The organism is Streptomyces sp. NPDC060184, assembly GCF_042728795.1.
Lineage (GTDB): Bacteria > Actinomycetota > Actinomycetes > Streptomycetales > Streptomycetaceae > Streptomyces.
Genome location: NZ_JBHWYX010000054.1, coordinates 1 through 52,335 on the forward strand (window position 1 = coordinate 1; position 52,335 = coordinate 52,335).

Below are 52,335 nucleotides of genomic sequence, written 5' to 3' on the forward strand. Positions count from 1 at the left end.
TACGGACCGTCCGCCGTGCCGCTTCCAACGTCTTTCGGATCATGGCGAGTTCGCCGGCCAGCTCCTCGGCGGGCGGGAAGTCGTCGTCGCGTTCCGGCGACGGCCGACGCGTCCCGCAACGATGCGAGGTTCACATTCATAGACAGTAATCATGTACTCGTCTATTGACGTGTACATGGCACACACTTACTGTCCGATGGAGGCGATTGCTCCGCTTGAACAGGCGCCCGGTCGCCCGCCCGGTTCATGTACCCGAACCGCTCCGCCCCCACACGGCGGTAACGGTCCGTCCCTTTCCTCCCCCCACGGCTTCGCCGCGCCCCGTCGCGGCGGCCCGGACGACCTGGAGACGAAACGATGCAATGGAAGCCCCTGATCGCAAGCGTCGGCGTGCTCGCCGGAACGGTGGTCGCGCTGTCCGGCCCCACCGCGCAAGGAGCCGCTCTCCCCACCGCCTTCCCCCTCAGCTCGGGGGCGAGCACCACCGCCACCCTCGCCGCCGACGCGCTGTACGTGGCGCCGGGCGGCACCGACGGCGCGGCGGGCACGGAGACGGCCCCCACGACCCTGACCTCGGCCATCTCCCGCGTCACGGCCGGCGGGACCATCTACCTGCGCGGCGGGACCTACGCACCCGCGCAGACGATCACCATCCCGCAGGGCCACGACGGCACGGCCAGCGCCCTCACCACGCTCGCCGCCTATCCGGGCGAGTCCCCGGTGCTGAACTTCTCCGCGCAGACCGAGGACACCACCAACCGTGGGCTCGCGCTGAACGCCTCGTACTGGCACCTCGACGGCATCACGGTCGAACACGCCGGTGACAACGGCATCTTCGTCGGCGGCAGCCACAACGTCATCGAGCACACCGTGACCCGCTTCAACCGCGACTCCGGCCTTCAGCTCTCCCGGATCGCGTCCGACACCCCCGAGGACGAGTGGCCGTCCGACAATCTGATCCTGAGCGCCGAGTCCCACGACAACGCCGACTCGGACGGGGAGGACGCCGACGGCTTCGCGGCGAAGCTGACGGTCGGCCCCGGGAACGTCTTCCGGTACGCCGTGTCCCACAACAACATCGACGACGGCTGGGACCTCTACACGAAGACCGACACCGGCCCCATCGGCCCGGTGACCATCGAGGACTCCCTCTCGTACGACAACGGCACCCTCAGCGACGGCACCGTGAACTCGAACGGCGACCGCAACGGCTACAAGCTCGGCGGCAACGACATCCCCGTCGACCACGTCGTCCGGCGCAGCATCGCGTACGGCAACGGCCACCACGGGTTCACCTACAACAGGAACCTCGGCACCATCGCACTCTCCGACAACGTCAGCATCGACAACGGCGAGCGCAACTTCAGCTTCGACGGAGGCACTTCGGTCTTCCGCGGCAACACCTCCTGCCGCAGCGACGACGGGTCGAACGACAAGACCATCGGGGACGCGGACAGCTCCAACCAGTTCTGGTCCGGTACGAACGGCTCCCGGTGCTCCGCCTACAGCGGCGCCCTGGGCTGGTCCTTCGCATCGGACGGCAGCCTCGTGGTGACCTTCGGAGGCAACCGGGTCACGCCGTGACCGAGCCTGGAACGCAGCTGCGGAACCGAGCCCGGAACCGAGCTGCCGTCCAGCGGCCCGCCCCCCTCGCCACGTCTCAGCCGGTGGGGGGCGGGCCGCCGGGAGAGAGTTCGGCCACAAGAGGCAGGGACCGGGAAGCGTCGGCGGTGGGCGGATGTTGAGGACGGGGTGCCGGCACCCCCGACGCCCGGCACCACCGACGAAGAGGACTCGCCGTGACCGATGTGACCGATGTGACCGCCCTTCCCGGAGCCCACCGCGCGGCGGAAGCCCTCTCGCGTCCGTTCACCGTGCGCGGGCTGACCTCGCGCAACCGGATCGCCATGGCGCCGATGACCCGCGCGTTCTCCCCGGGCGGTGTCCCCGGCCAGGACGTGGCGGAGTACTACGCCCGCCGTGCCGCCGGCGGAGTGGGGCTGATCATCACCGAGGGCACCTACGTCGATCACCCCTCCGCCGGGACCAGCGACCGGATTCCGCGCTTCCACGGCGAGGACGCGTTCGCGGGCTGGGCCGACGTCGTCGACGCCGTGCACCGCGAGGGCGGCGCGATCGTTCCGCAGCTGTGGCACGTGGGCGTGACCCGCACCGAAGGCGCCCCGCCGTACACGGACGCGGAGCCGGTAGGCCCGTCGGGCATCTCCCTCACCGGCGAGCCCAAGGGGCGCGCCATGACGCAGCAGGACCTCGACGACGTGATCGCCGCCTTCGCCGACGCCGCTGCAGCCGCCGAGCGCCTCGGCTTCGACGGTGCCGAGCTGCACGGCGCCCACGGCTACCTCATCGACCAGTTCCTCTGGTCGGGCAGCAACCGCCGTACGGACGCCTACGGCGGCGACCTCGTCGCCCGCACCCGCTTCGCCACAGAGATCGTGGCGGCCTGCCGTGCTGCCGTCTCCGACTCCTTCCCCCTCATCTTCCGCATGTCCCAGTGGAAGTCGGACGCCTACGACGCGAAGCTCGCGGAGACCCCCGAGGAACTGGCCGCCCTGGTCACGCCGCTGGCCGAAGCCGGTGTGGACGTCTTCCACGCGTCCACCCGCCGCTACTGGCTGCCGGAGTTCGAAGGCTCCGACCTGAACCTCGCGGGCTGGGTGAAGAAGATCAGCGGTCTGCCGACGATCACCGTCGGCTCGGTCGGTCTGGACGGGGAGTTCTTCAACGCCTTCCGGGGCCAAGGCTCTTCCGTCACCGGTATCGAGCAGCTGCTCGACCGGATCGAGCGCGACGAGTTCGACATGGTGGCGGTCGGCCGCGCTCTGATCGCCGACCCCGAGTGGGCGGCGAAGACGCTGGTGGGGCGGACCGAGGACATCGCCCCGTTCAACGCCGAGATGTTGAAGTCGCTGCGCTGACGGTGTTCCGGACCTGAGCGCGGGGTGGGGTGGAGCCGGGGCTGAGCGCGGGGTGGAGCCGGGGCTGAGCGCGGGGTGGAGCCGGGGCCGGGCGCGGGGTGGAGCCGGGGAGCATCGACCGGCTCCACCCGGGGGTCTACCGCACTCCACCCTGAGGTCTCCCCCCTGCTCCACCCAAGATCCACCCGAGTTCAACCCCTGGGCTGAGGGCAATCGCCGGCGTCCGGCGGATAGTCGAACGCATGACAGCCTTCGACTCGATCTCCTCCACCGACCACGGCATCCGCAGCAACCAGTCCTGGTCCACCGCGGCACCGCCGTCCACCGCACCGCCGTCCACCGCACCGCCGTTCAACGCACCGCCCTTCAACGCACCGCCCTTCAACGCAGCGCCGGCCACCACACCGGCACTCACCCCATGGGCGCGCCCCGCGCCAGTGCTCGCCGAGCCGGTGCGCACGCACCCAACTCCGCCCGGGTGCCCGCCCACTGAGCCGCCGCGCCATCCTGCGCGCCGCCCACCCGTCGGCCCCGCACCGCACACCGGGCGTTGTCTCTTACGTCACCCTCGGGCAATGAAATGCGCCGGAAACCCGCGCGTACTCCGTATGTAACGCGCGCCCGCGACCCTCTCCTTCGCCGGAACCCCACGCCGCCCCGAGGAGGGCCCCTTGGTGACCCCTGCTCCCCTTGCCGCGGCAGGTCTCGACACGGGCGATACCGCCTGGCTGCTCGCCGCCACCGCACTCGTCCTGCTGATGACTCCGGGACTCGCCCTGTTCTACGGCGGCATGGTCCGCGCCAAGAGCGTCCTGAACATGCTGATGATGAGCTTCGTGGCGATCGCCCTGGTCACGGTCGTCTGGCTGGTCGCCGGGTACTCCCTCGTCTTCGGCGACGATTCCTTCGCGGGGCTCATAGGCGGCTTCGACCACCTGGGTCTCGTGGACATCGGCCCCGACTCCGTGACCGGCGGCGTCCCCACCCTGCTGTTCGGCACCTTCCATCTGACCTTCGCGATCCTCGCGGCGTCGCTGATCAGCGGTGCGGTGGCGGACCGCATGCGGTTCGCGGCCTGGGTGGCGTTCGTGCCGCTGTGGACCCTCCTCGTATACGTTCCGGTCGCGCACTGGGTCTGGGGTCCGGGCGGGTGGATCACGCGGACGCTCGGCGCGCTGGACTTCGCCGGGGGCCTCGTGGTGGAGATCGCCTGTGGGGCTTCGGGTCTGGCGCTCGCGCTGGTGCTGGGACCGCGCATCGGCTTCAAGAAGGAGGCCATGCGCCCGCACAACCTGCCGATGGTGATCCTCGGTGCCGGCCTCCTCTGGTTCGGCTGGCTGGGCTTCAACGGCGGTTCGGCCCTGCGCGCGGACGGCCTGGCGGCGGCTGCGGTTCTCAACACCCTGGTCGCCGGGTCGACCGGTCTGCTCGGCTGGCTCTTCGTCGAGCAGAAGCGCGACGGCCATCCGACCACTTTCGGCGCGGCGTCGGGAGCGGTCGCCGGACTGGTGGCGGTCACGCCCGCCTCGGGCACGGTCGGGGTGCTGGGCGGTGCGGGGGTCGGCCTGGCGGCGGGTGTCGTCTGTTCGTACGCGGTGGCCTGGAAGTTCCGGTTCGACTTCGACGACTCGCTCGACGTGGTGGGTGTCCACTTCGTCGGAGGCGTCGTCGGCACCCTGCTCATCGGGGTGTTCGCCACCGCTTCGATGACCGGCGGCCCGGAGGGGCTTCTCTACGGCGGAGGGCTCGGCCTGCTCCTGAAGCAGACGGTGGCGGTGCTGGTCGTGACCGCGTACACCTTCCTCGTGACGTACGGGACAGCCAAGGCGATCGACCGGTCGATGGGGCTCCGCGCCTCCGGCGACGACGAACTCGTCGGCCTGGACCGGACGGTGCACGCCGAGAGCGCCTACGATCACGGCGTCCAGGGCTTCGCCTCCCCACAGGCACACGTCCCGGGCATCCACCCGCACGGCACCCACCAGCACGGCGCCCACGCGCAGGTCGCCCAGGCGCCCGCCGCCCACGCGAACCCGCCCACCAAGGACAGGAATCCGCCCTCATGAAGCTCATCACCGCGGTCGTGAAGCCGCACCGCCTCGACGAGGTGAAAACCGTTCTCCAGGAGCACGGCGTGCAGGGTCTGACCGTCACGGAGGCCAGCGGGTACGGACGTCAGCGCGGCCACACCGAGGTGTACCGGGGCGCCGAGTACCGCGTGGACCTGGTGCCCAAGATCCGCGTCGAGGTCCTCGTGGAGGATGCCGACGCGGACGCGGTCATCGACGCCGTCGTCCGCGCGGCCCGGACGGGCAAGGTCGGCGACGGCAAGGTGTGGGCCGTCCCGGTGGAGACCGTCGTACGCGTCCGTACCGGCGAGCGCGGCCCGGACGCGATATGACCCGCACGAGGTGACCACCGGACGGTGACCCCCGGCGCTCGGCGACCCCCGGCGCACAGTGCCCCCGGCCGCACGGTTCCCTCGGCGAGGGGTCAGCGTGCCCGAGCCTGTGCGACGACGGGAGCGGCGGGTGCACCGGAGCCAGCGGGTGCACCGGGAGCGGCGGGTGCATCGGAGCCAGCGAGTGCACCGGAGCCGGCGGGTGCGACAGCCCCTTCGAGGACACCGATGAAGGCGGTGACCGTGCGACTCATCGCGGTACGTCCGAGACCGAGGTAGCCGCGCGGGTCCACGGCCCGGGGGTCGTCGGCGAGGTGGGCCCGCACCGCAGCGGTCATCGCGGTGTTCAGGGCCGTACCAATGTTGATCTTCGAGATGCCGCCGGTGACGGCCCGCCGCAACTCCGCGTCGGGGACGCCCGAGGAGCCGTGGAGCACCAGCGGAAGGTCCAGCGCCTCGCTCAGCCGCCCCAGCAGCCCGTGGTCGAGGTGTGCGGTACGCGTGGTCATGGCGTGGGAGCTGCCGACGGCCACCGCGAGGGAGTCGACACCGGTGGCCGCCACGTACGCACGCGCCTCGTCCGGGTCCGTCCGGGCGCCCGGGGCATGGGCGTCCAGCGGCGCCTCGCCGTTCTTGCCGCCCACCTGGCCGAGCTCCGCCTCCACCCACACCCCGTGCTGGTGGGCCCAGAGCACGGCGTCCCGGGTGGCCGCCACGTTCTCCTCGTACGGCAGCCGGGAGGCGTCGAACATCACCGAGCTGAACCCGCACTCGGCTGCCTGGTGGAGCAACGGGACGCTGTGCACGTGGTCCAGGTGGAGCGCCACGGGCACCCCGGCCGACCGGGCCGCCTCGGCGGCGGCGCGGGCCAGCGGGACCGGGCGGCCGTGGTGGAACTTCACCGCGTTCTCGCTGATCTGGAGGATGACCGGCGATCCCGCCCGCTCGGCGCCTTCGACGATCGCCTCGGCGTGTTCCAGGGTGATGACGTTGAAGGCCGCGACGGCCCGGTGCTCGGCGGCTGCGGCGGCGACGAGGTCGCCGGTGGCTGCGAGGGTCATGTGCGTGTCTCCAGAACGGTGGCGAACGAGGAGTACGGCAGGAACAGAACAGCGGGCCCGGTGGAAGCCCTGCACAACGGGCCGGCGGGGAGGCGGAGCGACAGCCCGGCAGACCTGAGCGTCGGACCGAAGCCGCAGCCTTGCCCCGCAGACCTGTGCGGCGGATCCGAGGGGCGGACGGGGCTACGCGCCTTCCGCGAGGACCACCGAGCGCGTCAGGTGGCGCGGCCGGTCGGGGTCCAGGCCGGAGGCGGTCGCGCGGGCGACGGCGAGCCGCTGGACGCGGATCAGGTCGGCCAGCGGGTCGAGGCCGCTCTCCACCCAGCGCGCTCCGGTGGCGCGCAGTTGCTCGGCGAGACCGTCGGGGGCGGGCCCGAACATCCAGGTCGCCGTGGTGTCCGTGGCGATGCTGATCGGACCGTGGCGGTACTCCATCGCCGGGTAGGACTCGGTCCAGGCCAGCGACGCTTCCTTCATCTTCAGCGCGGCCTCGTTGGCGAGGCCCACCGTCCAGCCCCGGCCGAGGAAGGAGAGCTGGGTGGCCTCGATCAGGCCCTCGGGCAGCGGCTCGGAGAGAGCCGTTTCGGCATCGGTCACCACGGCGTCGGTGTGCAGCCCCAGGTGGGCGCGGAAGAGGGTGAAGGCGGTGGTGGCGAACCGTGTCTGCACCACGGACTCCTCGTCCGCGAAGGCGAGTTCGACGATGTCGTCGGAGACCGCCCGCACCTCGGCGCTGGGCACGGCCGTCACGACGACGGTGGGGGTGGTGCCGTGCAGCCGGGCGAGCAGTTCCAGCACCTCGGTGGTCGTGCCGGAGCGCGTGAGGGCGACGACCCGGTCGTAGCGGCGCGAGAAGGGGAACTCGGAGGCGGCGAAGGCGTCCGTCTCGCCGAGTCCGTTGCTCTCGCGCAGCGACGCGTAGGCCTGCGCCATGTAGTAGGAGGTGCCGCAGCCCACGACGGCGATGCGTTCGCCGTGGGCGGGGAGGGCCTTGGCCCGCGTGGACGCCAGCTCGGCGGCGCGGCGCCAGCAGGCGGGCTGACTGGCGATCTCTGCTTCGACGAAGGTCACGGAGTGCGCTCCTGACTGCGGGGACGGGCGGAACCCACGGCGGAACCCGGGCCGATCCCATGGCACATCCGATGGCGGATCCCATGGCGCAGCCCGGGGCGGACCCGAGGGGGACAGCGAGCCCGACCGGGAGTCGTGCTCGTTCTTGCACGTTAGTGGCTTCAATCGAGCATTTTCAAGCATGCACACCCCCACTTCTTCCACGGTTCGATCATCTCCGCTGCTCGTGTCAGGCTTGCGCCTGTCCGGTTTTCGCCCCCGCGGGCCGCCCGGAGCCCCGCACGCCACACCCCCGTACGGCACACCCCGCACCACACACCCCGTACGCCACACACATCCGAGGAGAGCGCCTGTGTCCAGGGACGCCCGGTGGAACGCCCTGCTGGAACTGCTCGCCGCGCACGGCCGGGTGGAGGTGGAGGAGGCCGCGACGACTCTGGAGGTGTCGGCCGCGACCATCCGCCGGGACCTGGACCAGCTCGCCGAGCAGCAGATGCTCACCCGGACCCGGGGCGGCGCGGTCGCGCACGGGGTCTCCTACGAACTCCCCCTGCGGTACAAGACGGCGCGCCACGCCTCGGAGAAGCAGCGCATCGGCCGCGCCGTGGCCGACCTGGTTCCGGCGGGCGGGGTGGTGGGCCTGACCGGCGGCACGACGGTCACCGAGGTCGCGCGGGGCCTCTCGGTACGTACGGACATCGGCGGCGACAGCGCGGCCGGCAGCAGCGCCCCGCCGGCGCTGACCGTGGTGACCAACGCCCTGAACATCGCGAACGAGCTGGTGATCAGGCCGCAGATCAAGATGGTGGTGACCGGCGGAGTCGCCCGCCCCCAGTCGTACGAGCTCACCGGGCCGCTGGCGAGCGGGGTACTTCAGGAGATCACGCTCGACGTCGCCGTACTGGGCGTCAACGCGATCGACGTCCGGGAGGGCGCGTACGTCCACCACGAGGGCGAGGCGGCCGTCAACCGGCTGCTGGCCGAGCGCGCTCAGCGGGTGATCGTGGCGGCCGACTCCTCGAAGATCGGCCGTCGGGCGTTCGCCCGGGTCTGCGAACTGCGCCGGATCGACGTGCTGGTGACCGACGACGCCATCGACGACGAGGCCGCGGCCGGGCTCCGCGAAGCGGGCGTGACCGTCATCGCCGTCTGAACCTCATCCGCCGCCCCGCACTCCGCCCCACTCCGCGAAGCGCCCTGCCCCGCAAACCCCTCCGCCCCGCACTCCGCCCCACTCCACAGAGCACCCCGCCCCGCCCCGCAAAGCACCCCGCCCCGCAAAGCGGCCCGCCGCGTGCCCCCATGATCCCCACCGCATCCCCGCACGATCCCCACACCCGCCACCACCTCCGCGCGTCACCCCCCGTACGACCACGCACGCCACCGAACGGCCATCTCGCGTTCCCGCCGCCGTAGTCCGGCCGACACCCGCATGCCATGGACACACGTGTCACCACCGCTCCGTTCGCGGCTCCGAACGGACATCCCCCCGCACTCCGCCCGCATATGACGGTGGATCATAAATGCACATTTTTGGTCGAGACCATGCAACTAGCTTTCAGTAATTCACACTTACATATGCCAGCTGTGTAAGATCAACTGACTTCCAGTGGGCTGATGGCGTATAGGGGGCGCCCCGCAAGGGGTGACAACCTCGGCCCCGACTTCGGAGGGGCATTCCCTGCATGGCGCGGTCCAGGGCTCGTTGAGCCAGGGAATGCGGCAGGCACGGGGGCGTCAAGCCGTATCCGTAGCCATGGCACTTGAAGTGAGTCTCATGACATTTCCACAGGACGCTGTCCTCTGGGCACTGATGGTCGTAGCACTGGTCGCCGTTGGCGCCGTGCTGCGGGCTCGCAAGACCAATATCAGACTGCGCAGGCAGACCAACGAGCTCAGAACCGAGCGCGAGGGCCTGTGGCGGCAGCGCGACGAGTGGCAGGCCGCGCAGACCGGCCTCCTGCACCGGCACGCCGCCGAACTGGCCGATGTCCGCAAGGACGCCGAGGAGGAGACCAAGGCCGTCCTCAAGGCGGCCGTGCGTACCCTCCAGGGCCTCGCCGACCAGCAGCAGGTCGTCATCGAGAAGGCTCAGACGAAGTACGGCGACGACCCCCAGATCCTCGCCGACCTCATGGCCATCGACCACGCCAACAGCCAGTTCGGCCGCCGGGCACAGGGCATCGCCGTGCTCTGCGGTGGCTGGCTCGGCCGCCGCGAGACCGTCGCCTCCGTCTTCGACGTGGCCCGCAGCGCCCAGGGCCGTATCCGGCACTTCGACCGGGTCCGGATCAACGGGCAGGTGAACTTCTCGGTGGTCAGCAAGGCCGTCGAGCCGGTCGCCGTGGTCCTCGCCGAGCTGATGGCGAACGCCACCAACTACTCCGCCCCGGGCACCCCGGTCGAGATCAACATCCAGGCCGTGCCCTCGGGCGTCTGCCTCATCGTGGACGACGCCGGTCTCGGCATGGGCCAGGAGGAGAAGGACCGCGCGGGCTCCCTGCTCGACCCCCGCGCGGAGATCAACGTCTCCAGCCTGGGCATTCCCCCTCAGTTCGGGTTCGCCGTCTCCGGCCTGCTGGCCGCCCGCTACGGGTTCAAGGTTTCGGTGGACTCCGTATCCCCCTACGGAGGTGTACGCGCGGTGGTTCTGCTCCCCGACGAGCTGCTGACCGGCGACGTGCCGCCGAGCCCCGTACCGGTCACCCGGGAGACCCCGGCGCCGTCCGTGCCGTCGCTCCCCAGCCGTACGGCACCGACCGCCCCGACCCCGCTGTTCCCCGACGCCGTACGGCAGGAGCCCTTCGCACCCGCCGCGCCGCCGACTACCACCGCCGGCGGCCTGCCCAAGCGGCGCCGCCAGAGTCCGGTCTCCGTCCTGCCCACGGCGGTGGCCGAACCGGCTCCGGTGCGCAGCAACGAAGAGACGGCCTCCCGGCTCGGCGCGTTCCAGCGGGGCACGCGGTCCGGACGTGACACGACGACGATGGAAGGAACCGAGAACCAGTGAATCCCGACCTGTCGTGGGTACTCGACGACGTGCTCCAGGTACCCGGCGCCCGACACGCCATCCTCGTGTCCGCCGACGGCCTGCTGCTGGCGAGTTCGGCCGACATCGGCCGTGACGACGCCGAGACGGTCGCCGCCGCCATGAGCTCGATGCAGTCGCTGAGCCGGGCCGTCGCCCCCTTCATCGGCACCCGCACGCCCGGCCAGTGGCGGCAGACGCTGCTGGAGTACGAGGACGGCTGGATCTTCCTCATAGCCGCCGGCAGCGGCGCCTATCTGGCCGCCGCCGCAGCCGCCGACGTGGACATGGAAGCCATGTCGTTCCGCATGCAGCAGCAGGTCGGCGCGGTCGGGAAGGCGATGAGCACACCTCCTCGCCAGACGGCGGGAAGCGACGCATGACGGCCCGGGGCGAGGAAGAGGCCGTCTCCAGCGGATTCGTCCGCTCGTACGTCATCACCGGCGGGCGCGGTCTGCCCGACGCGGATGCGCTCTCCCTCGTCACGCTCGTCACCATCGCCCCGGACCGGGAGATGCCCGCGCAGGCGGGCCCCGAGGTCCGGGCGATCTGGGAGCTCTGTTCCGGCGGCTACCTCTCGGTGGCAGAGGTGGCCGGCCACCTCCAGCAGCCCGTAGGGGTGGCCCGCCTGCTGCTCCAGGATTTAGCGGAACAGGGCCACCTGATCCGGCGCAAGGCCCCGCCCGCCGCCCAACTCGTCGACCGGAAGATCCTCGAAGAGGTGTTGCATGGACTCCACGTCCGCTTCGGCTGAGAACATCTATGTGCCGGAGGCGGTCCAGCGTGCGGCGAAGATCCTCGTCGTCGGACATTTCGCCGTGGGCAAGACCACGCTCATCGGCACGCTCTCCGAGATCACTCCGCTGCGCACCGAGGAGCGGATGACGCAGGCCGCCGCCCACCTGGACGACCTGCGGAGCGCTCCCGGCAAGGAGACCACGACGGTCGCGCTGGACTTCGGCCGTCTGACCCTCAGCGACGAACTGGTGCTGTACCTGTTCGGCACCCCGGGCCAGCAGCGGTTCGTGCAGCTGTGGGAGGACATGGCCCGCGGGTCGCTCGGCGCGCTGCTGCTGATCGACCCGGGCCGGCTCGCCGACACCTTCCCGGTGATCGACCTGGTCGAGCGGTACGGCCTGGAGTACGCGGTCGCCGTGAACAGTTTCGACCCCACCACGCGGCACAGCGAGGACGAGCTCCGCGAGGCGCTCGACCTGCTGCCGGACACTCCGGTGATCCACTGCGACGCGCGTGACCAGAAGTCGTCCGCACAGGCACTGATCACGCTGGTGCAGCACCTGCTCGCCCGCGTCGCCTGACCCTACGAGCCCCACCCCTCCACGGGCCGGTTCCGGCCCGCCTTCACACCGAGGAAGAGACATGGACCCGTCGCCGGGAGCCAACCCGCACGGCGCCCCCTCCGGGTGCCCGATGCACCAGGGGCGACAGACGTCGCTCTACGGCCCTGAGTTCGCGGCCGACCCGCATCGCGTGTACGAGGCGCTGCGCGCCCACGGAGCCGCGGCACCGATCGAGCTGGCCCCCGGCGTGGATGCCACCCTGGTGGTCGAACACGAGGCGGCGCTCCGGGTCCTCCAGAACCCGTCGCTCTTCGCGCGCGACTCCCGGCGGTGGACCGCGCTGCGGGAGGGGCAGGTCCCGCTCGACAGCCCGGTGCTGCCGATGATGGCGTACCGGCCCAACTGTCTCTTCACGGACGGCACCGAACACCTGCGGCTGCGCAAGGCGGTCACCGAGAGCCTCGCCCGGCTGAACCCCAGCCGGCTGCGGCGGGACGTGGAGCGCATCGGGGACTACCTGGTCGACCAGTTCATCGAGCGGGGCAGCGCCGACCTCCTCGGCGACTACGCCAAGCTGCTGCCGCTGCTGCTCTTCAACCAGCTCTTCGGCTGCCCGGGCGACATCGGTGACCGGCTGACCCGCGACATGTCCGCCATCTTCGACGGCGAGGACGTGCTGAACGCCAACGCCCGCCTGACGGAGTGCCTGATGGAGCTCGTCTCCCTCAAGCGGCGTCAGCCCGGCGAGGACATCACCTCCTGGCTCATCCAGCACCCGGCCGGGCTCAGTGACGAGGAGCTCAAGGACCAGCTCGTCGTGCTGATGGGCGCGGGCGTCGAGCCGGAGCGCAACCTGATCGCCAACGCGCTGCTCGCCATGTTGTCGGGCGACGCGGACCAGGGGGGCCGCGGCGGCGGTCTCCTCGTGGAGGACGCGATCGACGGGGTGCTCTGGAACAACCCGCCGATCGCGAACTACGCGACGCACTTCCCCGTTCAGGACGTCGACCTGAACGGCATGATCCTCAAGGCGGGTTCGCCCGTACTGATCAGCTTCGCCGCCGCCAACAGCGACCCGGACCTCACCGCCGCCCGCGACACCATGGCGAAGGGCGCCCATCTCGCCTGGGGCGCCGGTCCGCACGTGTGCCCGGCGAAGTCCCCGGCCCAGCTGATCGCCCTCACCGCCATCGAGAAGGTGCTCAACTCCGTACCGGACATCGCTCTCGCGGTGCACCCGACGGCCGTCGAGTGGCGGCCCGGGCCGTTCCACCGCGCGCTGGTCTCCCTGCCGGTGGTCTTCACCCCCACGGCGGCGCGACATGGTCTGACGCACCATCAGGTCACGACGTCCGCGCGCGCTTCCGCGGAAGCCCCGCAGGTGACGCCCCGTCACCATGCGGCCGACACGCCGAAGAAGAACAAGGGTTGGTGGAGCTCCTTCCTGGACGTCTTCCGCGTATGAATTGACCATTCCTGAGGCATATTCCTGTGACATGGCCAACAAAGATCGACGCATGGCCAGGACTTGGCCGAGGGTAGGTTCTGGGCGGTAACCGGCCGCCCAGGACAAGGAACTCTCCGTGAGTGCGAGAAGTGGCATAACCAAGCCCGTCGTCGACCGCCGGGCCCTTGTCACGCTGCTGCGCTCGCTCAGATCACCGGACGGGCAGGCGAACCCCTTCTCCCTGCTCGCCGAACTTCGGGCCATGGGTGACGTCGTCCCCGCCCCCTGGGGCGGGTACTTCGTCACCGGCTTCGACTCCGCGAACCAGGTGCTCCGGGGACGCGGCTGGCTGGCGCCCGACTTCGCCTGGCAGGAGCGCCAGGAGGACGCCGGGCGCTGGGACGCCGTCGCCACCCAGGAGATGACCAAGACCCTCGCGCGCCTCAACGCCCCGGAACACACCTGCCAGCGGCGCAGTCTCGGCAACCTCTTCGACCGGTCGACGATCGAGCGGCTCACCCCGCAGGTCGAGCGGCACGTCGGATCGCTGCTCGACGACCTCGCCGCGGCCCTCGCGGGCGGTGGCGAGGCCGACTTCGTCTCCCTGGTGAGCGACCGGCTCCCCATCTCCACCATCGGCGGCTGGCTCGGTATCCCCGCCGAGGACTACGAGCACATCCTGGAGATCACCCACAACCAGGTGTACGCCCAGGAGTTGCTGCCGAACCGCAGCGAGCTGGCCGTCTCCGCCGATGCCACCGCGCACCTGCGGAAGTACTTCACCCAGCTCGTCCAGGAGCGTCGCGACCGTCCCCGCCACGACGTCCTCACCGGCTGGATCCACACCTGGGACGCGATGGAACCGGACCGGGAGACGGCCGACGAGATCCTCTACCGCCTCACCATGTTCGTCACCATCGCCTCCCTGGAGACCACCGCCACCCTGCTCTCCTCGGTCGTGTCCCTGCTGGCCGGCGACCCCGGGCGCTGGGCGACGCTGCGCGCCCGCCCCGAGCTGGTCGACGACGCGCTGGAGGAGGTGCTCCGCTACGACCCGCCGATCGCCATCAACACCCGGGTCGCAGCCGAGGACACCGAGCTGGCGGGCGTCACCATCCCCAAGGACGCCATGGTTCATGTCATGTACGGGGCAGCCAACCACGATCCGCGCCGCAACGAGGACCCGCTCACCTTCGACATCGGGCGCCGGGGCAACCACCTCACCTTCGGCGGTGGCGTCCACTACTGCCTCGGCGCGGCCCTCGCCCGCCTGGAGGCCCGCTCGCTCCTCGTCCAACTCCTCGACCGCTTCCCGGACATCCGGGTCTCCACCCCTGCCACGTACGCCTCACGGATGGTCTTCCGACGCGTGACCTCCCTCGGCGTGACGAATCGAATGTGACGCCATGAAACTCCCGCTCTCCGAATTCCTCTCGCCCTACGGCCGCCGCACCGGCACCGTACGCACGCTGCGCGAAGGCCCCGTACTCCGCGTCGAGCTGGACCGCCCTGCCGAGGGCAACACGGTCACCGAGGCGATGCTCGACGACCTGCTGACCGTCCTCGCCGTACCGGACCCGGAGGTACGCGTCCTCGTCCTGAGCGGCGCCGGACCCGACTTCAGCCTCGGCGGTGACCGCAACGAGTTCGCGGACTGGCTCGACGAGGACCCCACCGGGAGCGGCATCCGGATCGCCGGCGACAAGGCCCGTCGCGTCTGCGAAGCCCTCACCGGCTGCCCCGCTGTCACCGTCGCCCGCGTCCAGGGCAAGGTCATCGGCGCCGGCCTGGCGCTCGCCCTCGCCTGCGACCTGCGCGTCGGCGCGGACACCACCACCTTCCGCCTCCCCGAACTCGCCCTCGGCCTGCCCACCGCCTGGGGCGGCGTGCTCCCCCGCCTGATCAACGAGATCGGCGCCGCCCGAGCCCGCGAACTGATCCTCACCGGCCGCGTCTTCGACGCCCATGAGGCGTACGAGCTCTCGGTCCTCCAGAAGGTCGCGCCCGAGGCCGAACTCGACCGGGCCGTCGCCGAATGGACCAAGCCGATCGTCCGCCGCCCCGAGTCGGCCCTCCGCGTGACCAAAGCCCTCTTCGCCTCCTACGCGGCCCCGACCCGGCTCGCCGACCCGTCCCTCCTGGACGCCGAACTCATGGCCTCGGTCGCCGCCGCCCACCACTACGCCCGCACCAGCGGCTCACGGGGGACCCGGGCGCGGTAGCGGCACCACCCCAGGGACGGCAGCGGACCTCAGGAGATCATGTCCGCATGTCAACCACGTCCCGCCGCACCGTGCTTGCCGCTCTCGCAGGTGCCGCCGCCGCCTCCGTCCCTCTCGGTACGACGGCTGCCGCCGCCTCGCCCGGAGCGTCGATACCCGAGGCCGTCGCGCCCACCGAGGCCACGTCGGCCGCGACCACGGTTGCCGCGTCCCTCACCTCGCCCCGGTCCTCCGTCACCCTCGGACCGCTCGACGCCGCCTACTACACCGCCGTCTCCCTCGGCACCCTCACCACGAGCGTGCTGCCGGGCACCCCCGAGCGCCTGGAGGTCACCTGCGGCTCCCAGAGGGTCGCGGTCCTGACCAAGGGCGCGCGCACCGCCGTCCTCACCGGCCCCGAGCGCACCTTCACCGAGAACAAACGCCCCTTCGTGGACGACTTCCGGCGCACCCTCCCCGACCAGACGCTGCCGGTCGCGGACCGCACGTACTGGGGAACCTCGCCCGCCGGGGGAAGCTGGTCCACGCTGGGTCCCGTCGACACCGACTACGCCGTCGTCCCGGGCACCGCCACCCTCGCGCTCACCACCGACTACGCGAGCCGCCACGCCACCCTCCGGGACGACGCGGTCACCGACGTCGACGTCCGCGCGACCGCCCGCTTCGACAAGGTGCCCACCGGCCAGGCGTGTTCGTACGCCCTGTCCTTCGGCTATCAGGACACCCACAACAACTACCGCGCCAGGCTGTCCTTCCTGACCACGGGCACCGTAGAACTGCGCGTGGAGAAGGAGGTCGCGGACACGGTCACCCAGCTGGCCACCGCCACCACCCTCGCCACCGGAGTACCGGCCGGCACCGACTGGACGATACGAGTCCTCCGCGAGGGCACCCGCATCCGGGCCAAGGCGTGGCGAACGGCCGCCACCGAGCCCACCGCCTGGACGGCGGACGTCACGGACACCACCTTCACCGCGGGCCGGGTGGGCCTGCGCGCCCTGGCCAACCAGGGCTGCGCCAACCTCCCCGTCACCCTCGCGGTGAGCCGCTTCCAGATCGACGCCGCGACCTGGCAGCAGCCGCCGACCGTCACCCACGACACCTGGGTACGCGTCCTCCCCGAGCCCTTCGACGGCACCTGGACCCCGGCCCTGGAGCAGACGATCCGCGGCTGGGCGGGCTCCCCCGCCCCCGACGTCCTGGCCCACGCCGCCGCCTTCCTCCCGGGAGCCCCCGCCGTGGCCACGGCCACCACCCCGGCGACGGGCAAGCAGGTCATGGGCGAGGCCGGCTACGGCTACCTCGACCCGCAGGGCCACCGCTACGAGGGCGCGGACTTCCACGAGTACATGAACACCGGCTGGACCTTCCCCGACGGCACCTGGACGGGCCCCTCCACGAAGCAGGCCGGCAACCTCGACTGCTCCGGGTACGTACGCATGGTCTACGGCTACCACCTGGGCATCCCCCTGGCAGCGGGCGAGGACACCTCCGGAACCCGCATCCCGCGCCAGTCCCGCCACATGGCCGACGACACCCCCGGCATCCGGATCGACCGGACGGACGGCACGAACCCGCCAGCCGCAACCCAACTCCAGCCCGGAGACCTGGTCCTCTTCAACGCCGACTCCGGCGACGACACGGTGACCGCCACCGTCGACCACGTCGGCATCCACCTCGGCACGGACACCAACGGCAAGCGCCGCTTCCTCTCCAGCCGCAAGACCGCCAACGGCCCCACCATGTCCGACCTGGGCGGCGCCTCCCTCCTCGACGGCACCGGCACCTACGCGACGAAGCTCCACACGGTCCACCGCATCTGACGCCGGCCGGGGGCGGCGATGACGGCTGCCAACCATCATCAGGTCGATTCTGCGCCCGCCCCCTCCCCGGACGACCGACTCTCCCACGACGGCCGCTTCAACAGCACCGGACGCGGAGTTGCGGACATGGAACCCCGGGACGCCCGCGCCGATCCGGAAGACCTTCACGAAGGGCGTCGACATCTACGAAGTGCAGGCGATTCTCGTGCAGTTCGTGGCGCGCCGAGCGGCCGGCCGCACCATCCCCGCACGTAACAAACCGCTGCGCACCGACCCTCTCCCGTGATCGGGTGGGCCCATGACTTCTGCGATACGCCACATCACCGTCGACTGCGCCGACCCGCACGCCCTCGCGAGTTTCTGGGCGGCCGTCCTGGGCGGCAAGCTGGCCGAGGACGACTTTCCGGGTGACCCCGAGGCCTCGGTCTCGGCGGGTCCGCACGCGCTGCTGTTCATCGCGGTCGAGGACCGGAAGTCGGTGAAGAACCGGCTGCACCTCGACCTCCAGCCCCAGGACCGTACCCGGGACGAGGAGGTGGCCCGGTTGATCGGCCTCGGGGCCACGCTCCACGAGGACCACCGGAAGCCGGGCGGTGCCGGGTGGGTGACGCTGCACGATCCGGAGGGCAACGAACTCTGCGTCGAGCGCAGCGCGGAGGAGCGGGCGAAGAGCTGAACGTACCGCAGCCGCCCCCTCCCCTCACCGCCTCCTCCCCTCACCGCCCCGCTGCCCGCTTCCGTGCCGCCTGGGTCTTCGCGGGGAGGAGGTCCGCGCTGCCGCCGGCGGCCTTGCGGAGGGCGGCGGTCTTCTCGCGGATTTCGGGGAGCTTGGCGTACAGCGCGTCGCCGGGGCAGTCGGTGCCGTAGCTGTCGCGGTGGCCCGAGATGACGTTCAGATCGGCGGAGTCGCCCTTGGGGTAGAGGCTCTCGCTGTTGGTGGAGACGAGGGTGACCCTGCCGCGCGGGTCGGTGCCGGGGCGCAGTTTCCAGGCGGCGATGCGCTCGATGGCGTCCAGCATGGGCTGCGGTACGGGGGTGTTCGGGTCGGTGAAGGTGCCGAGGGCGGCTATCCCGACGGTGTCGGCGTTGAAGCCCTTGGTGTGGGCGCCGCGCACCGAGCGGGTGACTCCGCCCGCTCGGCCTTCGTAGATGGTGCCGCAGCGGTCGACGACGAAGTTGTAGCCGATGTCGTCCCAGCCCTCGTCGTTGACGTGGTCGGACTGGACGGCCCGCAGCATCTCGGGGGCGTCGTCGCAGTCGTACCGGTTGCCGTTGTTCGTGTGGTGGATGAAGACGGCCCGGGCTGCCCCGGTGTACTGCGCCTTCTCCTTCACGATCGTCTCGTCGGCGTGCCAGGCGGCGCGGCTGACGATCCGGGGTTCGGCGGGCACCCGTATCCGCTCCGGGGCGACGGCGGCGGCGCGCTCCGAGGAGGGTGCACGCACGGCCGGACCGTCCCGGAGTATCAGGAAGGCCAGCGTCAGGAGTACGGCTCCTGCGGCCAATCGGCGGGACCACATGGGTCCACCCTGCGTCGCCGCGCCGGACTTCGCAGGAGAGCGGGGCAACCGGGTGACGTCGCGGACCGGATCCGGCGCCGGGACCGGCACCGGAACCGGTGGGCCCCGTGACCTGCGCGGTTGTACGGGGCACGGGCCGCGAGGCCCACCCCCGCCTCCCTCATCACGCCCCTCACCACGCCTCCCCGCCCCGCTCAGCCCGCGCTCCCCCGGCCCCCGCGTCCGGGCCCTCCTTCCGCTCCAGCAGCCACGGCGCCAGCAGCGGGAACACCAGGACGGAGACCATCGCCGCGGCGACCAGCGCCGCGCCCTCCCCCGTACCGATCACCTTCTCGTCGAGGCCGATGGTGGTGATCGCGACGACGAGCGGCAGGCAGGTGGCCGCGTACAGGGCGAGCGCCCCGCGCTCCGGGGCCGAGCGGAGGTCGGACGGGGCGAGCGCGAACACGGGGCCGCCGCGCACCAGCAGGAAGAGGAGCAGGAAGGCGGGGAGGAGCGCCAGGGGGCGTCCGCCGTCGAGGAGGGCCCGCAGGTCGAAGTCGATGCCGGTGACGACGTAGAAGAACGGCACGAGGAATCCGAAGCCGATGGCTTCGATCTTGGAGAGGATCATTTCGCTGCTCTCGGGCACCGCGCCGGTGAGGATGATCCGGGTGAGCATGCCCGCCGCGAAGGCGCCGAGGAGGGTGTCCAGGCCGAAGAGTTCGGCGAGGCCGAGCATCGCGGCGAGCAGCAGCATCACGTAGCGCACCGCGAACTGGGCGCTGCTGTGCAGGGTTCCGGCTACGAGGCGGCCGAACCAGGGCGGCCGGGGCCGGGACGCCCACCAGACGGCGCCGGCCGTCACCACGGCGAACAGGGCCAGCACGACGCTCGCCGCTCCCGGGCTGCGCCCGCTGAAGAGCAGGGCCATCGCGATGATCGGGCCGAACTCGCCGACCGCGCAGAACCCGGTGACGACCGTCCCGAACCGGTTCTCCAGTCGCCCCGAGTCGCGCAGGATCGGCAGGACGGCGCCGAGCGCGGTGCTGGTGAGCGCGGTGCCGATGACGAGGCTCCGGGCGAGGTCGCCGCCGTTGATCGCCAGGGAGACGCCGAGCCCGAGGGCGAGCGAGACCACCCAGGCGCCGCCTGCCCGCCGCAGTACCGGGCCGCCGACGTCCGCGAACCGGATCTCGTACCCGGCGAGGAAGATCAGCATCGACAGCCCGAGGTCGGAGAGGGCGTCGATCACCTGGTCGTGGTGGGCCCAGTCGAGGACGTCGGGGCCGATCAGGATGCCCAGCAGGATCTCGAAGATCACCACGGGTACGGAGAGCAGCCGCGAGACGGAGGCGGCGAGCAGCGGCGCCAGGGCGGCCATGGCCATGATCAGGATGAGGGTGCCGGGGTTGTCCACCGTTCGCATCCTGCAAGAGCCCGGCGCCGGGGCGGGGGACGGACACGCGCCCCGCGGGCAGTCCCTCCCCGGCCCCGCCCGCGGGAGCCCCTGCCGCCTCCGCCCCTGCGGCCTCAGTCCGCGCAGTACGTGTCCCGCGCCGGTCGTCGTCCCGTGGTGAGGAAGGTGTTCACGGTCCGGTCGCCGCAGGCGTTGCCGTTGCCGAGGTACATCCCGTGGCCGCCGTGTTCGACGGTGACCAGGCGGGCCTTCGCACCGAGCGCGGCGCGCATCTTCAGGGCGCCGCTGTACGGGGTGGCGGGGTCGCGGAGGCTCTGGATCATCAGGACGTTCGAGGGGCCGTCGTCGGTGAGCGTGGCCGGCTCGTCGGCCGGCGGGTTCTGCCAGAAGGAGCAGGGGGTGATGTTGGCGGGCATCCCCGCGGTCAGCGGGTACCGCTCCCGGTCGGCGGCGACCTCCTCGCGGTACGCGCCGGTGTCGGCGGGCCACCGCACGTCGTTGCAGATGACCGAGACCATCAGCGCCGCGTCCTGGTCCGGCAGCGGGTGGACCAGCTCCGGCGGCAGCACGGGCACGGCCGCCGGGTCCTCCACCGACCGCACCAGCGCGGCGAATCCGGCGAACGCGCTGTCGGAGTACAGGGCGTTCTGGAGCGTCTGGCGCAGCCCGTTCCCGGTGAGCGGGGCGCCCGGAACGCTGGACTCCCCGGGGGTCCGGTCGAGGCGGGCGGCGAGGTCCAGGAGCAGCGGTCCGACGTCCTCGGGGCGTTCGGCGAGCCGCAGTCCGTCGGCCTCGCGGGCCGGGTCGGAGGCCCAGGCGGCGAAGTCGGGGAAGCGGTCGGCTGCGCCGCGCGCCATGTTGGCCAGCCAGCCGCGTTCGACGCGCGCCGGATCGGGGTCGCCGCTGCTGTCGAGCACCAGCCGGTCGACCCGCCCGGGGTGGGCCTGCGCGTACTGGGCCCCGATGTAGGTCCCGTACGAGACGCCCCACGCCGAGACCTTCCGTTCGCCGAGGGCCTGCCGGAACCGGTCGAGGTCGCGGACCTGGTTGGCGCTGGTGAAGCTGCGGAGCACCTCCCCGCCGTTGCGCGCGCAGGCCTCGGCGGTGCGCCGGGACCGGGCGAGGTTCTCGTCGATCGAGCCGTCGGCGGCGGGCCAGGACCGCAGGGCCGTCAGCATGCGGTCGTCCTCGGCGAGTCCGCAGCCGGCCTTGGTGGAGCCGCCGACCCCGCGCGGGTCGAGGGAGACCAGGTCGTAGCGGCCCTCCGTCGCCTCCCGGAGGGCCGCGCCCTTCTGCGTCAGCCGCTGGACGCCCGAACTGCCGGGCCCGCCGGGGATCACCATCAGCGTGCCGCGCCGGGCCCCGGGGCGGTCGGTGCGCAGGCGGGAGACGGCCAGGGTGAGGGCGGGGCCGTCCGGGCGGGCGTAGTCGAGCGGTACGGGGAGGTCCGCGCACTCCTGTCCGGCGGGCCCGCCGGTGCAGGGCCGCCACTCCAGGGCGCGGGCGGTGCGCGCGGGCCCGGCGGTGGCCTGGGCCGAGGGGGTGACGGCGGCGGTCAGGGTCACCGCGAGGGCGGTGGCGAGGAGCGCGGCCGGCCGTGCACTGTTCCGGTGAGTAGCCATGGCAGAAGGGTGGTCGACGGTTCGCCGCGCACCCATCCGGCAGCCGGGAGGCCCGCGGTGGGGAAAGCCCCCGTGGGGTGGCCCCCTTCCCGCCCGTGACCCGCGGTGGCCGCCGCCGTCACCCGTACCCCCGTCCCCGCGTGCCTCCCCGACCTCGCGCGTTTTGAATGAAGCGCCATCGAGGAGGACATCGGGAGGTCCCATGCCGTCGTCACCGGCCGCGAAGTCCGTGCCGCCCCCGCGTCGAGAGGGTGGGGCGCGGCGCCCCACCGGCGGGCTGCGCCGCCTCGGTGCGTGGTGCGCCCGGCACTTCGTGGTCGTACTGGTGGTGTGGGTGGTGGCGCTGGCGGGCCTCCAGGCGCTCGTCCACGCGTACGGCGGTGACTACTCCGACGACTTCTCGCTCCCCGGTACGCAGTCCCAGGACGGGCTGGACGTCCTCCAGGCGCACGCGCCGTCCGCCGGGGGGTACAGCAGCCAGATCGTCCTGCACGACGCGGACAAGCCCCTCACCGACCTCTCCGACCAGGTCTCCTCGGCGGTCGCCGGCCTCCAGAAGCTGCCGGACGTGCTCTCCGCGCAGAACCCGCTGCCGCCGCCCGGGACGCAGCCGACCCCGCCGCCCACCGGGACGCCGAACACCGGGCCGCTCTCCACGGACGGGAAGACGGCGTACATCACGGTCCGTTTCAGCGTGCAGCCCTCCACGCTCGGTCCGGGCTACCTGCACGGGGTGGACCAGGCGGTGCAGCCGCTGCGTTCGGCCGGGGCGCAGGTGGAGTACGGGGGGCCGCTCGGCGAGCTGGCCCGCCCCGAGGCCGACGACCGCACCAGCGAGGCGATCGGGTTCGGCGTGGCGATCCTCGTCCTCCTGATCGGCTTCGGCAGCCTGCTCGCCGCGCTCCTTCCGCTGGTCACGGCGTTGTTCTGCGCGGTGTGCGGGCTGGCGCTGCTGGGGCTGCTGGCGTCCGTGTGGACGTTCGCCACGGTGTCGCCGACGCTCGCCACGATGATCGGCATCGGCGTCGGCATCGACTACGCGCTCTTCCTGGTGACCCGGCACCGGCAGAACCTGATGGACGGCCAGGATCCGCCCACCGCCGCCGGGAACGCCGCCGCGACCAGCGGGCGGGCGGTGCTGCTCTCCGGCTGCACGGTGATCATCGCGCTCTCCGGACTCTGGGTGTCCGGCATCGGCTTCATCGGGAAGCTGGGTCTCGCGGCGGCGGTCACCGTGGTCACCGCGGTGATCGGCGCGCTGACCCTGGTGCCCGCCCTGCTCGGGCTGATCGGCCGGCACATCGACCGGGTCCGGGTGCGCGGGCCGATCGCCGAGACGGACGCGGCGCCGGGCGGGAGCGCGCGCGGCGGCTGGCACCGGTACGCGGAGCGGGTGGAGCGGCGGCCGTGGTGGTTCCTGGTGGGCGGGGTGGTGGTGCTGGCGGTGCTGGCCTTCCCGCTGTTCTTCATCCAGCTGGGGCACATCGGCGACGGCGCCGACCCGAAGTCGTTCACCGACCGGCGGGCGTACGACCTGATGTCGTCCGCCTTCGGCCCCGGCTCCAACGGCCCGCTGACGCTGGTGATCGACCAGAGCGACGTGCCGCAGGCGGACCGGGCGGCGCTCTCCTCTCAGGCGCAGCAGGCCCTCACCGGGGTGACCGACGCCGCGAAGATCACGCAGCTCACCGCCACCTCGGACGGGGACGTGCTCACCGCGACCGCGTACTCCGTGGCCGCCCCGCAGGACGAGCGGACCACCGCCCTGACCAACGACCTGACCGACACCGTGCTGCCGAAGGCCGTGGCGGGGTACAAGGCGCAGACGTACGTCACCGGCACCACCGCCGCCCAGGTGGACTTCCTGGACATCGTCGCCGGCCGTCTGCCGCTGATCATCCTGGTCGTCGTCGGGCTGGCGTTCCTGGTGATCCTGGTGGTGTTCCGGGGTCTGCTCGTCGCCGTGAAGGCGGCGGTCCTCAACGTGCTCTCGATCGCCGCCTCGTACGGGGTGGTGGTCGCCGTCTTCCAGTGGGGCTGGGGAGGTCCGGCGCTCGGTGTGTCGGGCGACGTGCCGATCGAGAGCTACGTCCCGATGATGATGTTCGCGATCGTCTTCGGGCTGAGCATGGATTACGAGATCTTCCTGCTCTCCCGCATCCACGAGGCGTGGCTGCGCACCGGGGACCCCCGGGGCAGCGTGGCGCACGCGCTGGAGATCACCGCCCGGGTCATCACCTGCGCGGCGCTGATCATGGTGAGCGTCTTCGCGGCGTTCCTGATCAGCGACAACATCGTGGTGAAGATGCTGGGCCTGGGCCTCGCGGCCAGCGTGCTCATCGACGCGACCGTCGTACGGCTGCTGCTGGTGCCCGCCGTGATGACCCTGCTGGGCCGGGCCGCCTGGTGGACGCCGCGGTGGCTGGACCGCCTGCTGCCGCACGTGGACGCGGAGGGCACGGGCGCCGCCCGGAAGACCTGACGGCGGTGCGTACGACGGAGCGCCCCCGCCCACCGGTCGCGAAGGACCGGGGACGGGGGCGCTCCCGCTGTACGGGTTACGCGGCTGTACGGGTTACGCGGCGCGGTTGGCGCGGCGCACCGCGGCTGCGGCGCGCGCCTCGGGCGTCGGCAGGTCGGTGCGGCGGCTCCGGCCGCCGGAGCGGGCACCGGCGCCCGGGCCCCGGCCGCGGCCCATGAAGGCACCGCCCCGGGACTTGCCGGAGGTCTTCGGGCGCTCGGACGGCGGGCCGGTGATGGTGACCGGGACACCGGACGGGGTCCGGGCGCCGGTGATCCGGCTCAGCTCGGCCTCGCCGGACCGGACCTGGGCGACCTGCGGGGTGATGCCCGCGTCCTGCATCAGCCGGGTCATCTCGCGGCGCTGGTTGGGCAGCACCAGCGTGACGACGCTGCCGGACTCGCCGGCGCGCGCGGTGCGCCCGCCGCGGTGCAGGTAGTCCTTGTGGTCGCTCGGCGGGTCGACGTTCACCACGAGGTCGAGGTTGTCGACGTGGATGCCGCGCGCCGCGACGTTCGTGGCGACCAGCACGGTGACGTGCCCGGTCTTGAAGCGCTCCAGGGTGCGGGTGCGCTGCGGCTGCGACTTGCCGCCGTGCAGCGCGGCGGCCCGCACCCCGCTGGCCAGCAGGTGGTCGGTGAGCCGGTCCACGGCGTGCTTGGTGTCCAGGAACATGATCACGCGGCCTTCGCGGGCGGCGATCTCCGTGGTGGTGGCGTACTTGTCGGCGCCCTGCACGTAGAGCACGTGGTGCTCCATCGTGGTGACGGCACCGGCGGCCGGGTCGACGGAGTGCACGACCGGGTCGTGCAGGTAGCGCCGGACCAGCAGGTCGACGTTCTTGTCGAGGGTCGCCGAGAAGAGCATCCGCTGCCCCTCCGGGTTCACCTGGTCGAGCAGCTCGGTGACCTGCGGCATGAAGCCCATGTCGGCCATCTGGTCGGCTTCGTCGAGCACCGTGATGGTGACCCGGTCCAGCTTGCAGTCGCCGCGCTCGATGAGGTCCTTCAGGCGCCCCGGTGTGGCGACGACGACCTCGGCACCGCCGCGCAGCGCGCTGGCCTGCCGGCCGATCGACATGCCGCCGACGACGGTGGCGAGCCGCAGCTTCAGGGACCGGGCGTACGGGGTGAGCGCGTCGGTCACCTGCTGGGCCAGCTCGCGGGTGGGCACGAGGACCAGGGCGAGCGGCCGGCGGGCGTCGGCGCGGCGGCCTTCCGTACGGGCCAGCAGGGCGAGGCCGAAGGCCAGTGTCTTGCCGGAACCGGTGCGGCCCCGGCCGAGGACGTCCCGCCCGGCGAGCGAGTTGGGGAGCGTGGCCGCCTGGATCGGGAACGGCACCGTCACGCCCTGGGCGACGAGGGTCGCCTTCAGGGGCGCGGGCAGCTCCATCGCGTCGAAGGTCTCGACCGCCGGGAGCCCCGGGTTGATCGTGACGGGCAGGGCGAACTCGCTCTTGCCCGCGGGCCTGCGGCCGGCCTGGCCGCCGGAGCGGCGCGGTCCGCCGCCGGAGCCGCCGGGGCGGCCCCCGCCGGAATACCTCGGGCCGCCACCGAATCCGGAGCCGCCGGAGGAGGAACCACCGGATCGGGTGCGGGAAAACCTGTCGTTCGAGCGGGGCGTGCGATCGCGGTTCATGCAGAACCTTTCCTCGATGGGCACGTATCGAGGGATTCTCTGTGAAGAGCGACGACCGAAAGGGCGCCCAGAATCGCAAGAACGAGCCGATGAACGGGACAAATACGGAAAACAGGAGAACCGGGAGCGGAACTCCTGCCGAAGAACAAGAAACGCCGGATGAACAGGCGAATAAGAAATCCGGCCTCCGGGGGACATCATCCCGCACGGCCAAAAACGCCAACGAGCCGGGGCCCGCACCCCAAGGTGCGGGCCCCAGCTGCGTGGAACGTCTGCGCGAGATCAGGCAGGGGTGATGTTCTCGGCCTGCGGGCCCTTCTGGCCCTGGGTGATGTCGAAGTTCACCTTCTGGCCCTCCTGCAGCTCGCGGAAGCCCTGGGCGGCGATGTTCGAGTAGTGGGCGAAGACGTCAGCGCCGCCACCGTCCTGCTCGATGAAGCCGAAGCCCTTTTCCGAGTTGAACCACTTCACGGTTCCAGTAGCCATGTCAGTCTCCTTGGGGGCATAACCCGCGGACCCGCACTGTGCGCGCCCAACGTCGCCGTGATGATTACCCCGTCCGGGATGAATACCGGAAATACAAAACCGCACCCACCGGTGTACGACCGGCAAGAGCGCGTGAAGTTCTTGGGAACCACAACTGCAACTACAACAACCGTAGCACGATGCAAGCAAAAGAGGGCGGTACGTAATTACGTTCCGCCCGGGGCGTCATAAATTCTCCTCGCGCATTGTCCGTAAATCTGCTTCGACGGAGGCAGATATTCAGGAGCGGCCGGACCCCTGGGGCTCACCGGACCCGTCGGGGCGCCGTCCGCCCCCGCCGGCGCGCAGCTCCTCGTTGAGGCGGAGCGCTTCTTCGAGCTGATCCTCCAGGATCACGATCCGGCAGGCCGCCTCGACCGGCGTCCCGCTGTCCACCAGCTCCCGGGCACGGGCCGCGACACGGAGCTGATAGCGGGAGTAGCGGCGGTGGCCGCCCTCGGACCGCAGGGGCGTGATCAGCCGGGCCTCTCCGAGCGCCCGCAGGAAGGCGGGGGTCGCGCCGATCATCTCGGCGGCCCTCCCCATCGTGTACGCGGGGTAGTCGTCGTCGTCCAGACGGTCGACGACGTGCCGTGTGGCTTCCGGGGGCATAGCACCTCTTCCGGGACCACCCGGGCGAGACCCGGGAGGCGGCCTGTCCGCTCCCCGGGGACACCTGCGAGTCCCAGAACACTTGTGTCCAGATCAGTCAGCTCTATCGTAGCCGCGACAGTTTTTCCCGTCTCGTGGAGCGAGGCTTTCTCCGCCGCCCGCGTGCCTCCCGCACACACCCGTTGGGCCGTCCGGGGTTACTCGCGCAACCACGCCCCGCGGGCCCCACCGCTCCCGCCCGGCGCACCGGGCGACCGACCGGCCGGTCGAAGTCACCTGACCTACCGGTCAGTTGTCGCCAGGGGCGGGGCGGGCCATAATGCACACGTAGCCCTTCACGCATCCCCCGTCGTGAAGGGCTACGTCATGTCGTGGCCCCGAACCCTGCCTCGCGCGGGGCGACTTGACGGCCGCTCCGGCGCGGCGGAGCACCGCACGCCACAGCCCTCCGGACGCCTGCCACCGCACCAGGCGCCCGCCCGGGGCCGGCCGGGGACGACTGCGTTTGCGGGCCGTCCGCAAGGCCGGTTACGTGGGACGGGTACGAGTCCGGGCCGCGCGCACGGGTCCGGACCGGTGCCACAGGAGGGACGCGAGATGTCCGGAAAGAGGTCCCACAAGGCCCGGAAGACCGCGGACGCCCCGGATCCCGGGCAGGAGGCCGCGTCGGGCCCGTCCACGGTGCGCCTGCTGCTCAAGGTCGGCACCGGCAGCCTCGCCGTGGTCCGCGCGGTGAAGCGGGTCCGCCGCACCACCGGGCGGGCGGACAAGCTGCTCGCGGCCGACTCGGTCGCGGGTCTGCTGCCGATGATCACCTCGGTCGCCATCGTAGTGCGGCAGCTGCGGCGTAAACAGCCGTCCGCGCACGCCACTCCTTAGGGCAGTTTCCGGGGGCGCGTCGGGCCCCCGGGGCCGGAATCCTGCGAAACCGCGGCAGCGCCCCCGCCCGCCCGGGGTACGACTGGTCCGTGTCCACCTTCGAGATCACCACCGCGAGCGCCGACGACATGCCCACCCTGGCCGCCTGGGCCCACGAGGAGGGCTGGAACCCGGGCCTCGCCGACGAGGGCCCGTTCTTCACCGCCGACCCCTGCGGCTTCCTCATCGGCCGGCTCGACGGGGAGCCCGTCACCTCGGTGTCGGTCGTGCGCTACGGCACCGGCTACGCCTTCCTCGGCTTCTACCTCACCCGCCCCCACCTGCGCGGACAGGGCTACGGGCTGCGCACCTGGCGGGCCGGTACGGCACGCCTGAGCGGGCGCACCATCGGGCTCGACGGGGTACCCGACCAGCAGGCCAACTACCGCAGGTCCGGCTTCCGCACGGAGTGGAGCAACGCGCGGTACGAGGGGTTCCCGGCGACCGCGGCGCAGCTCCCGCCGGGTCTGCGGCTGACGGACGCCCGCTCGGTGCCGTTCGACCGGCTGGCGGCGTACGACCGGCGGTTCTTCCCGGCGCCGCGCGACGCCTTCCTCGCGGCGTGGATCACCGCGCCGCACCGGACGGCGCTCGCGGTGGTGCGGGAGGAGGACGGCGCGGTGGAGGGGTTCGGGGTGGTGCGGGCCTGCCGTGCCGCCTCCCGGGTCGGCCCGCTGTACGCGGGTTCGCCGGACGTGGCGGCGGCGCTGCTCGGCGCCCTCGCGGCCACCGTGCCCGGGGTGCCGGTCGCGGTGGACGTGCCCGACATCAACCCGGTGGGGGTGCGGCTCGCGGAGCAGCTGGGGCTGAGGCCGGCGTTCGGGACGGCCCGGATGTACGCGGGACCGGTGCCGGAGTTCGACCGGGGCGGGGTCTACGGGCTCACCAGCCTGGAGCTGGGCTGAACTGAGCCGCCCGTGCCCAGCGCCCCCGAAGGGAGCGCGGGGCGGGCCTTCAGGGCGCGCCGCCGCCCCGGATCAGGCGGGGGCCCGAGGGCGGGCGGGGGCCGTCCATGAGGTGGTCGATGCCGGTGTCCTCCCGGATGCGGGAGGCGAGCACGGCGATGTCGTCGTCGGCGTCGGCCCCGAACCGGTCCAGGACCGCGTCGAGCAGGTCCTCCAGGTCGCCGCTCTCCGGCATGGTCAGGGTGGTGAGCCGCTGCAGGGAGGCGTCGATGTCCTCGCCCCGGCGCTCCACCAGCCCGTCGGTGTACATGAAGAGGACCGTTCCCGGGCGGCAGGGCACCACCTCGGTGCGGTAGCCGCCGAAGCCCATGCCGAGCGGCGGGCCCGGCACCACCGGCACCACCAGGGAGCTCTGTGCGTCCGGGTCGATGAAGACGGGCGGCAGATGGCCCGCGCTCGCCACCTCGCACCACCCGTTGTAGCGGTCGACGACGGCGAGCAGGCAGGTGGCGGCCCGGTCCACGCCGGAGCGCTGCACCATCGTGTCGAGCTGTTCCAGGATGCGGTGCGGGGGCAGGTCCTCCCCGGCGAGCATCCGCAGCAGCGAGCGGTAGTGGCTCATCGCGACGGCCGCCTCGACGCCGTGGCCCATCACGTCGCCCATCGCCTTGAGGTGGCGGCCGTCGCGCAGCGGTACGACGTCGAACCAGTCGCCGCCGACCACCGCGCCCCGGTCGGCGGGCAGGTAGCGGGTGGCGACCTCCACGTGCGGGTGGGCGCCCCGGGGCTCGGAGAGCAGGGACGCCTGGAGCTCCCGGGCGATGGTGTGCTCGCGGTCGTAGCGGCGGGCGTGGTCGAGGTCGGTCGCCGCCCGGTTGGCGAGTTCGCTCGCGACGAGGACGTCCTCGTCGTCGAAGGGGCGCGACCGTTCCGACCGGACCAGGCTCAGCACCCCGACCGACACCCCCCGGGAGGCCAGCGGGACCGCCAGGGCCGAGCGCAGTCCGGAGGCCCGGTAGGCGGCGATCATCTCGGCGGTGGCCCCGGCGCGGCCGTACTCGTTGGCGTCGCCCAGGTCCCTGGTGAGGGGCCGGCCGGTCGCCAGGCACCGGGCGACGACGGCGTCCTCCTCGAAGTCGATGTACTCGCCCGCGTGGGTGAAGAGCGCCGCCCCCTCCTCGTGGGGAGGGGCGGCGGCGTACCCGGCGCGCCGCATCCGCAGAATCCCCGCCGGTGCCTGCCGGACGGTGTGCCCGACCTCGGGCGGAAAGACGTCCACGGCCGCGAAGTCGGCGAGCGCGGGGACGACGAACCGGGCGAGTTCCTGGCAGGTGGTGTCCATGTCGAGCGTGGTGCCGATGTTGACGGCGGCGGTCGCGAGGAGGCTGAGGTGCCTGCGGGCGCGTGCCAGCTGCCGCTCCTCGTTCTTGACCTCGCTCATCTCCAGCAGGATCGCGACGACCCCGACGGCTTCGCCGTTCTGCTCCAGCCGGTGGTAGGCGGCTTGCCAGTACCGCTCCTCGTGGAGGGAGACGCCCCAGGACTGGCCCTCGGTGACGGACACGCGGGGCACTCCGTCGAGGAGCACCCGCCGCATGACGTGGTCGCGCGCGTCGAGGTGGGGCAGCACTTCCTGGATGGTGCGGCCGAGGTGGGCGGCGGCGGGGAGGCCGTTGAACTCCTCCAGCGCCGGGTTCACGTAGACGTACCGCAGGCGGGTGTCGAAGGCGGCGATCCCGGCGGGGGAGCCGTCGGCGAAGGCGGCGACGGCTGCCAGGTCGACCCGGGGGATCGCACCCTCGGCGCCGGGAGCGGGGCCGCCCGGGTCGGGCGCGGGCGGCGGTTCCTCGTCGGATCTGCCCTGCACCGGAAACCTCCCTCCGCCGTCGCGTCGGCGCGTCCGCTCACGACCTGCCGGAACCCCATCCTCTGCCGCGCCCGGGGGCGCCGCATCCGGGGACGCGGGGCGTTCAGCGCGCGGGGAGCCCGTCGAAGTCCAGCGTTCCGGCCGTCGCCTCGGCGCCGGCGGGGAGCCGCAGCACCTCCGCGACCGGACCGGGCACGGGGGTCAGCCCGAGCAGGCCGGTGACGAGCTCGGTCGTGGTGCGGTGCCAGGCGGCGGCGCGGCGGATCATCGCGTGGTCGCTGCCGCGCACGGTGATCAGGCAGGTGCGGGCTCCGGCGCGGCGGGCCCGGGTGACGAGGGACTGGGTCGCCTGCGGGCTGGTGACCCGGTCGCGGGTGCTGTGCAGCAGCACCACGTCACGGCCGGACAGCTGGGTGACCGGGTCGCCGGGCGGGCACCAGGGGGCGAGGCCGACGACCCCGCGGACCAGCGGGTGGCCTCCGGCGCGCAGGGCGGCGCGGGCGCCCATGGAGTGGCCGAGCAGGATCACCGGCAGTTCCCCGGCCTCGTCCTGGAGGACGTCCAGGGCGTGCACCGCGTCGTGGAAGGCGTCGTCGCGCTCGCCGTTCCACCCCCGGTGGCCGTACCGCACGCCGCGTACGAGCACGGGGCCCACCGCTCCGCCGGTCCGGTGTGCGCCGGTCGCCCGGACGAGGGACCGGATGAACGGCCACATCCGGAGGCCGGGCAGGTTGAGCAGGCCGGGCGGGGGCGGCCCGGTTCCCTGGGCCCGGCCGCCGTGCAGGACGAGCACCGCCGCCGAGGGCATCTGCGGGGCCACGCACACCTCCTGGGTCGTGGACTGGGTCGTGGAACGGTTCGCCCTTACGAGGAGCATGCTCGTGCGGAACACCTGGGCACATTCTCGTAGGAACGTCCTCCCGGCGGGCACCTCGCCGGGGAACATTCCCCGAACGAAGGAGACATCATGGCATCAGGCCCTCAGATCGGCGCCCCCGCACCGGAGTTCACTCTTCCCGGTGGCGCACTCGTGGGTGAGGAGTTCGTACGGCGCGACTACGTCCGGGCGGACGCGCCGGGGCGCGCCCTGGTCCTGGCCTTCTATCCCGGTGACAACACGACCGTCTGCACCCGGCAGCTCTGCTCGTACTCCTCGGGCCTGGAGGTCTTCGAGGGGCTCGGGGCGGACGTCTGGGGAATCAGTCCACAGGGTGTGGACAGCCACGAGAACTTCGCCCGGGTCCGGGGGCTGCGGATGCCGCTGCTGGTCGACGCGGACCGGGCGGTGGCCCGGAGTTACGGAGTGGCCGCCCCCGGTATCGGGGTGCGCCGTTCGGTGTTCCTCATCGGGCCCGACGGCGTACTGCGGTGGAAGCACGTGGCGTTGGTCGGCGCGACCTTCCAGTCCGTCGACACCCTGGCCGCCCGGCTCGCCGAGATCGCCCCCGTCTGAGGGCCCCCGGGGGCTCTCAGACGTCGTCCAGCCACGGCCGCAGCTTCTCGGGGTTGCGGACCACCCACATGCGGGTGACGCGGCCGTCGGCGATGTCGAAGGAGGCCACCGTCAGGACGGTGCCGCCGCTCAGGGCCACCAATCCCGGCGTCCCGTTGACGGAGCGCTCCAGGAGTTCGAGCCCGGGGGCCCGGTCGGCGACGGCGGCCATGTACGCGGCGATGCGCGCACCGCCCTCGACCGGGCGCGCGACGGCGCTCACCAGGCCGCCGCCGTCGGCGGTCAGCACGGCGGCGGGGTCGAGGAGGCCGACGAGGGCCGCGATGTTCCTGGCCTCCCACGCCTGTTTGACCTGCCGCACCACGTCGTCCCGCCCGGCCGCCGCGACGGGCGGGCGCCCGGTGCGCAGCCGCCGCCGTCCGGAGGCGGCGAGCTGCTTGCAGGCGGCCGGGGTCCGGCCGAGGACGCCGGCGATCTCGGCGAACGGGTAGCGGAACACGTCGTGCAGCACGAACGCGACCCGCTCGGCGGGGGTCATCGACTCCAGGACGACGAGGAACGCCATGCTCACCGACTCGTCCAGGACCATCAGGTCGGCGGGGTCGCCGCCCTCGCGGTCCCCCGCGGAGCGGTCGGGCAGCGGATCGGGCAGCCAGGAGCCGACGTACCGTTCGCGCCGCGCCCGCGCCGAACCGAGCACGTCCAGGCAGACCCGGCCGGTCACGGTGGTCAGCCAGGCGCCGGGCGCCTCGATCTCCTCCCGCCTGGCTCGCGGGAGTGCGTACCACCGCGTGTACGCCTCCTGCACGGCGTCCTCGGCCTCGGCCAGTGAGCCGAGCAACCGGTAGGCGATGTTGATCAGTTGACGCCGTTCCCCGGCCACTTCGCCGGTGCCCGTCCCCGTCGTTCCCATTCCGGCCGCCCCCTCGCGCCTTACCTTTCGCGGACCCACGTCGTCGGGCTGGTGAGACCTTACCGACCGACTGCCTTCCGGGGCGGAAAAGGGGACCGTGGCCATGACCACCCAGGCGGCGGCAGAGCACCGCTTCTCGTTCCTGCGGATCGCGATAGCCCTGCAGACCCTGACCATCTTTCTCCAGGCGGTATCCGCCGGGCTGCTGTTGACGACCTCCTACGGCGAGACGCTGCACAGCGCCGGCGCCCGCGTGATGTACGGGGCGTCGATGCTGTACGTCCTCGCGGCGGTGCTGGCGTGGAAGCCGGGCGGCGGTCCGGCCCGGCCGATCGTGCACGCGACCGGCTTCCTCGTCCTCGCCTCCGTCCAGGTCGTACTGGGCATCGCGCACGTGCCGTCGGTCCATCTCCCGCTCGGCGTACTGATGTTCGGGCTGAGCCTGGTGGCGCTGGTGAAGCGCTGAGGGCGGTACGGGGCGCAAGACCGGCGGCCCGGGCACGGAACCAACCGTGCGGCACGGTCGTCCACCCCATCGGACGGCAGTTTCCGGCATCAAGATCGTCCGAAGACTGCCGGTTCCCGGCAGTGACGGTGGGCTCCGGCCCGTGAGAACCTCCGGTCGGTTCGCCGGCCGGTTCCAGCCGTCCGGTTCGCCAGGAGCGGGGCCGGGGGGCCCGGACGGCTCAAGGGGGTACGACGTGACGCTTCTCCTCGCACTCGGTGCGGCGGGACTCGCCCTGCTCGCCCTGTCGTTGCTCTTCGACGGCATTCTGGAAGGGATCTTCGGCGGGCTTTTCGGGGGCCTGCTGAACGGCCTCTTCGACGGCCTGCTCTCGCTCCCCGTGATCGCCGGATTCCTCTCGATGTTCGGCTTCGGCGGGGCGATCGTGCAGGGGACCACCGGTGCGGGCCTGCCCACGGCCCTCGTCGGCGGGGGCCTGGCGGGACTGGTCGCGGCCTGGCTGACCTGGCGGTTCAGCCTCGCCCTGATGAAGGACCGGACGGACCCGGCACCGCGCGGCGACGACCTGATCGGCACCATCGGTTCCGTCGTCACCGCGATCCCGGAAGACGGCTACGGCGAAGTGCTGCTGCGCCTCGCCGGGCACACCGTGAAGTACGCGGCGAAGAGCGCCGCACCCGTCGCGCAGGGCACCGAGATCTGGGTCGAGGCCGTCCCGTCCTCCTCCTCGGTCGTCGTGCGCCCGGTAGAACGACCGTAAGACATACGGTCGTTGAACAATCGCCGCCCGAACGGGCAGCGGTCCAGGGGGGCATCACCGCATGAGTCCAGTGATCACAGGCGTCATCGGCATCGTCGTACTGTTCGTCCTGCTCGGCCTCGCCGTCGTCACCCGCTACAAGGTCGCGGGTCCCAGCGAGGCGTTCATCATCACCGGCCGCAGGGGCAAGAAGCACACGGACCCGGTCACCGGCCGGACCAGCATCGACAACACCGGCCAGAAGGTGGTCGTCGGCGGCGGGGTCTTCGTGGTGCCGTTCGTGCAGCAGCGGTACACCCTCGACCTCTCCAGCCGGCAGATCCCGGTCAAGGTGCGCGGGGCCGTCACCCTGCGCGGGGTGAAGGCCAACCTCGAAGGCGTCGCGATCGTCAAGGTCGGCGGCAGCGAGGACGCGATCCGCGCCTCCGCCCAGCGGTTCCTGCGCCAACAGGCGGGCATCGCGGGCTTCACGCAGGAGGTCCTGTCGGGTTCGCTGCGCGCGATCGTCGGCCGGATGGCGGTCGAGGACATCATCCGCGACCGGGCCGCCTTCGCCGGCCAGGTCGCCGAGGAGGCCGAGGCCAGCCTCTCCGGCCAGGGCCTGATCCTGGACGCGTTCCAGATCCACGACATCACCACCGAGGGCACCTACCTGGAGGACCTGGGCCGGCCCGAGGCCGCCCGCGCCAAGCAGGAGGCGGACATCGCCGAGGCGAACTCGCGGCGGACCTCCGAGCAGGCCCGGCTGAAGGCGGCCGAGGAGATCGCCGTCGCGGAGCGGACGTTCTACCTGAAGCAGGCGGAGATCCGGGTGGAGACCGAGGTGGCCGCGGCCAAGGCCAACGCGGCGGGCCCGCTCGCCGAGGCCGCCCGCCGGCAGGAGGTCCTGCAGGAGCAGGAGAAGGTCGCCGAGCGCCAGGCGGCGCTGACCGACCGCGAGCTCGACACCCGCGTCCGCAAGCCCGCCGACGCCGCCCGCTACCAGGCCGAGCAGGAGGCCGAGGCCCGCCGCATCGCCCAGGTCAAGGAGGCGGAGGCCACCGCCGACCGCGCGCGGCTCACCGGTGAGGGCGAGAAGCTCCAGCGTTCGGCGCTCGCCGCGGCGGTACGCATCGAGGGCGAGGCCCAGGCCGCCGCCATCGCCGCCCGGGGCGCGGCCGAGGCCGAGGCCATGCGGAAGAAGGCCGACGCGTTCGCGCAGTACGGCGACGCGGCCGTCCTCCAGATGCTGGTGGAGGTCCTGCCCCTGGTCGTCGCCAAGGCGGCCGAGCCGCTGAGCGCGATCGACAAGATGACGGTCATCTCCACGGACGGCGCGAGCCAGTTGGCCCGTACCGTCACCGACAACGTCGCCCAGGGCATGGAGTTGCTCACCTCCACCACGGGCGTCGACCTCGCCTCGCTGCTCAAGAACCTCACCGCCGCACGGACGGCCGCACCCGCCGCCACTTCCGCCGAGCCCGCCGCCCTCGCCACCGAGGGCGAGGGCGCCGGGTCGCCGTCCAAGGACGACGGGAGGATCGAGGTCACCGACTGAGGTGCCCCGAACCGGCTCACCGAGGCCGTCCGCGCCGGGTGCGCGGGCGGCCTCACCTGCGTACGGGGGCGGTGCGCGGACTCACGGGGCGGCGGATGCCACCGACGCGGTGGAGGCGGGCGTCGGCACGGGCACGGCGGTGGACGGGGCACTCCCCGCGCCCGCAGAAGTGTCCGCCCCGGAGGTGTCCGCCCCGGAGGTGTCCGCCCCGGAAGCGCTCGGCGTGGCCGTGGCCGCGGGCCCGGGCGCTTCCGTCGGCGGGGCCGCGGACGCGCGCTCGGGCACGGCCGCTCCCTTGGCCGCGGACGGTTCGGCCGTCGGCGAGGACGGCTCCCGCGGCGGGACGCCCGTCACCCCGGGCGTCGGCGTCTTCGTGGCCCCCGGCTCCGCGGACCCCGAGCCGGTGGGCGCGGTCCCCGTCGAGGCCGGGGCGACCGGGGACGCGGGCAGCGCCGGTACGCCCGGTCCCCCCGTCGACCGGAACGGCAGCACCGCGAGTCCGACGACCGCACAAGCCATGCCGACCACGGCGGCGCCCCTGCGGTACCTCCGGCCCGCGGCGCCGCGGCGCAGCTCCTCGTACCGGCCCGGGGGCGGCGCGAGGCGGTCGTGGCCCGGCCGCAGGATGACGGCGAGCGGGTCGTCGGCGCCGAACTCCGGCTCCTCGTCAACGCGAGTGGTCAAGGCTTCTCCTCAGGTGGGCGCGGAGCAGTTCGCGGGCCGCGTGGAGATCGGCCTTGACGGTCCCTTCCTTCCGCCCGGTCAGCGCGGACACCTCCCGAATCGGCATGTCCGCGTAGTAATGCAACAGGATCGGCACGCGCAGCCGTTCGGGCAACGACTGCACCAGCATCCGCACCGAGGGGTCGGCCGGCTCGGCATGGCCGCCGACCACCTCCTCGGTCACCACCCGCCGGACCGCCCGGCGCTCGCGCTCCAGCGAACGCCAGTGGTCGCGTACGAGGTTGGCCGCCGTGACGTACAGATACCCGCGCGGCTCGTCCACCTTCGTCCACCGCGCCCAGAGACGCGTGAACGCCTCCGAGGCGATCTCGTGCGCCGTCCCGTCGTCGTCCACGAGACGGCGGCACCATCCGGCGAGCGACGGATAGCCCACGGCGAACAGCTCGGCCGCCGCCTGGGCCTGCCTGCCGCGCCGGTCGTTCCTCTCGCGGGCCCGCTTCACCGGTCTCCCAGGTCAGAGGCTGCCCCGGAAGGGTCCAGGGCAGCGAAGACGATCACGTTGTCCCGGTAGCCGCCGTCGTCGTCCCGGGCTCCGCCGCAGGTGATGAGCCGCAGCTCCGGGCGGTCCACGTTGCCGTAGACCGCCCGGGTGGGGAACGCCGTCTTCGCCACCGTGCGGGTGGCGAAGACGGTGAACCCCGCAGCCGTCCCATCCTCCAGGCGCACCACGACCCGGTCCCCCGCGCGCAGTCGCGCGAGGTGCCGGAAGACCCCGTCACCGTACGACCCGACCGTCACGTGCCCCAGCATCACGGCCGGGCCGAGCTGACCGGGGGCCGGGCCGAGCTCGTACCAGCCCGCCCGGTCGTGCGCGGTGATCGCGGGCACCTCCACGGTGCCGTCCGCCGCCAGGCCGAGCCGTACGACCGGGGTGTCCACCCCGATCGCCGGAACCTCCAGCCGGAGCGGCGCCGAACGCGCCGACGCGCCTGCGGGGGAGGGCGACCGGGACCGGCCGGGCCGCGCGCCCGGCGCGGGGGCCGACGCCTGTGGCCGCCCGGCCACCGCACCGCCCCCGCCCCCGTCCTCGCGCCCCGCGCCGCAACCGGCGGCCAGCGAGGACAGCGCGGCGAGTCCGACGGCCCGCCTGGAGTACGAGGTCACGCCCCGGTCGCCCCGGTACCCCGGCGGCGCACGAGGAACACGGCCGCGCCCGCCCCGAGCACCACGGCGGCGACACCGCCGCCCATCAGCGCCCCGTTGCCACCGCCCGGCTGCGCGGCGGCGGAGGCGACTCCGGTGTCCGGCGCCCCGGACGGTACGGCGGAGACCTGCGCCGCCTCGGTGGGCACCGGCTCGGGCACGGCGGTCGGTGCTGCGGCCTCGGCGGGCGCCGCGCTCGGCACCGCGCTGGGCTCCTCGGCCGGAGGCTCCGTGGGGGCCGGGGCGGCGCTGGGCGCCTCGGTCGCGGCAGCCGCCGGGGCGGCGGCGGGGGTGCGCGGGGCCGGGGTCGCCGTGTCCGCGAAGGCGGGACCGGCGCCGGTGGCGAGCACGGCGGCGCAGGCAAGCGTCAGCAGACTGACGGTGGTTCGGCGCATGAACGGCTCTCCTTCGTTGTCGGCCCACCGGGAGGGGCGGGCCGGGAAACGGAACGTGCGGAGAGACGAGGCAGCGGCCCCTCGGGTTGTAAAGCAATGGCAAAGTCGTTCGACGCCCCCGCCGGCCACGCCCCTGCGGCGGTCGGCCGGACCGTCGGGCGGTCGGCCGTCCGCGGGGACGCGGTCGGTCAGCAGGCCCCCGGATCCAGGTCGGTGGGGGCCATGTGGCGGGCCGCCGCCGCGTAGCGCGCGAGATGGTCGACCGCCTTCGCCAGCAGCCGGAGGTTGACCGCCGGATCCTGCCCCGGGTCCTGCGCCACGGCCCACGCGTGGCAGACCATGTGCGTGACGATCTCCCGCGCCCGGGAGTCCGCGAGCTGGGCGGCGTAGGCGTCGGCCAGCGGGGCGTACGCGACGATGGCGCGGCGCAGGCGGACCCGCAGGGCGTCCGCCGCCTCCCCCGTCGCCCGCCCCCGGGCGAGATCCAGCGCCAGTTGCACGTCGGCGGCCAGATCCGCCCGGCTGACCGGCACGGCCGTGTTCGACGGACCGCCGTACGGAGGGACGCCGTACGTCATCCCGCCGTACCCGGCCGCGCCCTTGCCCGGCCCCCCGGCCGAACTCCCGTACGTCGCCCCGCCGTACGAACCACACACCCCGGGCGGCGCGCAGTGCCCCGGAGCCGCACCGGGGCTGCCCGCGCCGCCCGCCCCGCCGCCGCCATTCGCCGCGCAGGTGTCGCCGGCTCCACTCGTCCCGTTGCTTCCGCTCGTTCCGCTGGCTGAGCTCATCACGGACTCACCTCTTTCGGTGCGAAGGGTGGATCTGAACTCCCGGAGGGATGGCGTTCAGTGAACTAGTGAACACACACAGTGAGGAGATGCCAGGCTGTGGGCCCCATGTAGTCCCGCGTAGGCCAGGCCGGGAGGACCGCCCTGGTGAAGGAGTGAGCGCAAGGTGCCCGAATCCCAGGAGATCGGCGAGCTGATCCGCCAGGCGTGCGCGGCACGTGGCTGGGGGCCGTCCAAACTCGCCCGGGAGTTGGGAATCGCCGAGGGGCGCGGCCCGAACGGCCTCGACCGCCAGTCGGTCCGGAGATGGATGGCCGGCCGCCGGAAGCCCGACTACTGGCTCCCGTACATCGCCGACGTACTCGGCCTGGACACGAACGCGCCGCACCGGACGCCCGACGGGACGACCCCACCCGCCGCACCCACCGCACCCTCCCCGCCCGGACTGCCCGGCGCCCCCGGTGTGCCCGGTGTGCCCGGTGTGCCCGCTCAACGTTCCGCCTCCCGCCCCCTTGCGGACCTCGATACCGTGGCGTCAGTCGTCGAGTTGGGGAGGAACGACGTGCTTCGGCGAAACTTCCTGGCCGCCTCGGGCGCCCACGCTCTGGCCGCCCTCAACCTGCCCGACCCGGAGAGCGTGACCCGCCGGACCAACCGCGCCGGGGGCGTACGCGTCGGCAACGGCGAGGTGGCCGCCGTACGCCAGATGACCCGCGCCCTCGGCGACACCGCCGCCGAACTCGGCGGCGGACACGCCCGCCACCTCGCGGTCCGCTACCTCACCGAGGACGTCGCCTCCTGGCTGGACGGCACCTACACCGAGGAGACCGGCCGCCAGTTGTACGCCGCCACCTCCCAACTCGTGCACCTGGCGGGCTGGATGGCCCAGGACGAGGGCAACCAGGGCATGGCCCAGCAGTACTACGCCCACGCCTACGGCCTCGCCGTCGCCGCCGACGAAGCCGAGCTCTCCGCAACAGCCCTGCGCGGCCTCGCCGTTCAGGCGATCGACCTCGGCCCCCGGTACGGCGCCATGGCGCTGCGCCTCTCCGAACGCTGCGTGGACAGCGCGAAGTCGCTGGACGACCCGCGCGCGGTCTCGTACTTCCAGACCACCCTCGCCGACGCCGCCGCCCTCGACGGCGACCACCGCCTCGCCACCCGGGCCCTCACCGCCGCCCAGACCGCCATCGAGAAGACCCCCGACGCCGCCCCCGGCGAATCCTGGGCCTCCCACTTCAGCATCGGCCGCTGGGCGCACCACTCCGGCATGATCCTCGCCCGCCTCGGCGACCTGGACAGCGCCACCGGCCACCTCCACGAGTCCCTGGAGATCCACGGCATCGACCGCCGCCGCAGCCGCGCCATCGTCCTCGCCGACCTCGGCCAGATCCACCTCCGCCGAGGCCACCTCGACGCCGCCCTCGCCACCTGGACCGACTTCCTCGACTGCGCCGACGGCATCCGTTCCGTCAAGGTCACCGAAGCCACCGAGGACATGCGCACCCGCCTGGACAAGTACCGCAAGGTCCCGGGCGTCGAGGAGCTGCGGACCCGCGCGGAGAACCACGTGACGACGGGGACGGGGGCGGGGGTACGGACGGGAGCGGGCGCCGGGGCACCCGCGGGGACGGCGGGGGGCGGGTGACGGGCTTCCGACCGGGTTGCGGCCGGCCAAGCCGGCAGCCCTCAGGAGGCGGCGCCCGCGCGCCAGACCCGCCGCACCTCCTCGTAGTCGACCAGCCGGATCCCCTCCTCGGCCAAGACCTCCCGCGCCTCCAAAGAGACCAGGAACTCGTAGTCCGTCCGCCGTACGCGCCAGCCGTCGTCGAGGGCCCGGGACTCCTGGCTGCCTGAACTCGGGTGCACCGCCCATTCGTTGAGACCGGGCGGCAGCTCGCGCAGGAGCTGGGCGTACCGGGCGGGCTTGCCGTCGAGCGGGATCGCGTAGCTGTCCAGGAAGTCGTTCTCGCTCACGGGGAGTCCGCGCCGCCGCATCGCCTCACGCGCGGGTTCCAGCCAGGCGCGCACCGCGAGACCGTACTCGGCCGCGAGGGACACGGCGAGGTCGAAGATGTCGTCGCGTCCGCCGTCGGCGAGGCAGTGGAAGTCCAGGTGGGCCGGGGCGAGTCCGGCGTCCGCCACGGCGTCGATCTGGGCCCGGAACTCCCGCTCCACGTCCTCGGTCCGGGCCTGCCCGAGAAGCGCGGCGCGGCCTGCGGGCGTGGGGGCGAAGAGCCGGCCCGTACGGTCCAGCAGCGACGGCACCTTCGCCCTCTCCGCCACCGGGCCCCAGGGGTTCGCGGGCATCTCGCAGACCATCGTGAGGTGCACGCCGAACGGGATCTCCGGCCGCCGGCGCAGCCGCCGCATCGCGTCCTGAGCGGCCGGGCAGGGGACCATGAGGCTGCACGAGCCCGCGATGCCCTGCTCGATCGCCTCCACCACCGCCTCGTTGATCGCGGGGTACATCCCGAAGTCGTCGCAGTTGACGATCAACAGGCGTGCGCCGGTCGGGTGTCCGAGCAGTTCGGCCGACCGGAGGGGCACGGCCCGCGCCTCGTCGGTGCCGTCGGTCCGGCCGTCGGTGGTGCCGCTCATGTCGTCCATGCCCGCAGTGTGCCGCCACTCCGGCCGCCGGTGACAACGGATGCGCGGCTGTCCGGCAGAGCGGCGACCGGCGCCCACCGGCCGGCCGGAGAACCCCCACGCCACGCCCGGGGCAGCCACCCCATACCACCTCGTCTCCTCCCCCGACCCCCCACGACGCGTATGGATCGCGTTAAGGTATCGAAAGGTAAAGAGATCACCAAGAGCTGACGAGGGGCGCCGCACGCACCGGCGCCCCACTCGGGAGGAAGCCATGGGAACCCGCCGCACCACGCTGCCCGGAGTCGGCGCTCAGTACGACTTCATCACCGAGTCGGGCCAGCACATCTCCGTCGTCGTCCACCACGACGGGCGGCGGTTCATCGGGTTCTACGAGCAGGACGACCCTGATTCGTGCCGGCTGACCGTGCCCCTGACGACCCACGAGGCGACCGCGCTCGCCCATCTCATCGATTCCGCGCCGATCGACGCCGTACGGACCGAGGGCATCGACCTGGTCACCGAGCACATCCCACTCGGCTCCCGCTCGCCCTACGGCGGTCGGGTCCTGGGGGACACCCGGGCGCGGACCCGGACCGGGGCGTCGATCGTGGCGGTGCTGCGCACGCACAGCGCGCATCCGTCCCCGGGCCCCGACTTCCGGCTGGCCATCGGTGACACGCTCGTCGTCGTCGGTACCCGTGAGGGCGTCGACGCGCTCTCCGAGATCATTGCGGAGGGCTGATCGTGCACGACATGACCGCACTGCTGGTGGAGCTCGGCTCCGTCATTCTGGGGCTGGGAATCATCGGGCGGTTCGCCGGCCGGATAGGTCTCTCGCCGATCCCCCTCTACCTCCTGGCGGGTCTGGCGTTCGGCGAGGGCGGGCTGCTTCCGCTCGGTGCCAGTGAGGAGTTCACGGCAGTCGGCGCCGAGATAGGCGTGATCCTGCTGCTGCTCCTCCTCGGGCTCGAATACAGCGCCTCCGAGCTGGTCACGAGCCTCAAGACCCAGTACCCGTCCGGGCTCGTCGACTTCGTCCTCAACGCGACCCCCGGCGCCGTCGCCGCGCTGATACTCGGCTGGGGCCCCGCCGGGGCCGTCGCACTGGCCGGGGTCACCTGGATCTCCTCGTCCGGGGTGATCGCCAAGGTGATGACGGACCTGGGACGCCTCGGCAACCGGGAGACCCCGGTCATCCTCGGCGTCCTCGTCATCGAGGACCTGGCGATGGCGGTGTACCTGCCGCTGCTCACCGCCATGGTCGCCGGAGTCGGGCTCGCCGGGGGCAGCATCGCGCTGCTGATCGCGCTCGGAACGGTCGGGTTCGTCCTCTACCTGGCGCTGCGCCACGGCCGGATCATCAGCCGGGCCGTCTCCTCCGACAACCCGGAGATGCTGCTCCTCGTCGTCCTCGGCCTGACGGTGCTCGTCGCGGGGCTGGCACAGGAACTCCAGGTCTCGGCCGCCGTCGGCGCCTTCCTCGTCGGCATCGCGCTCTCGGGCGAGGTCGCCGAAGGCGCGCGCAAGCTGCTGACACCGCTCCGGGACCTCTTCGCGGCGGTGTTCTTCGTCTTCTTCGGCCTCTCGACCAACCCGGCCGACATCCCGCCGGTCCTGCTCCCGGCCGCACTGCTCGCCGTCGTCACCGTGCTGACGAAGATCCTCACGGGCTGGTACGCGGCCCGTCGCGCCGGAATCAAGTCGCGCGGCAGGTGGCGGGCGGGCGGCACGCTCGTGGCGCGCGGCGAGTTCTCCATCGTCATCGCCGGCCTCGCGGTGGCGACCGAGCCCCGCATCGGGCCCATCGCCACCGCGTACGTACTGATCCTGGTCATCCTCGGCCCGCTCACCGCCCGCTGGACCGAACCGGCCGTCACCCGGATCAAGGCGCTGCGGGGTACCGGCACCGCGGCCCGGACGAGCGTCCGTGGGAGCACGGCCGGCCCCGCCCGGCCCACCCACGACGACCTCACGCCGGAGCACGTCGGCGAGGGCCGCGACTGACGCCCTCCCCCCTGGTGAAACGCGGAACTCCCCGTCCGGGAACAGCCGTTGGCCGTGGACGGGGAGCTCCGCGTGCGGGGAGGTGCCGAGCGCGACGATCGGCGTCAGTCGTGGTTGTCGACGATGCTCTTGGCGATACCGTTCGCGACGACGACCTCGGCGTCGACGCCGTCCCCCTTGGTCGCGGCCTCCAGCATCTCCTCGCTGCACGGCATCGCGGCCTGGCCGGTCTCCGTACCGCAGATGTCGCCGGTGCCCTCGATGTCCGTTTCCTCGGAGACGAAGAACTGCTGGTCGATGCCGTCCGAGCCGGTCACCGTGTACGTGCCGGGAGCGAGGAAGCGCACCGTGCCGTTCCAGGTGCCGTTGACACCCTTGCCCTGGTCGATGCCCTCGATGGCCGTCTCCCGGTCGCCCGAGCCGTCCGAGGCGTCCCCGCCCGAGCCGGTGCTGCCGCCGGTGGTGCTGCCTCCGGTGGTGTCGGCGGGGGCGGTGGCGGACGGGGCGTCCTGCGCCGCGGTGAAGTTCCACCGCCCTTGGCCTACAGCGGGGTCGCCTCGTGCAGGACGCGGACCAGCGCGACCGTGGCGTTCACCGACGACAGCGCGGAGGCCGCCGTCCCCGCGGTCGCCGTCAGCCCCGCGAGGAGCAGGTGTGCCGACGCCGGTGGCCAGAAACGGGCGGCGGGGGCGGGGTCAAGGAGGGCAGCCACCCGGAGCGGTACGGGCCCTGCCGCCGCGAACCCGGCCAGCCCCTCGAACGGCGAACGGGCCGAAACCAGCGCCGCCTTGCCGACCGCCCGCGCCACCGCATGGCGGCTGCCGACCGCCCGTGCCGCCTCCTCGTCGGCCCAGCGCTCGGTGGTGTACGCCACCGCTGTACGGAGCGGCACCAGGAACGGGTTGGCGCGCGCGGCCAGTTGCGTCAGCAGCAGATAGCGGTGGTGACGCCCCGCCAGATGCGCCCGCTCATGGGCGAACAGGGCCTGCTGCTCGTCCGGTTCGAGGCAGTCGAGCAGGGCGCTGGAGACGACGACCCGGCCGGTGCCTGCCGCCGTACCGCCCCTCCGCCAGCCCGTCCGCCCGCTCATCCGCCCGCTCACCGGTCCGCCGGGGAGCGCGTACGCGTACGGAGCGGGCGACTCCACCACACTCACCTCGGAACCGGAACCGGGACCAGGACCGGGACCCCGGCCCGCTCCCGCCGCGCCCAGCGCGCGGGCCGCGGCGACCCGGGTACGTACATGGCGTACGAGCGTCGCCGCGCAGCCGGCCACCACCGCGCCCAGCACCCCGATGGCCACCGGGCCCGTCCGGTCCTCGTACGGCAGCGCGGCCCTGACCTCGGGGTCCGACCAGCCGTCCGGCAGCGGATTGCCGGGGAGCTGGGCCGTACCGATCACCATCAGCAGGGCGAGGCAGAGGGTGCTGCACAGCGCGAGCGTCGTACCGGCGACGGCCAGCAGCCGGGTCGCCGCGCGCGGGTGCAGATGGTGCGCGGCCAGCCGCGCGACGGGCAGCGCGGTCAGCGGCAGTACGAGTGGCAGGTAGACGAAGACGCCCATCGCTCCCCCAACGCCCCTGTCGTCGTCATCGGTTCCCCGGCGCGTGGCCGGGGGCATCGGGCCGCGGGGGCTCGGCGGGGTCGCTCGCGTCCGGGTCCGGCGAGCCCACCGGGCCGGTCCGGGACAGCAGGGCCCTCAGGCGTTCCTCGTCGCCGGGGCTGAGTGCGGAGACGAAGCGGGCGAGGACGGCCTCGCGGTCCCGTTCGCCGTCCAGCACCCGGCGCATCCGCAGGGCGGCGAGCCCGGCCTCGTCGGAGGCGTTCGTCCACGTATAGGAACGGCCCGCACGGGTGCGGGTGACCGCGTTCTTCGCGTGCAGGCGGGAGAGGACCGTGATGACGGTCGTCAGGGCGAGCCCGCCGTCGAGGCGTTCGCGCACCCAGCCCGCGGTCACCGGCCCTCCGCCCGCGCGCACCGCGGCGAGCACCTGCGCCTCCAGCTCGCCCTGCCCGCGCTTGCGCGGACGCCCGTCGGCACCCAGGGACGCGTCGGCGCCCGGGGACACATGGGCCCCCGGTGGAACGTCTTCGTGCCGTCCCGCGTTTCCCATGGGTGTCCGCCCTTCGCGCAAGGTCTCACAGTCACGGCGGGGCGGCCCCGGGCACTGATCGGCGATCGCCGCATCCTACTGAGCCGCCATTCCGCGGCAAAGCCCGCCGGGTCGAGCATCGCGTTCTACACGTCTGTAGAGTTCCACTCGGTTCAGCCAACGCACCGCAGAGCAACGTATGGAGACGTCATGGCCCTTTGGGATCGGATCAAGGAATCCGCCTCGACGATGCAGACGCAGCTGGAGGCGAAGAAGAACGACCTGAAGAGCGGGGCGTTCCGGGACGCGAGCATGGCGATGTGCGCCCTGGTCTCGGCGGCCGACGGCTCCATCGACCCGTCGGAGCGGCAGCGCGTCGCCCAGCTCATCATGAGCAACGACGTGCTCCAGAACTTCCCCGCGGAAGACCTCCAGCGCCGCTTCAACGCGTACGTGGACAAGCTCACCGCGGACTTCGCCTTCGGCAAGGTCACCGTGCTCCAGGAGATCGCCAAGGCGAAGAAGAAGCCCGCCGAGGCGCGCGCGGTCATCCAGATCGGCATCGTCATCGGGGGCGCCGACGGCGACTTCGACAAGTCGGAGCAGGCCGTGGTCCGGGAGGCGTGCTTCACCCTCGACCTGCCGCCGCACGAGTTCGACCTCTGAGCTCCACCTCTGAGCTCGGCCTCTGAGCTCCACCTCTGAGCTCGGCCTCTGAGTTCGGCCTCCGCACCGCACTCCGGAACGCCCCGGCCCACGACGGCCGGGGCGTTTTGCGTTCCCGGCCGGGGCATGACGCGTTCCCGGCCGGGACGGACCGTGTTTCCGGGGCGGACCGTGTCCCGAAAAGGGTGGCCCGCCGCCGCGCCCACCGGACGCCGCGTCAGGGGCGCGTCAACGTGACCCGGGTCCGGCGTCAAGTACCCGTAAGGGCCCCGGCTCCGACCGCGCCGCCCCCTGCCTGCGGACTTAGCGTCGAAGACGAACCGCCGGGTCGCGTCCGCGACCCGTGCCGACGTCTGGAGGCACCATGGAAAGCGCGCTGCCGGATCCCGACCCCCTCGAACCCGTCCCGGCCGGACCCCCGCTCGCATCCGTCCCGGCCGGGCCCTTGTTCGTACCGGTCCGCCCGGGTTCCGCCCGCTGCCCGTCGAGCGTCCGGGCACGGTTCTTCCGTACGCCGCTCGGCGCGCGCACCGCCGTCGCCTTCACCTCGAAGAGCCGGCTCGTCGCCACCCTGGGCGCCGGACAGCAGTGGGTGCGCCTCTGCGAACCGGCCCTTCGCGACCTCGCCGCCCCGCTCGGCGTGCGGACCCTCACCGTCGACCCGCTGCTCTCCGCGCCGCGCGCCGCCGACCCGCACCCCTCGGTGCCCCACACCGCCGCGCACGCGGCCACCACCGCACCCGTCGCTTCCGCCGCTCCTGCCCCGCAGGCGGCCCCCGCCGCACCCGTCGCCCCCGCGACGGACCCGGCTCCTCCCGCGCCGGCCGTCCCCGACGCCCCCGCGCTCGTCCGCCACGGACGCTGAAGGGAGCGCACCATGACCACCACCCCCCTCGCCCCCGTCCCCACCCCCGCACCGGCCGGGTCCCCAAGCCCCGTCGGCGCCCCCTCTCCGGCCGGGTCCCCCGACCCGGCCGGGGAGGCCCCCGGCTCCGCCCCCACCCCCACCTCCGCCGCCGCCCTCACGCCGTGCGCCTCCCCGGCCCGGCAGACGTACCCGCGGGACGTGTGGCCCGCGTCCACGCGCCCCGGTCCGCACGGGGACATGACGGTGGGCGGGGTCTCCCTGACCGAGGCCGCCGAACGGTTCGGCACCCCGCTGTACCTGCTCGACGAGGGCGAGGTCCGCGACCGCTGCCGGACCTACCGCGCCGCGTTCCCGCCCGAGGAGGCGGAGGTGGTCTACGCGGCGAAGGCCTTCCTGAGCCGGGCCGTCGTCCGGTGGGTACGGGAGGAGGGGCTCGGGCTCGACGTCTGCTCGGCCGGTGAACTCCTCCTCGCGATCAGCGCGGGTTTCCCCGCCGACCGGATCGTGCTGCACGGCAACGCCAAGAGCCCGGAGGACCTGAGCACCGCCGTGCGGCTCGGCGTCGGCCGGATCGTGCTCGACTCGACCTCCGAGATCGCCCGCCTCGCCGCCCTGGTGCCGCACGGCACCCGCCGGCCCGTCATGATCCGCGTGGTGCCCGGGATCTCGGCCGGCGGGCACGCGGCGGTCCGTACCGGCACCGAGGACCAGAAGTTCGGTCTCTCCCTCATGGACGGCTCGGCGCAGCACGCCATCGACCGGGTCCTCGGCCAGCCGGGACTCGAACTCGTGGGCCTGCACTGCCACATCGGCTCGCAGATCACCTCGATCACGCCGTACGTCTCCGCGCTCCGCCGGATGGTGGGGCTCCTCGCCCGGACCCGCGACAAGCACGGAGTCGTACTGCCCGAGCTGGACATGGGCGGCGGGCACGGCATCGCGTACCGGGCGGGTGAACCGGCGCTCGACATTCCCACCCTCGCCGCGCGCGTCCGTGCCGAACTCGCCGCCGGATGCGCGCGGGCCATGCTGCCGGTACCCCGGCTGACCGTCGAACCCGGGCGGGCGGTCATCGGCCCGGCGGGCGTGGCCGTGTACCGGGTGCTCTCCGTCAAGCGGACCGGCACCCGCACCTTCGTGGCCGTCGACGGCGGCATGAGCGACAACCCGCGCCCGGCGCTGTACGGCGTGCGGTACGCGCCCCGCATGGTCGGCCGGGCCTCCGACGCGCCCGGGCGGACGGTGACCGTGGTGGGCCGGCACTGCGAGGCCGGGGACGTCCTGGCCGACGCGGTGGAACTCCCCGAGGACGTGCACCCGGGCGATCTGCTGGCCGTCCCGGCTGCGGGGGCGTACCACCTGTCGATGGCCTCCGGCTACAACCTCGTGGGCCGGCCGCCGGTGGTCGCCGTGACGGACGGCACCGCACGGCTGCTCGTACGCCGCGAATCCCTCGAAGACCTCCGGCGCAGGGACGTGGGGGCCTGATGGCGTGAGCCCCTGAAGAAGCGGGGGCCCGACGACGTAAGGGCCCGGCGACGTGAGGTCCCAGGGCGACCCGCGTTCACGGAGGGCCGGGCACGACGACCGTGTCCGGCCCTCCGCGTACGCGGGGTCAGATCTCCTTCGCGGGCCAGTCCAGCAGCCGGGCGCCGATGACCGCCGTCTGCAGGGTGTAGCGGTGCGCCGGGTCGGCGAGGTCGGAGCCGGTCAGTTGGTGGATGCGCTCCAGCCGGTACGTCAGCGCCCGCACGCTCAGCGACAGCCGCCGGGCCGTCTCCGCCGCCACGCACCCCGAGTCGAAGTACGCGGTGAGGGTCCGCAGCAGCGGTTCGGCGCCGCCCCGGGCCTTCTGGAGCGGGCCCAGCCGGCTGCGCACCAGGTCCACCATGGCCTGCCGGTCCCGGGTCAGCACGGGATAGACCAGCAGATCGGCCGCGTGCAGCACCGGTCCGTCGAGCCCCAGCCGCTCGGCGAGCTCGTGGGCTTCGAGCGCCTCGTCGTACGACTGGACGACCCCGCCCGGACCGTGGTGGGGGCGGCCGATGGCGGCCTGCCCGCCGCCGGTCGCCGCATGGGCCTGCTGGGCGAAGTGGAGCAGCACGTCCGGCCGGCTGCCCGGCGCGATGCAGATCAGGCGGCCGTCCTTCGTCGTCAGCAGGATCTCCCGCCCCCCGAACCGGGCCAGCATCGCCGCCTCCACGCTGCGCGGCGCCGCGTCCGTCTCCGTGTACGCCTTCGGGCCCACCGCCACCGCGACCGCGTGTGCCCGCGACAGATGCAGCCCGAAGCGGGTGGAGCGCTCGGCGAGGCGGCCGAGGTCGCTGCGCCCGTAGAGCAGGTCGTCGATGAACTCGCGGCGGGCCGCCTCCTCGCGGCGCACCGTCATCCGCTGTGCCCCCTCGAAGCCTTCGACGTAGGCGTCCACGGCCTGCTCCACCGCGTGGAGCACGGCGTCCGTCGAACCGGCGCCGCCCCGGGCCGCCGTACGCGGCCAGTGCGCGCGGGTCTGCGCGAGATGGAGGGCGATCAGTCCGCGCAGCTGGAGCCCGGACTCCGCGGCCTCCCGACCCAGCTCACGGCGCTCCTCCAGCTCTCTGTGCGTCAACCGCCGTCCCGTAGTGGCCACTGCCTCCAGGACGTGGACGTAGTTCCCCAGTGCCTCGACGGGTATGCGCGATTCCGCCATCACCCTTCCCCTCCCCGTTCTTCCCGTACGTATATGTAACCCACAACCGTCCGTGCACGGCCCGGCAACCCCCTGGTTCCAGGACTGCCGGGATCCGGCAGTGCGCGAGGCCTCTTCCGGATGACACGATCCCCACAGCACCGCACGGGGGAACGACCGTGTCCTTGACGGGCACTGACGGTGCGTTGACGGGGGAGTTACGGGGGGGGAACGGGGGAATCGGGGGGACGACCCGGCGGCGGGTCCCGGCGACGGGGCTCGTACCGGGTTCCCCCGCTCCGGCCACACCACTTCTTCCGCCGCCGCGGTCCCGAGTTCGGCTCACGGATCACCTGACCCGACAGGAGCAAGGCATGCTGGGTTTCGTGTCCTCTCTCCCCCAGCAGCCGCAGCGTCCCCAACGCCCCCCGGTCTCCGGCCACATGGTCGTCTGCGGGGACGACGCGCTCGCCCGGCGGCTCGCCGTGGAACTGCGGTACGTCTACGGGGAACGCGTCACCCTGATCCTCCCGCCCGGCCCGGACGCCGCGCAGCCGGACCTCCCGCTGAACCAGCGGGCCCGCGCCTCCGCCCTGTTCGGCCGGATGTCCGCGGCGATGAGCCGCACCGGGCCCGCACCCCTGGACGGCGTCGGGTCCGGCGACAGCGACACCAACGCCGGGGTGGAGCCCGTCGTCATCCTGGAGTCGGCGGAACCCTCCGACGACGTCCTGGAGGAGGCCGGTGCCGACCGGGCCGCCGCCCTCGCCCTCGTCTACGAGGACGACGAGCGCAACATCCGGGCCGCGCTCACCGCCCGCCGCCTCAACCCCCGGCTGCGCCTGGTGATCCGCCTCTACAACCGCAAGCTCGGCCTCCACCTGGAGACCCTCCTCGACCAGGCGGCGGCCTTCGCCGTGCCCGGACTCGACCCGGCCGCGCTGGACGCCAGCACCACGGTCCTCTCCGACGCCGACACCGTCGCCCCGGCCCTGGCCGCCACCGCGCTGACCGGCAGCAGCAAGGTCGTCGAGGCGGAGGGGCTGCTGCTGCGCGCGGCCGAACGCACCCCGCCCGGCCCCGGCGAGCGGGCCGACCCCGGGCTCTGCACCCTCGCGCTGCTCTCCTCCACCACCGTCGACCCGGCCGGGGCGGAGGGTTCCGACAGCAGCGGCGACGAAGGGCCGCGGCTGCTGCCCGACGAACGCTCCGTGGCGGCGGCGACCGGGCGCGGCACCATCGTCCTGGAGACCGTCAGCCGCTCGGTCCCGGACCGGCCCGCCGCCCGGATGGGCGGCAGGGGCGCCCCGCTGAGCCAGGTGTTCTCGCGTCGGCTGCGCTGGTCGGCCCTGGGCGTCGCGGCGGCCGTGGTCGCCCTGGCGGTGGCGTCGGTCCGGACGACCGGCGACAGCGCCCCGCACTCGGTCTACCTGACCCTGCTCGACCTCTTCGCCATGGGGGACCCGGCGGAGGACACCGCACCCTCCGCCCGCAAAATCATCCAGCTGCTCTCGGGGGTGGCCGGACTCCTGCTGCTGCCGCTGCTGATCGCGGCGGTCCTGGAGGCCTTCGGCACCCTGCGGACCGCCTCCTCGCTGCGCCGCCCGCCGCGCGGCCTCTCCGGCCACGTGGTGCTGCTCGGCCTGGGCAAGATCGGTACGCGGGTCCTCGTACGCCTCCGCGAGCTCGGCATCCCCGTGGTCGTCGTCGAGGAGGACCCGAACGCCCGGGGCATCCCGCTGGCCCGCTCCCTGCACGTGCCGACCGTCATCGGCGACGTCACCCAGGAAGGCGTACTGGAGGCGGCGAAGGTCGGCCGGGCCCGCGCACTGCTCGCCCTGACCAGCATCGACACCACCAACCTCGAAGCCACGCTCTACGCCCGGTCGATCAAGCCCGACCTGCGGGTGGCTCTCCGGCTCTACGACGACGACTTCGCGACCGTCGTCTACCGCACCCTGCGCACCGCCCACCCGGGCGCCACCACCCGCTCCCGGTCGGTGACCCATCTGGCCGCCCCCTCCTTCGCCGTGGCGATGATGGGCCGGCAGATCCTCGGCGCCGTCCCCGTCGAGCGGAAGGTGATGCTCTTCGCCGCCCTGGTGGTGGGCGGACACCCCCAACTGGAGGGCCACACCGTCGCGCAGGCGTTCCGGGCCGGGGCCTGGCGGGTGCTGGCCCTGGACACCACCCCGCCCGACGACCGCGTCCCCGATCAGGCCGCCGCCCCCTCCCACGACGCCGGGGGCAGGCAGCGCACCTCGGGGCTGATCTGGGACCTGCCGCCCGGGTACGTCCTCAAGGCCGAGGACCGCGTGGTGATCGCCGCGACCCGGCGCGGACTCGCCGAGCTGCTGCGCAGGCAGCGCGCGGCCTCCGGGCGACGCTGAGGCGGCGCCGGGCGGGCGTTTCACGTGAAACG

At 72.9% G+C, this 52,335-nt stretch carries 49 protein-coding genes and 1 pseudogene; 29 read left to right on the top strand and 21 right to left on the bottom strand.

The window, feature by feature from the left end; translation table 11 throughout:
* Positions 1-357 precede the first annotated feature (357 nt).
* From ACFWEE_RS28075 to ACFWEE_RS28090, 4 genes are all read left to right on the top strand, one after another.
* Positions 358-1,584: a right-handed parallel beta-helix repeat-containing protein gene (locus ACFWEE_RS28075; protein ID WP_386893252.1), complete on the top strand. Its 1,227-nt coding sequence runs from the start codon at positions 358-360 to the stop codon at positions 1,582-1,584.
* Between the two features lie 224 nt (positions 1,585-1,808).
* A complete protein-coding gene (locus ACFWEE_RS28080) occupies positions 1,809-2,939 on the top strand; it encodes an NADH:flavin oxidoreductase (RefSeq protein WP_386893316.1) in 1,131 nt (376 codons plus the stop codon).
* 674 nt (positions 2,940-3,613) lie between these two features.
* Positions 3,614-5,005 (top strand): ammonium transporter, encoded by a 1,392-nt coding sequence (locus tag ACFWEE_RS28085; protein ID WP_386893254.1) that lies wholly within the window; start codon positions 3,614-3,616, stop codon positions 5,003-5,005.
* On the top strand, positions 5,002-5,340 hold the full coding sequence (locus ACFWEE_RS28090) for a P-II family nitrogen regulator (RefSeq protein ID WP_386893256.1): 339 nt from the start codon (positions 5,002-5,004) through the stop codon (positions 5,338-5,340). Before ACFWEE_RS28085 ends, ACFWEE_RS28090 begins: the two co-directional genes overlap by 4 nt.
* Before the next feature lie 92 nt (positions 5,341-5,432).
* Here the strand turns inward: ACFWEE_RS28090 and ACFWEE_RS28095 are convergent, their stop codons facing one another.
* Complete coding sequence (locus tag ACFWEE_RS28095; RefSeq protein ID WP_386893258.1) at positions 5,433-6,401, bottom strand: ketose-bisphosphate aldolase; 969 nt, start codon at positions 6,399-6,401, stop codon at positions 5,433-5,435.
* A gap of 183 nt (positions 6,402-6,584) precedes the next feature.
* Positions 6,585-7,472, bottom strand: a complete 888-nt coding sequence (locus ACFWEE_RS28100; protein WP_386893260.1) for an SIS domain-containing protein — start codon at positions 7,470-7,472, stop codon at positions 6,585-6,587.
* 352 nt (positions 7,473-7,824) lie between these two features.
* On the opposite strand from ACFWEE_RS28100, the gene ACFWEE_RS28105 reads away from it, so the two are divergent.
* The 11 genes and pseudogenes from ACFWEE_RS28105 to ACFWEE_RS28155 all read left to right on the top strand — a co-directional run bounded on the left by ACFWEE_RS28105 (position 7,825) and on the right by ACFWEE_RS28155 (position 17,969).
* The gene (locus ACFWEE_RS28105) at positions 7,825-8,625 is read left to right on the top strand and encodes a DeoR/GlpR family DNA-binding transcription regulator (RefSeq protein ID WP_386893262.1); all 801 of its coding nucleotides are present in this window, start codon (positions 7,825-7,827) and stop codon (positions 8,623-8,625) included.
* A 624-nt stretch (positions 8,626-9,249) separates the two neighbouring features.
* On the top strand, positions 9,250-10,482 hold the full coding sequence (locus tag ACFWEE_RS28110; RefSeq protein WP_386893264.1) for an ATP-binding protein: 1,233 nt from the start codon (positions 9,250-9,252) through the stop codon (positions 10,480-10,482).
* The gene (locus ACFWEE_RS28115) at positions 10,479-10,883 is read left to right on the top strand and encodes a roadblock/LC7 domain-containing protein (protein WP_386893265.1); all 405 of its coding nucleotides are present in this window, start codon (positions 10,479-10,481) and stop codon (positions 10,881-10,883) included. The genes ACFWEE_RS28110 and ACFWEE_RS28115 overlap by 4 nt, the downstream gene beginning before the upstream one ends.
* Complete coding sequence (locus tag ACFWEE_RS28120; RefSeq protein WP_327176956.1) at positions 10,880-11,254, top strand: DUF742 domain-containing protein; 375 nt, start codon at positions 10,880-10,882, stop codon at positions 11,252-11,254. The genes ACFWEE_RS28115 and ACFWEE_RS28120 overlap by 4 nt, the downstream gene beginning before the upstream one ends.
* Complete coding sequence (locus ACFWEE_RS28125) at positions 11,229-11,819, top strand: ATP/GTP-binding protein (RefSeq protein WP_386893266.1); 591 nt, start codon at positions 11,229-11,231, stop codon at positions 11,817-11,819. The genes ACFWEE_RS28120 and ACFWEE_RS28125 overlap by 26 nt, the downstream gene beginning before the upstream one ends.
* A gap of 61 nt (positions 11,820-11,880) precedes the next feature.
* Complete coding sequence (locus tag ACFWEE_RS28130; protein ID WP_386893268.1) at positions 11,881-13,266, top strand: cytochrome P450; 1,386 nt, start codon at positions 11,881-11,883, stop codon at positions 13,264-13,266.
* A 244-nt stretch (positions 13,267-13,510) separates the two neighbouring features.
* Positions 13,511-14,650: a cytochrome P450 gene (locus ACFWEE_RS28135; RefSeq protein WP_386893318.1), complete on the top strand. Its 1,140-nt coding sequence runs from the start codon at positions 13,511-13,513 to the stop codon at positions 14,648-14,650.
* Between the two features lie 4 nt (positions 14,651-14,654).
* Positions 14,655-15,470 carry an enoyl-CoA hydratase/isomerase family protein gene (locus ACFWEE_RS28140; protein ID WP_386893269.1) on the top strand — a complete coding sequence of 272 codons (816 nt, stop codon included), beginning with the start codon at positions 14,655-14,657 and terminating at the stop codon, positions 15,468-15,470.
* A 47-nt stretch (positions 15,471-15,517) separates the two neighbouring features.
* Positions 15,518-17,293, top strand: a complete 1,776-nt coding sequence (locus tag ACFWEE_RS28145; RefSeq protein ID WP_386893271.1) for an NlpC/P60 family protein — start codon at positions 15,518-15,520, stop codon at positions 17,291-17,293.
* 106 nt (positions 17,294-17,399) lie between these two features.
* Positions 17,400-17,516, top strand: a pseudogene (locus tag ACFWEE_RS28150) (PH domain-containing protein); the annotation flags it as partial.
* 75 nt (positions 17,517-17,591) lie between these two features.
* Positions 17,592-17,969, top strand: coding sequence for a VOC family protein (locus ACFWEE_RS28155; RefSeq protein WP_386893272.1), 378 nt, complete (start codon positions 17,592-17,594; stop codon positions 17,967-17,969).
* 40 nt (positions 17,970-18,009) lie between these two features.
* Here the strand turns inward: ACFWEE_RS28155 and ACFWEE_RS28160 are convergent, their stop codons facing one another.
* The 3 genes from ACFWEE_RS28160 to ACFWEE_RS28170 all read right to left on the bottom strand — a co-directional run bounded on the left by ACFWEE_RS28160 (position 18,010) and on the right by ACFWEE_RS28170 (position 21,834).
* Complete coding sequence (locus ACFWEE_RS28160; protein ID WP_386893274.1) at positions 18,010-18,813, bottom strand: peptidoglycan recognition protein; 804 nt, start codon at positions 18,811-18,813, stop codon at positions 18,010-18,012.
* 172 nt (positions 18,814-18,985) lie between these two features.
* A complete protein-coding gene (locus ACFWEE_RS28165; protein ID WP_386893276.1) occupies positions 18,986-20,212 on the bottom strand; it encodes a cation:proton antiporter in 1,227 nt (408 codons plus the stop codon).
* A 113-nt stretch (positions 20,213-20,325) separates the two neighbouring features.
* Complete coding sequence (locus tag ACFWEE_RS28170; RefSeq protein ID WP_386893277.1) at positions 20,326-21,834, bottom strand: alpha/beta hydrolase; 1,509 nt, start codon at positions 21,832-21,834, stop codon at positions 20,326-20,328.
* A gap of 202 nt (positions 21,835-22,036) precedes the next feature.
* Between ACFWEE_RS28170 and ACFWEE_RS28175 the strand changes: the two genes are divergently transcribed.
* Positions 22,037-24,316 (top strand): MMPL family transporter, encoded by a 2,280-nt coding sequence (locus tag ACFWEE_RS28175; protein WP_386893278.1) that lies wholly within the window; start codon positions 22,037-22,039, stop codon positions 24,314-24,316.
* Between the two features lie 93 nt (positions 24,317-24,409).
* On the opposite strand, the gene ACFWEE_RS28180 is transcribed toward ACFWEE_RS28175, so the two are convergent.
* The 3 genes from ACFWEE_RS28180 to ACFWEE_RS28190 all read right to left on the bottom strand — a co-directional run bounded on the left by ACFWEE_RS28180 (position 24,410) and on the right by ACFWEE_RS28190 (position 27,130).
* The gene (locus ACFWEE_RS28180; protein ID WP_386893280.1) at positions 24,410-25,993 is read right to left on the bottom strand and encodes a DEAD/DEAH box helicase; all 1,584 of its coding nucleotides are present in this window, start codon (positions 25,991-25,993) and stop codon (positions 24,410-24,412) included.
* A gap of 282 nt (positions 25,994-26,275) precedes the next feature.
* Positions 26,276-26,479, bottom strand: coding sequence for a cold-shock protein (locus tag ACFWEE_RS28185; protein ID WP_266706811.1), 204 nt, complete (start codon positions 26,477-26,479; stop codon positions 26,276-26,278).
* A gap of 279 nt (positions 26,480-26,758) precedes the next feature.
* Positions 26,759-27,130 carry a MerR family transcriptional regulator gene (locus tag ACFWEE_RS28190; protein ID WP_386893282.1) on the bottom strand — a complete coding sequence of 124 codons (372 nt, stop codon included), beginning with the start codon at positions 27,128-27,130 and terminating at the stop codon, positions 26,759-26,761.
* A 597-nt stretch (positions 27,131-27,727) separates the two neighbouring features.
* Between ACFWEE_RS28190 and ACFWEE_RS28195 the strand changes: the two genes are divergently transcribed.
* Both ACFWEE_RS28195 and ACFWEE_RS28200 read left to right on the top strand, forming a co-directional pair.
* Positions 27,728-28,009, top strand: coding sequence for a hypothetical protein (locus tag ACFWEE_RS28195; protein WP_386893283.1), 282 nt, complete (start codon positions 27,728-27,730; stop codon positions 28,007-28,009).
* Between the two features lie 89 nt (positions 28,010-28,098).
* A complete protein-coding gene (locus ACFWEE_RS28200) occupies positions 28,099-28,953 on the top strand; it encodes a GNAT family N-acetyltransferase (RefSeq protein WP_386893285.1) in 855 nt (284 codons plus the stop codon).
* A gap of 49 nt (positions 28,954-29,002) precedes the next feature.
* Here the strand turns inward: ACFWEE_RS28200 and ACFWEE_RS28205 are convergent, their stop codons facing one another.
* A complete protein-coding gene (locus ACFWEE_RS28205; protein ID WP_386893320.1) occupies positions 29,003-30,745 on the bottom strand; it encodes a SpoIIE family protein phosphatase in 1,743 nt (580 codons plus the stop codon).
* A gap of 178 nt (positions 30,746-30,923) precedes the next feature.
* Positions 30,924-31,640 (bottom strand): alpha/beta hydrolase, encoded by a 717-nt coding sequence (locus ACFWEE_RS28210; RefSeq protein ID WP_386893321.1) that lies wholly within the window; start codon positions 31,638-31,640, stop codon positions 30,924-30,926.
* A 147-nt stretch (positions 31,641-31,787) separates the two neighbouring features.
* Here ACFWEE_RS28210 and ACFWEE_RS28215 point away from each other — a divergent pair, with 147 nt between their 5' ends.
* Positions 31,788-32,273, top strand: coding sequence for a peroxiredoxin (locus ACFWEE_RS28215; protein WP_386893286.1), 486 nt, complete (start codon positions 31,788-31,790; stop codon positions 32,271-32,273).
* 16 nt (positions 32,274-32,289) lie between these two features.
* Here the strand turns inward: ACFWEE_RS28215 and sigJ are convergent, their stop codons facing one another.
* Positions 32,290-33,186 (bottom strand): RNA polymerase sigma factor SigJ, encoded by an 897-nt coding sequence (sigJ, locus tag ACFWEE_RS28220; protein ID WP_386893287.1) that lies wholly within the window; start codon positions 33,184-33,186, stop codon positions 32,290-32,292.
* Positions 33,187-33,289: 103 nt separating this feature from the next.
* Between sigJ and ACFWEE_RS28225 the strand changes: the two genes are divergently transcribed.
* From ACFWEE_RS28225 to ACFWEE_RS28235, 3 genes are all read left to right on the top strand, one after another.
* Complete coding sequence (locus tag ACFWEE_RS28225) at positions 33,290-33,652, top strand: hypothetical protein (RefSeq protein ID WP_386893288.1); 363 nt, start codon at positions 33,290-33,292, stop codon at positions 33,650-33,652.
* 235 nt (positions 33,653-33,887) lie between these two features.
* Positions 33,888-34,412 carry a hypothetical protein gene (locus ACFWEE_RS28230; RefSeq protein WP_386893290.1) on the top strand — a complete coding sequence of 175 codons (525 nt, stop codon included), beginning with the start codon at positions 33,888-33,890 and terminating at the stop codon, positions 34,410-34,412.
* 61 nt (positions 34,413-34,473) lie between these two features.
* Entirely contained in the window at positions 34,474-35,949 is a 1,476-nt protein-coding gene (locus ACFWEE_RS28235; protein ID WP_386893291.1) for a flotillin family protein, read from the top strand.
* Positions 35,950-36,030: 81 nt separating this feature from the next.
* Here ACFWEE_RS28235 and ACFWEE_RS28240 read toward each other — a convergent pair whose 3' ends face one another.
* The 5 genes from ACFWEE_RS28240 to ACFWEE_RS28260 all read right to left on the bottom strand — a co-directional run bounded on the left by ACFWEE_RS28240 (position 36,031) and on the right by ACFWEE_RS28260 (position 39,022).
* Positions 36,031-36,633 (bottom strand): hypothetical protein, encoded by a 603-nt coding sequence (locus ACFWEE_RS28240; RefSeq protein ID WP_386893292.1) that lies wholly within the window; start codon positions 36,631-36,633, stop codon positions 36,031-36,033.
* Positions 36,617-37,135: an RNA polymerase sigma factor gene (locus ACFWEE_RS28245; RefSeq protein WP_386893294.1), complete on the bottom strand. Its 519-nt coding sequence runs from the start codon at positions 37,133-37,135 to the stop codon at positions 36,617-36,619. Before ACFWEE_RS28245 ends, ACFWEE_RS28240 begins: the two co-directional genes overlap by 17 nt.
* Positions 37,132-37,797, bottom strand: coding sequence for a class F sortase (locus ACFWEE_RS28250; RefSeq protein WP_386893295.1), 666 nt, complete (start codon positions 37,795-37,797; stop codon positions 37,132-37,134). Before ACFWEE_RS28250 ends, ACFWEE_RS28245 begins: the two co-directional genes overlap by 4 nt.
* On the bottom strand, positions 37,794-38,231 hold the full coding sequence (locus ACFWEE_RS28255; protein ID WP_386893296.1) for a sortase-dependent protein: 438 nt from the start codon (positions 38,229-38,231) through the stop codon (positions 37,794-37,796). The genes ACFWEE_RS28250 and ACFWEE_RS28255 overlap by 4 nt, the downstream gene beginning before the upstream one ends.
* Before the next feature lie 188 nt (positions 38,232-38,419).
* Complete coding sequence (locus tag ACFWEE_RS28260) at positions 38,420-39,022, bottom strand: hypothetical protein (protein ID WP_386893298.1); 603 nt, start codon at positions 39,020-39,022, stop codon at positions 38,420-38,422.
* Positions 39,023-39,188: 166 nt separating this feature from the next.
* On the opposite strand from ACFWEE_RS28260, the gene ACFWEE_RS28265 reads away from it, so the two are divergent.
* Positions 39,189-40,670, top strand: coding sequence for a tetratricopeptide repeat protein (locus ACFWEE_RS28265; protein ID WP_386893299.1), 1,482 nt, complete (start codon positions 39,189-39,191; stop codon positions 40,668-40,670).
* A gap of 41 nt (positions 40,671-40,711) precedes the next feature.
* On the opposite strand, the gene ACFWEE_RS28270 is transcribed toward ACFWEE_RS28265, so the two are convergent.
* On the bottom strand, positions 40,712-41,623 hold the full coding sequence (locus ACFWEE_RS28270; RefSeq protein WP_386893323.1) for a carbohydrate deacetylase: 912 nt from the start codon (positions 41,621-41,623) through the stop codon (positions 40,712-40,714).
* Positions 41,624-41,885: 262 nt separating this feature from the next.
* Between ACFWEE_RS28270 and ACFWEE_RS28275 the strand changes: the two genes are divergently transcribed.
* Both ACFWEE_RS28275 and ACFWEE_RS28280 read left to right on the top strand, forming a co-directional pair.
* The gene (locus tag ACFWEE_RS28275) at positions 41,886-42,356 is read left to right on the top strand and encodes a cation:proton antiporter regulatory subunit (protein WP_386893301.1); all 471 of its coding nucleotides are present in this window, start codon (positions 41,886-41,888) and stop codon (positions 42,354-42,356) included.
* A 2-nt stretch (positions 42,357-42,358) separates the two neighbouring features.
* Positions 42,359-43,618, top strand: coding sequence for a cation:proton antiporter (locus ACFWEE_RS28280; RefSeq protein ID WP_386893303.1), 1,260 nt, complete (start codon positions 42,359-42,361; stop codon positions 43,616-43,618).
* 104 nt (positions 43,619-43,722) lie between these two features.
* On the opposite strand, the gene ACFWEE_RS28285 is transcribed toward ACFWEE_RS28280, so the two are convergent.
* The 3 genes from ACFWEE_RS28285 to ACFWEE_RS28295 form a co-directional block, all read right to left on the bottom strand.
* Positions 43,723-43,965, bottom strand: a complete 243-nt coding sequence (locus ACFWEE_RS28285) for a hypothetical protein (protein ID WP_386893304.1) — start codon at positions 43,963-43,965, stop codon at positions 43,723-43,725.
* 194 nt (positions 43,966-44,159) lie between these two features.
* Positions 44,160-45,182: a M56 family metallopeptidase gene (locus ACFWEE_RS28290; RefSeq protein WP_386893305.1), complete on the bottom strand. Its 1,023-nt coding sequence runs from the start codon at positions 45,180-45,182 to the stop codon at positions 44,160-44,162.
* Positions 45,183-45,207: 25 nt separating this feature from the next.
* Positions 45,208-45,687 (bottom strand): BlaI/MecI/CopY family transcriptional regulator, encoded by a 480-nt coding sequence (locus ACFWEE_RS28295; protein WP_386893306.1) that lies wholly within the window; start codon positions 45,685-45,687, stop codon positions 45,208-45,210.
* A gap of 234 nt (positions 45,688-45,921) precedes the next feature.
* On the opposite strand from ACFWEE_RS28295, the gene ACFWEE_RS28300 reads away from it, so the two are divergent.
* The 3 genes from ACFWEE_RS28300 to lysA all read left to right on the top strand — a co-directional run bounded on the left by ACFWEE_RS28300 (position 45,922) and on the right by lysA (position 48,733).
* Positions 45,922-46,377 carry a tellurite resistance TerB family protein gene (locus ACFWEE_RS28300; RefSeq protein WP_386893308.1) on the top strand — a complete coding sequence of 152 codons (456 nt, stop codon included), beginning with the start codon at positions 45,922-45,924 and terminating at the stop codon, positions 46,375-46,377.
* A gap of 364 nt (positions 46,378-46,741) precedes the next feature.
* Positions 46,742-47,242, top strand: coding sequence for an SAV_915 family protein (locus tag ACFWEE_RS28305; protein ID WP_386893310.1), 501 nt, complete (start codon positions 46,742-46,744; stop codon positions 47,240-47,242).
* A gap of 12 nt (positions 47,243-47,254) precedes the next feature.
* Positions 47,255-48,733: a diaminopimelate decarboxylase gene (gene lysA / locus ACFWEE_RS28310; RefSeq protein WP_386893312.1), complete on the top strand. Its 1,479-nt coding sequence runs from the start codon at positions 47,255-47,257 to the stop codon at positions 48,731-48,733.
* 127 nt (positions 48,734-48,860) lie between these two features.
* Here lysA and ACFWEE_RS28315 read toward each other — a convergent pair whose 3' ends face one another.
* Positions 48,861-49,934, bottom strand: a complete 1,074-nt coding sequence (locus tag ACFWEE_RS28315) for a PucR family transcriptional regulator (protein ID WP_386893314.1) — start codon at positions 49,932-49,934, stop codon at positions 48,861-48,863.
* Between the two features lie 353 nt (positions 49,935-50,287).
* Between ACFWEE_RS28315 and ACFWEE_RS28320 the strand changes: the two genes are divergently transcribed.
* The gene (locus ACFWEE_RS28320; protein WP_386893315.1) at positions 50,288-52,303 is read left to right on the top strand and encodes a potassium channel family protein; all 2,016 of its coding nucleotides are present in this window, start codon (positions 50,288-50,290) and stop codon (positions 52,301-52,303) included.
* Positions 52,304-52,335 lie beyond the last annotated feature (32 nt).

Coding starts and splice junctions, on each gene's coding strand:
- ACFWEE_RS28075 (WP_386893252.1), top strand. CDS start 358: ATGCAATGGAAGCCCCTGATCGCAAGCGTCGGCGTGCTCGCCGGAACG.
- ACFWEE_RS28090 (WP_386893256.1), top strand. CDS start 5,002: ATGAAGCTCATCACCGCGGTCGTGAAGCCGCACCGCCTCGACGAGGTG.
- ACFWEE_RS28095 (WP_386893258.1), bottom strand. CDS start 6,401: ATGACCCTCGCAGCCACCGGCGACCTCGTCGCCGCCGCAGCCGCCGAG.
- ACFWEE_RS28110 (WP_386893264.1), top strand. CDS start 9,250: ATGACATTTCCACAGGACGCTGTCCTCTGGGCACTGATGGTCGTAGCA.
- ACFWEE_RS28120 (WP_327176956.1), top strand. CDS start 10,880: ATGACGGCCCGGGGCGAGGAAGAGGCCGTCTCCAGCGGATTCGTCCGC.
- ACFWEE_RS28125 (WP_386893266.1), top strand. CDS start 11,229: ATGGACTCCACGTCCGCTTCGGCTGAGAACATCTATGTGCCGGAGGCG.
- ACFWEE_RS28130 (WP_386893268.1), top strand. CDS start 11,881: ATGGACCCGTCGCCGGGAGCCAACCCGCACGGCGCCCCCTCCGGGTGC.
- ACFWEE_RS28135 (WP_386893318.1), top strand. CDS start 13,511: ATGGGTGACGTCGTCCCCGCCCCCTGGGGCGGGTACTTCGTCACCGGC.
- ACFWEE_RS28140 (WP_386893269.1), top strand. CDS start 14,655: ATGAAACTCCCGCTCTCCGAATTCCTCTCGCCCTACGGCCGCCGCACC.
- ACFWEE_RS28145 (WP_386893271.1), top strand. CDS start 15,518: ATGTCAACCACGTCCCGCCGCACCGTGCTTGCCGCTCTCGCAGGTGCC.
- ACFWEE_RS28155 (WP_386893272.1), top strand. CDS start 17,592: ATGACTTCTGCGATACGCCACATCACCGTCGACTGCGCCGACCCGCAC.
- ACFWEE_RS28160 (WP_386893274.1), bottom strand. CDS start 18,813: ATGTGGTCCCGCCGATTGGCCGCAGGAGCCGTACTCCTGACGCTGGCC.
- ACFWEE_RS28170 (WP_386893277.1), bottom strand. CDS start 21,834: ATGGCTACTCACCGGAACAGTGCACGGCCGGCCGCGCTCCTCGCCACC.
- ACFWEE_RS28175 (WP_386893278.1), top strand. CDS start 22,037: ATGCCGTCGTCACCGGCCGCGAAGTCCGTGCCGCCCCCGCGTCGAGAG.
- ACFWEE_RS28180 (WP_386893280.1), bottom strand. CDS start 25,993: ATGAACCGCGATCGCACGCCCCGCTCGAACGACAGGTTTTCCCGCACC.
- ACFWEE_RS28185 (WP_266706811.1), bottom strand. CDS start 26,479: ATGGCTACTGGAACCGTGAAGTGGTTCAACTCGGAAAAGGGCTTCGGC.
- ACFWEE_RS28190 (WP_386893282.1), bottom strand. CDS start 27,130: ATGCCCCCGGAAGCCACACGGCACGTCGTCGACCGTCTGGACGACGAC.
- ACFWEE_RS28195 (WP_386893283.1), top strand. CDS start 27,728: ATGTCCGGAAAGAGGTCCCACAAGGCCCGGAAGACCGCGGACGCCCCG.
- ACFWEE_RS28215 (WP_386893286.1), top strand. CDS start 31,788: ATGGCATCAGGCCCTCAGATCGGCGCCCCCGCACCGGAGTTCACTCTT.
- sigJ (WP_386893287.1), bottom strand. CDS start 33,186: ATGGGAACGACGGGGACGGGCACCGGCGAAGTGGCCGGGGAACGGCGT.
- ACFWEE_RS28225 (WP_386893288.1), top strand. CDS start 33,290: ATGACCACCCAGGCGGCGGCAGAGCACCGCTTCTCGTTCCTGCGGATC.
- ACFWEE_RS28235 (WP_386893291.1), top strand. CDS start 34,474: ATGAGTCCAGTGATCACAGGCGTCATCGGCATCGTCGTACTGTTCGTC.
- ACFWEE_RS28255 (WP_386893296.1), bottom strand. CDS start 38,231: ATGCGCCGAACCACCGTCAGTCTGCTGACGCTTGCCTGCGCCGCCGTG.
- ACFWEE_RS28260 (WP_386893298.1), bottom strand. CDS start 39,022: ATGAGCTCAGCCAGCGGAACGAGCGGAAGCAACGGGACGAGTGGAGCC.
- ACFWEE_RS28270 (WP_386893323.1), bottom strand. CDS start 41,623: ATGAGCGGCACCACCGACGGCCGGACCGACGGCACCGACGAGGCGCGG.
- ACFWEE_RS28275 (WP_386893301.1), top strand. CDS start 41,886: ATGGGAACCCGCCGCACCACGCTGCCCGGAGTCGGCGCTCAGTACGAC.
- ACFWEE_RS28290 (WP_386893305.1), bottom strand. CDS start 45,182: ATGGGCGTCTTCGTCTACCTGCCACTCGTACTGCCGCTGACCGCGCTG.
- ACFWEE_RS28300 (WP_386893308.1), top strand. CDS start 45,922: ATGGCCCTTTGGGATCGGATCAAGGAATCCGCCTCGACGATGCAGACG.
- ACFWEE_RS28305 (WP_386893310.1), top strand. CDS start 46,742: ATGGAAAGCGCGCTGCCGGATCCCGACCCCCTCGAACCCGTCCCGGCC.
- lysA (WP_386893312.1), top strand. CDS start 47,255: ATGACCACCACCCCCCTCGCCCCCGTCCCCACCCCCGCACCGGCCGGG.
- ACFWEE_RS28315 (WP_386893314.1), bottom strand. CDS start 49,934: ATGGCGGAATCGCGCATACCCGTCGAGGCACTGGGGAACTACGTCCAC.
- ACFWEE_RS28320 (WP_386893315.1), top strand. CDS start 50,288: ATGCTGGGTTTCGTGTCCTCTCTCCCCCAGCAGCCGCAGCGTCCCCAA.